Raw genomic sequence first — 57,671 nt, 5'->3', positions numbered from 1 at the left:
GACATATCAAATGCACCATCACCAGCAATATCCCGTTCCCCGTGACCGGTAATAAAGATTAATTCAGGCAAGTTACTGCGACTGACTTTTATAATGGCGTTGCTCAGCGATTGCTCAGATAAATCATATACATGTTGCTGTCCCTGTTGACCTGAAACTACCATTTCAGCCTGCTGCTGAATGTCAAATTCACGAACCCGCTGTGGCTGGCTGACTGGATCAATAAACGATACGGTAAGTTGCTGACTATGCTGTTGATAGCGCTTCAATAAACTTTCAGCTGCTGATTGGTACTGATGTCCAGGACTGATAAATACTTCTATCGTCACCGGAGTTTCAAGCGACTGTAATAAGTCGGTAGTAGCAGAGGAGAGGGTATGTCGCTGGTTAGCTGTCCAGTCTGACTCAAAGCTGTAACGGTTCGAAAGAACAGCTACTGCGATAATCACTACCAGCAATAAAATGTAAAAGATGATCTGTTGCAGGCGATGTTGATATTTAAACTGTTTTGACATCTTCATAAACTCAGCCTCGCTGCATCAAGTCGCCGAATAGTCATCAGAATAAATACCATACAGAACAGGGCAAAAAAGCTCAGATCAACGCTATTAATCTGTCCTGAAAGCATCGGTTGAAAATGTCCTAACAGGGATAACCAGGCCAGCCAGTTTATTTGTCCTGAAACGGCACTGGCTGCAGCAAAATCAATTATCCATAATAAAAACAGTAAACAGAATGTCATCACCGCTGCAATAATCGGTTGAGTGGTGAGTGATGATAGAAATATTCCGGCGGCCAAGAAACTGGCTACCAGCAAAAACAGTCCGAACATGCTGACACCAAACTGGTAAAGATCGATTGCTGATCCGGCAAGCAGTGATAGCGGCATTAAAGCAATCAATACTAATTGCAGCAGAAAAAAACCGAGATATCCGAGGTACTTGCCCAACACAATCTGACTGGCGGAAAGGGGGGCAGAGATCAAAAGAGGCAGACTGTGATTACGATGTTCATCAGCAAAAGCCCGCATGGTGATAAATGGGGCAATCAGTAACAACACCAGAGCCGCATTACTTAATAATGGCGCAATAATCATTTCTGTTACACCGGGAGCACCCGGGATGGCTGAAATCTGGCCCTGAATCTGGGCAAAATACTCAATATGACTGAGAAACATATACGCCAGTAAAAACTGTACCAATGCCAGCATTATCCAGGCAAAAGGAGACAAAAACAGGCGTGAAATTTCAAGTCTTGCCACACACCACATCAGTTTTTAACCTCAGCTAGCGGTGCGTCATCTTTTATCAGATGCATAAAAATATCTTCCAGCGAGTCCTGTTCACGAACCAGTTCCTGCAGCTGCCAGTGTTTAGAGACGGCACTCGCTATCAGATTTTCTGTAGGATCCTGTTCCGGGTGATAAAGGATTCGAAATTGATTTGCTGAAACGGCCTCCACCGTGGAGACATTCATTAGCGTCTGTAGCTCGTTAAGCTCTGGTGGGGCAGCTAAAGTGATCTTCAGGCTGCTGTTGAGTCTTTGCTGATGCAACGCTTTCAGGCTATAGGCAAACATCACCTGGCCTTTACTGATGATCTGCACCCGATCGCAGAGCATTTCCACTTCTGGCAGAATATGCGTCGACAGTATCACGCTGTGTTCATTGGCAAGTTCACGGATGAGTTCGCGGATCTGCCGAATTTGCAGCGGATCCAGACCGGAAGTCGGTTCATCAAAAATGACCACCGCCGGATTGTGCACGATCGCCTGGGCGATGCCGGTGCGTTGTTGGTATCCCTTGGATAATTGACCGATCAAACGCCGCTGAACATCCCCCAGCCCACAACGCTCAATGACCGTCGCAACTGCAGATTTCAGTTGCTTACCCCTGAGCTGATTGAGTCTGGCACAGTGTTGTAAATATTCGTTGACAGTCAGTTCACGATATAAAGGTGGGTTTTCCGGCAGATAGCCCAGTTGGGCTTTGGCCTGCTTAGGTTGCGACAACAAATCAAAACCATTGATATGGATCTCGCCTTTATCCGGTGCCAGATTTCCGCTAAGCATTTTCATCGTGGTGCTTTTTCCCGCACCATTGGGACCGAGAAAACCCAGTATTTCTCCGCGTTTTACCGTGATATCAATATTCTGAACCGCAACATTGGGGCCAAAATAACGCGACAGATTTTGTGCTTCCAGCAATATAGTCATAGCGCACTATAATACGGTTTTGGTCTGAATCGTCCACTCCGTTGCTTCAACATAAATATCGCTTAACGTTTCTAATGAAATTTCCTGAGTATCGATGTTATCCCACTGACCTTGCTCGTAGGCAATAACGATATCCAGCAGCTGGCCCAATGGACCGCCCCGTTGGGTTAATGCCAGTTTTAACTCACCATTCAGCGGCAGCGAGTTCATCAGCTTATCCATTGGAATGCCCATCATCACGTCAATATTGGAAAACATGCCCGTCAGAAAGCCCGTCTGTTCTGAAAAGCCATAATTAGGCGCAAGTCTTTCGCACATTTTGGCGCGAATCAACGCGTTAGTCATCAGTTCTGGTGGAACTGATTCAACGGCATTCAATGCGATTAATGTGGTCCAGGTTCGGATGGCTTTAAGACCAAGAATGATCAAGCCTTGCTGAATGGAATCGACTTTTCTGCGTAAGCCCATCGCGGCAGAATTTAACAGGCGCAGCAGTTTATAACTGAGTCCAACCTCTTGCATGATTAACCGTTCTATCTCTGAAAATTCAACATCCGGATCCTGAAGCCTTTCAATTATCTGGAATAATTTTTGGTGATTTTCCGGAACCGGTTTATCTTCAATAATAGACGGACGGCAGAAGTAATATCCCTGGAACAGTTCAAAACCCAGCTGCATGCACAAGTTGAATTGTTCACGAGTTTCGATTTTTTCGGCTAGCAGACGAACAGAATATCGTTTCAGCTCATTGACGTGTTTGGTCAATTCCTCTGCATCGACATCCAGGATATCGACTTTAATAATTTTGGCCATCTTGACCAGCGGCGCCAGTTTTTCGTTATAGATAAAATCATCCAACGCCAATACATAGCCCTGGTAAACCAGTTTTTTTACAGCGTCCAGTAATGGCTGATCGATTTCAATATCCTCAAGAACTTCGAGAACTATTTTTTCCTGGGTAAACGGAATGGGATCGTCACTAAGTAAAAAACTGCGAGTGAGATTGATGAAACCGATATGTTCACCAATAACACGCTCGATACCAAGTTCCATAAAGGCATGATTGATGACTCGACTGGTCGCCATATCGGCATTTTCAGCAGTGACACCTGAAGCGTTTTCGCCGCCGGCACGAAATAAAAGTTCATAAGCATAAACATTCATATCGCGATCATAAATTGGTTGGCGGCCAATAATTACGCTCGGCGCGGTAGTGCTCATATCGGTTTCCAGAAGATGGAAGGAATAATTCCTGTCTATTTTACCTGATGCAAAAAAAAACCCGCTTAAGAATGCGGGTTTTTTAGGAAGCAGTTAACAATACGGTTACTTGATTTTTGCTTCTTTGTACATAACGTGTTGACGGATAACAGGATCAAACTTTTTGATTTCCATTTTTTCCGGCATAGTACGTTTGTTTTTATCAGTAGTGTAGTAGTGACCTGTACCTGCTGATGAAACTAATTTGATTTTATCGCGCATGTCCTGACTCCTTAGATTTTTTCGCCGCGGCCACGGAGATCGGATAAAACGGTATCAATACCTCTTTTATCAATGATACGCAGACCATGATTGCTGACACGCAATTTTACCCAACGGTTTTCAGACTCAACCCAAAAACGGTGTGAGTGAAGATTAGGTAGGAAACGGCGTTTTGTTTTGTTGTGAGCGTGTGAAACATTGTTTCCGCTCATAGGGCGTTTGCCCGTTACCTGACATACTCTGGACATGTTAATCCTGCTCCTGATGCATTTTTAGTGACTGACGCGTCCTGCCAACGCATCATTCTGAATAAACTAAGCCGGACTTTATACCATATGTGCTATCTGATGTGTAGCAGTTTTGCGCTATAAATTAGCTGAGGCCCATTTTGTCGAGCTGTGCTGAAACGCTCTTTTTATCGAGTACGCCAATTTTGCGCATCACAATTTTGCCTTCGGGCGAAATCAGATAATGCGTTGGTGTCACCCGAACATTATTAAACGCGGTGGAAATTTCGCCATCACTGTCCCAGATAAGCGTGTAGGGAAGACCACGGTCTTCACGCATTGCCTTGATATGTGAGGGTGTGTCGTGAGGCAGTGAAACGCCCAGCATGACCAAGCCTTTTTTTGCATATTCTTCATGCAAAGCAATGAGTTCAGGCAACTCCTGAATGCACGCTGGACAATCAGTCGCCCAGAAAATCATCAATATTGGTTTACCAGCATAGTCGGTGAAATCATGCATCTTCCCATCTACATCCTCAAAAGTAAGTTCGGTGTAGGCCGGCGCAGTAGCATTCTTGTACATAAAGACGACAAACAGTAATGCAAACAGGGCGGCTATAAACAGTGCAAAACGTTTTCCAGACTTCATTTTATCTCTCAGTTTGCTGGGTTAATTGACCCAGAGATTCTGTCAGTTTCAGATTTTCACGATAATCAACCGGGCAATCGATGACCGTAACGGTATTACTATCCAATGCTTCTTTTAAAACGGTTATCAGATCTTCAGTCTTGTTGACTCTGACACCGGTCGCGCCAAATGATTGCGCATATTGTACAAAATCCGGGTTACCGAATTTTACATTACTGGTTCGGCCAAACTGATTTTGCTGTTTCCATTCAATCAGCCCGTAGCTTGCATCGTTCCAAATCAGAATGACAATAGCGATATTCAACCGCATGGCTGTTTCAATTTCCTGAGAATTCATCAGAAAACCAGCGTCACCGGTTACTGCAACGACTTTACGTTCAGGATGCGCCAGTTTGGCTGCAATTGCACCCGGAACCGCTATGCCCATGCTGGCAAAGCCATTGGAAATAATACAGGTGTTCGGGTATTCACAGCGGAACATCCGTGACATCCACATTTTATGAGCACCCACATCACAAATCACAATATCTTCCAGATGCATGGCGGTACGCAGATCCCAGATGATTTTCTGTGGTTTAACCGGGAATTCGGTATCACGACGATGCTGATTCATTTCTGTAATCAGACTGTCGCGTAATGTGCGCATGGCCTTACCTTCATGTGGTGAAGTTAGGGCTGCAATTCGGTTCAGGCTGTGGGTAATATTGCCCACAACTCCCAATACCACACTGTAATATCCATCAACCTCGGCATGAGTGGTATCAATATGAATCAAGGTACGATCGCGTGATGGATGCCAAAGATAAGGATGGTATTCGACCATGTCGTAACCGATGCAAATAATTACGTCAGCATTGGCAAATCCGGTATTAACGTAATCATTGGATTGTAAACCTACACTGCCCAGTGACATTGGATGACCAAACGGAATAACACCTTTGGCCATAAAGGTGTTGGCTACTGGAATTCCCAGCTTTTCAGCAAATTCAGTCAGCGCTTTAGCGGCATTCGCCCGAATGACACCATTGCCCGCCAGAATAATCGGATTTTCTGCATTGGAAATTAATTCTGCTGCTCGTTCAATATATTCAGCAGCGGGTTCAGGTGGCGTGGCGTGTTTGACCCGTAGTGGAGCATCGTCAATTTCCATCTCGGCAATGTTTTCAGGAAACTCAATAAAACAGGCACCGGTTTTCTCTGTCTGCGCCACTTTAAAGGCTTTGCGAACAATTTCCGGAATCACTCCAGGGCTGACAATACGCGTGGAGTATTTGGTGATGGGTAAAAACATTGCTTCCAGATTAAGGACCTGATGCGATTCTTTATGCAAGCGATTGGTCGAAGCCTGACCGGCAATGGCTACCAGGGGCGCATGATCCATATTGGCATCAGCCACACCAGTAATCAGATTGGTTGCCCCTGGACCCAGTGTCGCCATACAGACGCCTGCTCGGCCAGTAAGTCGGCCATACACATCTGCCATAAAGGCTGCGCCCTGTTCATGCCGGGTGGTAATAAACTGAATTGATGAATCGAGCAAAGCGTCCATTACATCCAGATTCTCCTCACCGGGAATACCGAAAACATATTCGACACCTTCATTTTCCAGAGTACGGACAAATAGCTCTGCTGCTTTCATTTTTTCACTCCGCGATGAATGGCTTTAAAAAAAGGGCTTTCGCCCCTAGGGTCTGTTGATCTTTCAGAGCCACCACTGCTGGAGGCTATTTTTTCGTCCTACAAGGCGGAAATGATGCGATGTAGTTATTCTACATAAGTCATTTTCAACACCGTAGGGCGGAAAAATAGTCCCAGCCCTTCGGGTTGTGACTGAAAGATCAACAGACCCTAGGTTTCACTGAAATGCTGTGGGAATTTGTTTATGCCAATCGGTGACCTGTTGGTACTGATGAGCAACATTCAGTAATCGTGCTTCATCGAAATAATTACCAATGATCTGTAAACCAGCAGGTAAGCCATTGGCAAAACCTGCCGGAATCGACATACCGGGCAAACCAGCAAGATTAGTGTTAATGGTATAGATATCCGCTAAATACATGGCCACTGGATCATCGGTTTTATCACCCAGTTTAAAGGCTGTGGTGGGCGCGGTAGGCCCCATAATTACATCAACTTCTTCAAATGCCTGTTGGAAGTCATCGCTGATCAAACGTCGGCATTTCTGAGCTTTAAGATAGTAGGCATCGTAATAACCGGCAGACAGAGCATAGGTCCCAATCATGATGCGACGTTTAACTTCATCACCGAAGCCCTCACCACGTGAACGTTGGTAGAGATCCAGTAAATCTTTTGGATCGTCACAGCGATGACCAAACCGCACGCCGTCCATACGAGACAGATTCGATGAGCATTCTGCTGGTGCAACAACATAGTATGTCGGTATCGCCAGTGAGGTATTGGGCAGGCTGATCTCTTTGACGGTTGCCCCGAGTTTTTCAAATTGCTTAATGGCGGCATCAATTATTTCTGCCACTTCCGGTGCCAGGCCTTCACCAAAGTATTCTTTTGGCAGACCAATGCGCAGACCTTGCAGCGAATCATTCAGGTTTGCGGTGTAATCTGGAACATCACGTTCCACGCTGGTAGAGTCGCGTTCATCAAAACCGGACATCACATTTAATAACAATGCCGCATCTTCGGCATTGGCCGTCATCGGGCCCGCCTGATCCAGGCTGGAGGCAAAAGCAATCATACCGTAACGGGAAACGCGACCATAAGTTGGTTTCAGACCGGTTAAGTTGCATAAAGATGAAGGCTGACGAATTGAACCACCCGTATCTGTACCGGTAGCCGCCGGTGCCAGTCGAGCAGCGATTGCTGCTGCAGATCCACCGGAAGAACCACCCGGAACCCGTTCGGTATCCCAAGGGTTTTTGACCGGACCGTAAAAGCTGGTTTCATTGGATGAACCCATGGCAAATTCGTCCATATTGGTTTTACCCAACATCACCATGCCACTGGCTGCAATTTTTTCCACCACAGTCGCATCATAGGGCGCAACAAATTTATCGAGCATTTTCGATGCACAGCTGGTACGAACGCCCTTGGTGCAGAAAATGTCTTTATGTGCCATTGGAATACCGGTCAGCTTACCGGCAGTCTTATCTGCAAACTGTTTGTCAGCAGCCGCAGCCTGCGCCAGCGCGCTTTCTTCCGTCACACTGATAAAAGCATTCAAATTGACATTATGCGTTTTGATACGGTTCAGAAAGTGTTGAGTAAGTTCCACACTGGTGATGTCACCGTTGTGCAGCAAAGCAGAAAGTTCAGAAAGAGTTTTGTTATGCATGTACTTGCCTGTGTTGGATTTTATTCGATGACCTGTGGAACCAGGTAGACGCCAGCGTCGGTTTTAGGGGCAATAGACTGGAATAATTCACGTTGATCAGTTTCGGATACCACATCCTCACGCAATCTTTGGTGTGCGTCCAGAGGGTGCGCCATGGGACTCACAGCATCGGTATTTACAGCGCTCATCTGTTCGACCAAGTTGAGAATGTTATTCAGATCGCGGGCGTAATCAGGAATGGTGCTTTCATCAATGGCAAGCCGCGCAAGATGCGCGATTTTTTCTACATCGGATTTATCTAAACTCATGAGTCGTCCCGTAAGTTAATTGATTTCACAAAGATGAAGTTTAAATCATTAGTTGCTTGCCCAACAGACCTGAGCATTGCTAAAGTATCCATTTTACCTCTTCCGGATGTGGTTTCTTCAATGTTTGAACGTTTACGTGGGATCTTCTCTAACGATCTGTCTATCGATCTGGGTACAGCCAATACGCTGATTTATGTGCGCGGCCGGGGCATCGTTTTGGATGAACCTTCGGTAGTGGCAATTCGACAGGATAAGGGCCCAGGCGGCCCTCGCTCGATTGCTGCGGTAGGTGCAGAAGCTAAAAGAATGTTAGGGCGAACTCCTGGCAATATCACTGCGATTCGTCCATTGAAAGATGGTGTGATTGCCGATTTCACCGTCACCGAAAAAATGTTGCAGCATTTTATTCGAAAAGTACATGAAGGACGTTTTTTAAAACCAAGCCCGCGCGTTTTGGTTTGTGTACCTTGCGGATCAACGCAAGTTGAACGTCGAGCCATTCGTGAATCTGCTGCCGGTGCTGGTGCTCGAGATGTGTTTCTGATTGAGGAACCGATGGCAGCAGCCATTGGTGCTGGTATGCCAGTAGAAGAAGCCAGCGGTTCGATGGTGTTGGATATTGGTGGTGGTACCACTGAAGTTGCGATTATTTCGCTGAACGGCATTGTTTATTCCGCTTCGGTGCGAATCGGTGGTGATTTGTTTGACGAGGCCATTGTCAATTATGTCCGTCGTAATTACGGCACATTAATTGGTGAAGCGACAGCTGAAAAAATTAAAAAAGAAATCGGTTCAGCCTATCCGGGTAATGAAGTCAGAGAAATGGAAGTTCGTGGACGTAATCTGGCGGAAGGTATTCCGCGCAGTTTTACGTTAAACAGTAACGAAATTCTGGAAGCACTTCAGGATCCATTGGCTGGTATTGTTGCCGCAGTGAAAACAGCACTGGAGCAAACGCCACCTGAACTGGGGGCTGATGTGGCAGAACGAGGCATTGTCCTGACGGGTGGTGGTGCGTTACTAAGAGACCTGGATCGCCTATTAATGGAAGAAACCGGCTTGCCAGCCATCGTCGCAGAAGACCCGCTGACCTGTGTTGCCAGAGGAGGTGGCCGTGCTTTGGAACTTATTGACGAACGCGGGAGCGACGTATTTACGTTTGAATAGTCTTCAGTCACATTGATGTTGGTTTTTGACCTTTACAAATAGCAAGGTTGTTTGTAAAGGTTTTTTCATTTTCGGAACTGAGCCATTAAACCGTTATTTACCCAAACACCTTCGTTAAATACACGCATGCTACTTGCTTTAGTGGCATCACTTCTGTTGTATTTTGTAGATTCTCGACTGGATTATTTCAAACCTGTCAGAGCGACGTTGTCGACGGTTGTTTATCCGATACAAAAAATTGCTTCTATGCCAGAGGATATGGCTAATTGGTTTTCTGATTTTTTTCAGGGGCATCGGCAACTGCGTGAAAAAATTATGAAACTTGAAGCACAAAATCTCACCAATAGTGTCCGTATGCAGAAAATGCAGGCACTGGAAAGTGAAAATATGCGTTTGCGCGAACTGCTTGGTTCGTCATTTCGTCTCCAGGAACGTGTGCAGGTCTCGGAATTACTTAGTGTCGACTTAGATCCTTTTTATCAGCATGTCATCATCGATAAAGGAGAAACCTTTGGTGTTTATGAAGGACAACCTGTCCTTGATTCCCTGGGAGTGATGGGGCAGGTTGCTGAGGTCAGCCAGTTTTCCAGTCGGGTAGTATTGTTGACAGATCCCAGTCATAGCATCCCCGTCCAGATTGTCAGAAATGGTTTACGGGCTGTGGTTACTGGACGTGGTTTGGGTGAAAATTTGCAGATGGAGTTTTTACCACATAATGCTGATGTGCGTGTGGGAGATTTATTGGTAACTTCTGGTCTGGGAGGACGGTTTCCGGTTGGGTATCCTGTAGGAAAGGTAAGTTCAGTAGACTTCCCCCAAGGAAAATCTTTCGCTGAAATTAATGTTACACCAGCTGCCCGTTTATCAACTAGTCGGGAAATTATGTTGGTGTTACCGGGTGAAAAAATTGATTTTGGCATTACTTTCCCTCTGCAGGCTGAAAAGGATGATTTACCTGCAAAAGAAAGTCAGCCGGTTGTCGATGATTTTATGACTCCATCAGAGGGAAATAACTGATGGTGTTGGTAAAATCACAACATACCAGTGTTATTTACATTACCTTATTATTTGCCATATTGTTAACGTTGGTACCATTGCCGGATAGTTTTCGTTATGCACGCCCCGAATGGGTCGCAATGACATTGATTTACTGGGCGATGGCTTTGCCCCAACGGGTAAGTATTGGAATTGCCTGGTTTACCGGGCTGGTAATGGATGTAATAACCGGTGGTTTGTTAGGCGTTCATGCTTTTGCTTATGCATTGGTAATTTATCTGGTGGGCCGTTTACACTTGCAACTTCGTCAATATCCTTTGTGGCAACAGGCTTTTACCATATTGTCACTGATATTCTTGGTGCATTTTATTGTGATGTTAAGCGCACCGGTTAACGTTACCTGGAATCATTGGTTGACCGTCTTGACAAGTACACTCGTCTGGCCTTTTGTGTATGCCGTATTACGGAAACTTCGTCGTAGTTTTCAGGTCAGCTGATTGTGATTGATCCCCGCCACAGGCTTAAAGACCATTTTCGTGAAGGTCGGCTGGTCAGCAACCGGTTGATATTCGCAGGTCTTTTTTCTTTAATTTTGTTCGGCATCATTATTTTTCGACTGGTGATGCTGCAGATAGTTGAATTTGAACATTTTGATTCTCTATCCAACCGTAATCGAGTGGATATTGAACCTCTTCCTCCACAACGCGGACTTATTTACGATCGTAATGGGGTGTTACTGGCCGAAAATATTCCGACCTTTAGTCTCGAGTTAATTCCGGAGAAGGTAGAGAATCTGGATGAAACTATCACCGAATTGTCCGAGCTGCTATCGCTAACTGCTGAAGATATTGAGGCGTTTAATGAGCGTCGTAAACGTCATCGAGCATTCGAAGAGATAGTCGTTCGTAATCAACTGACTCAGAAAGAAGTGGCATTGTTTTCGGTTAATCGTCATCGTTTTCCCGGGGTTGATGTCGTTGGTCGTTTGATTCGACATTATCCACAGGGACCGCTTTTTGCGCATGCAGTAGGGTATGTTGGCCGTATTAATCAGCGGGAAATGCAAGTAATTGATCAGCAAAATTACAAAGGTACATTACAGATAGGTAAAACCGGCGTTGAGAAACAATACGAAGATTTGCTGCATGGCACAGTAGGCTATCGTCAGGTTGAAACCAATGTGCAGGGTCGCACCGTTAGGGAACTGTTCAGTGAACCGGCCTCTGCAGGACAGGATCTGTATTTGCATCTTGATATCAATCTGCAGCAGGCAGCCGCAGAAGCATTAGGTGAATATAATGGTTCCGTCGTCGTACTCGACACAAAAACGGGTGGTGTTTTAGCCTTGATCAGTAAACCTGATTACGATCCAAACTCTTTTGTGACCGGAATCAGTATTAAAGAATATGCAGAATTACGTGATTCCATCGATCAGCCCCTGTTTGATCGTGCTTTACGCGGACATTATCCCCCGGGATCCACGTTCAAACCTTTTGTTGCTCTGGCCGGTCTGGAGTTAAATGTCGTAACTCAACAAAGTCGCACATATTGTCCAGGCTTTTATTCATTACCGGGCAATACTCACCGCTATCGCTGCTGGAAACGAGTTGGACATGGTCATGTTGACCTTAAAAGTGCCATGGCCGAATCCTGTGATGTGTATTTTTATGATTTAGCACATGCGATAGGGATTGATCGGTTGCATGGCTTTCTGGATTTGTTTGGTTTTGGTCATCAGACAGGGGTTGATATTCCAGGTGAGAGCAAAGGCTTGTCACCTTCCAGAGAATGGAAACGCAATCAGCGTAATCAGGCCTGGTATCCCGGTGAAACGCTGATTTCCGGTATTGGTCAGGGATTTAATCAGATGACCCCGATTCAACTGGCGCATGCTACTGCAACCCTTGGAATGATGGGAACGGTTTATACCCCGCAACTGGTTCGTGCTACTAAAGCGGATAATGACGAAGGTATGCAATTGTTGGGTGTGCAGCAAGCTGACAGTTTACCCATACAAAAATCCAGTCACTGGCAATCGGTAATCGAATCAATGGTTGAAGTGGTTCACGGTAAACGCGGCACGGCAAGACATATCGGAACCAATTTACCCTTCCAAATTGCAGGGAAGACTGGCACAGCGCAAGTTTTTGGAATAGCACAGGATGCAAAATATGATGCTGAATTATTGGCCAAAAAATTACATGACCATGCGCTATTTGTGGCTTTTGCCCCGGCAACAGATCCTGAAATTGCTATTGCTGTAGTAGTTGAAAATGGGGGCAGTGGCAGTGCCACCGCCGCCCCGATCGCACGTAAGCTTATCGATGTTTATTTTGGAATTGAGACTGATGAGCCAGCTACAGAATGAGGTAAGACAATCGCCAAGAGCGATGAGTCATCTACTGCAGGACCGACGCAGGGTTCCCAGGCTTCAATGGAACTCTGTGTTGCAGCGTGCGCATCTGGACAGCTTTTTGATACTGGGTATTTTGACGCTATTATTGTTTAGTTTCGTCGTGCTCTACAGCAGTGGTGGCGAGGATACCGGTTTATTACTTCGCCAGGGCGTCCGGATGATAATCGCTCTTACGGTGATGATTATCCTGGCACAAATACATCCTGATAGGCTGAAGGATATTGCTTTCTGGATTTATGCGGTCGGACTGTTAATGCTGGTTGCCGTTTTGTTGTTTGGTACGATAGGAAAAGGCGCTCAGCGCTGGTTAGATTTGGGTTTTTTTCGCTTTCAACCTTCAGAAATTATGAAGTTGGCAGTTCCTTTGGTCATTGCGGTTTATCTGGCAGAGAGGCCTTTACCCCCCAGTTTTACCAGAATGTTTTTTGCACTGGTGATGATTGCTGTTCCAGCCTTGCTAATTGCCAAACAGCCCGATCTGGGAACGGCATTATTAATTGCCAGCTCGGGGTTGATCGTGGTTTTTCTGTCGGGTGTTTCCTGGCGACTGATCATGAGCTTTCTGGCACTGGCTGCTGCGGCTGCGCCAGTATTATGGTATTTCATGCATGATTATCAGCGGCGCCGGGTAATGACCTTGTTTAATCCTGAATCGGATCCACTTGGCGCCGGTTATCATATTATTCAGTCTAAGATCGCGATTGGCTCAGGTGGCTTACATGGTCGTGGCTGGTTGCAGGGGACTCAGTCACATTTAGAATTTTTACCGGAACGCTCCACCGATTTTATTTTTGCCGTGATTGCTGAGGAGTTTGGTCTGATAGGCTTGATTCTATTGATTACAGTTTATCTGTTAATTACTGCGAGAGGCTTGTACATTGCTGCCCAAGCACAAATGAGTTATATGAAATTGTTAGCGGGCAGTATTGCCATTACATTTCTGGTCTATGTATTTGTAAATGTAGGAATGGTTACTGGTCTCTTACCTGTTGTCGGGGTACCGCTGCCACTGATCAGCTATGGAGGCACATCCATGGTGACCTTGCTGGCAGGCTTCGGTATTCTGATGTCGATACACACGCATCGGAGGATGATGTCACCGTGAAAAAGTACATTACCATTATGTTGTCAAGCTTGATAGTGATGCCAGCCTTTGCCAATTCAGAACTACCTGAACTGGATACTTTTATTGATGAAATGGTTACGGAGCATGCGTTTGACAGGGCAGAACTGAAAGCACTGTTTGCTCAGGTTGAAGTCAAAGACAGCATCCTCAAAGCGATTTCGAGGCCGGCTGAGAAAAGTAAACCCTGGTATGAATATCGCGAGATATTTCTCGATCAGGCCCGCATTAATGCGGGTGTAGCTTATTGGAAAAAACATGCCGATACGTTAGAAAGAGCTGAAAAAGAGTTGGGTGTACCTGCTGAAATAATTCTGGCTATTCTTGGCGTAGAAACCCGTTTTGGTGGAAATATGGGGAGCTTCCGAGTAATCGATGCCTTATCAACCCTGGCCTTTCGTTATCCTCCTCGCAGCCCTTTTTTCCGCTCGGAGTTGAAAAACTTTCTGATACTGACTCGTGAAGAAGAGATGTCTCAGTTGGAACCCGTCGGATCTTATGCTGGAGCAATGGGACTGGGACAGTTTATGCCAAGCAGTTTTCGCGAATATGCTGTTGATTTTGACAATGATGGTCACCGTGACATCTGGAATAATCCAACAGATGCTATCGGCAGTATTGCTAATTATCTACGTCGCCACGGCTGGCAGCCAGACCAAAGTATTGTGCATAGGACAGAATATGCAGGTAATGACCTGCCAGAGGATTTGATTGATCGCGGATTGAAGCCTACCGTGACCCGTGAAGAACTAAGGAAATCCGGATTGTCCACTGATCAATTACCGGTAGGTGAAGATGCGATTACCGTTTTCAGCCTGACCCAGCCCGATGGTGAAGAGCTTTGGTTAGGTCGGCAGAATTTTTATGCGATAACCCGTTACAATCACAGCCGTATGTATGCCATGGCTGTTATCCAACTGTCAGAAGCGATTCGTGATGGTTATGAGTCTGTAAAATGAAACGGCGTGTAGTTAAGTATTTGACGTTATCGGTAATGCTGACGGGGCTTTGGTCCTGTGGAACAGTGACTGAACAACAGGATTCTGCACCAAAAGCAAAACCGGATGTTTCGAAAATCCCGGATGCAGTCCCACGTGATGAACCACGAAGTAAATATGGAAATCCCGCTTCGTATGAAGTGTTCGGCAGAAGATATTACACCCTTACCAGTAGTGAAAATTATTTAGAGCGTGGCAAGGCATCCTGGTACGGTACAAAGTTTCATGGCAGACGCACTTCCAGTGGTGAGCCGTACGATATGTATGCGATGACGGCTGCTCATAAAACGTTGCCTTTACCCAGTTATGCTGAAGTCACCAATTTGGAGAATGGACGAAAGGTGGTGGTAAAAATTAATGATCGTGGACCGTTTCATGATGATCGACTGATAGATTTATCCTATAGCGCCGCAACCAAACTGGGAATTATAGATAAAGGCACCGGCCTGGTAGAAGTACGGGCAATCAGCAGCAAAAATGTCGTCGCCTCGACTGCCGCGAAAAACGTCGTAATCGCTGATGTAACACCCAAAGCTGATACTACTGTGCCAGCCCCCACTTCAACAATTGGGAAAGTCGCACTGTTTCTGCAAATAGGCGCATTCAGCACATTAAGCAGGGCAGAACAGATAAAGCAACAAGTTCAACAACAGATTCAAGAGCGGGTTCATATTTCATCTGTTGAACGTGCTCAAACTCCCTTATACCGGGTTCGGATTGGCCCACTTGAAAGTGTTGAGTATGGCGATAGAATCGCTAATCAACTAATGGGATTAGGTTTTTCTGATACCCGACTTATCAAGGAATAACTGTTTTTTATTGAGAGTAACTAAATGATTAAAATTTTCAAAATGAGCCTGGCAGGGTTATTGTTCAGTGTCGCCACTATCAGTTCAGCGGGAATGATCACGCCGAATCCCACAGCACCTTCAATTGCGGGGACTGCACATATTTTGCAGGATTACGATAGCGGGCATATTTTAATGTCCGAAAATGCCGACGAGCGATTGCCACCGGCCAGTATTACCAAGTTAATGACTTCTTATGTTGTTTCGCAGGAAATCCATGATGGCAATATTAAACTTGATGATGAAGTCTTAATCAGTGAAAAAGCCTGGCGTATGATTGGTTCACGCAGTTTTATCGAGGTGAACACCAAGGTGACCGTGGAAGCCCTGTTGCGTGGCATGATCGTGCAATCTGGTAATGATGCTGCTGTAGCGCTGGCTGAACATGTGGCTGGTAGCGAAGAAGTGTTTGCCCAGATGATGAATCAATATGCTCAGAAATTGGGAATGGTCAACACCAATTACCAGAATGCTACAGGTTTGCCTGGACCAGAGCATTACACCACGGCACATGATATTGCGATCCTTTCAGCAGCTTTAATCCGAGATTTTCCGGAACATTACAAATGGTATGCCGAAAAGGAATATACCTACAACGATATCACTCAGCATAATCGTAATAAATTGCTATGGCGTGATAATACGGTTGATGGATTGAAAACAGGTCACACCGAAGAGGCAGGATACTGCTTATCTGCTTCGGCCAAACGTGATGGTATGCGCTTGATTGCAGTAGTTTTAGGCACAGCAAGTGAAAATGCACGAGCCCAGGAAATCCAGAAAATGTTTAATTTTGGTTTCCGTTTCTTTGAAACGCATCAGCTTTACGCGGCAGATGAGGCGATTACCCAAACCAAAGTCTGGAAGGGGCAAACTGATCAGCTGAACCTGGGCCTGGCGCAGCCATTGTCTATTACGGTTCCTCGTGGGCGTTATAAAGACTTGCAGGCATCCACTAATATCCAACAGCCTGTTGTCGCTCCAGTTGCCAAAGGCACTGAGCTGGGAGAGGTGGAAATCCGCTTGGGCGATGAAGTGGTTGCCACTCGTATGCTGGTTGCTGTGGATGAGGTTGAAAAAGGCAGCTGGTGGAGACGAATCCTCGACAGTTTGTTAATGATTATCTGGGGTTAATGTTTCGTGGCAATAGTTTATCTTAACGGCGAATTTATCCCAGCTGACAAAGCTAAGGTGTCTGTGTATGACCGCGGATATTTATTAGGTGATGGCGTTTATGAAGTGATTCCGGTTTATGCCGGAAACGCTTTTTTACTCGATAGGCATTTACAGCGATTGCAGAACAGTCTGGATGGTGTACGGATCGAAAACCCGTTCTCAGATGCGCAATGGACCGACATTATTAATGACTTGATTGCTCGGAATAATGCGGGTGATCAATCATTGTATTTGCAGGTCACCCGGGGGGTCGCACCAAGAGACCATATCTTCCCGATTGGTGTGGCACCCAGTGTGTTTATGATGAGTAATCCGCTGCATCCGGTTGCCGAGAGCTGGAAAACGGATGGTATCAAAGCCATTACCACAGCCGATATTCGCTGGATGCGTTGCGATATTAAAGCTACTACCTTACTGGCGAACAGCCTGATGAAGCAGCTGGCACAGGATGCTGGTGCACAGGAAGCGTTATTGCTTCGCGACAATTACCTGACCGAAGGCTCAGCCAGTAATGCATATGTGGTCATTGACGGCGTCATTTTTACTGCGCCAAAAGATGAAAAAGTACTGCCTGGCATTACCCGGGATTTGATTATCGAGTTGGCAGCACAAAACGATATGCCGTTACATGAAAGAGCCGTCAGTGAGTCAGCGATGCGAAACGCAAATGAAATCTGGATCAGCAGTTCAACCAAAGAAGTGGTTCCCGTTACCTTGTTGGATGGTGAAATCGTCGGTACCGGTAAGCCCGGACAAGTATGGCAACAAATGAACGTCTTGTTTCAGCGCTATAAACAAGAGGTAAGCTGATGAGTGAATCTAACGGAGAAGAAACGTTACTGGAATTTCCCTGTGAATATCCGGTAAAGGCAATGGGAGAAACCCACCCGCAGTTGGATAATATTGTGGTGGAAATCATCCGCAAACATGCTGGTGCTATCTCTGAGGGAGCCGTTACCAGTAAACAGAGTTCGGGGGGAAAATATACTTCCATCACTGTGGTCATTGAGGCGACCAGTAAAAAACAACTGGACGCCATCTATCAGGAACTCAGCGGTCATCAAGCCGTTAAATACGTGCTCTGATGAAGATACAGGATCTCGGCCTGCGGGATTATCAACCCACATTAGTCGCCATGCAGCAGTTCACGCTGCAACGTGATAATCACACCGAAGATGAACTGTGGTTATTAGAACATTATCCTGTTTACACTCAAGGGCTTAATGGTCAGGACAGTCATCTGCTGAGACAAAATACAATTCCGATGGTACGAACGGATCGTGGGGGGCAAATAACCTACCATGGTCCGGGACAGTTAATTGTTTATCCATTGATTGATTTACGTCGTCACGGTATGGGGGTACGCAATATGATCAGTTGTCTGGAAAACACTGTTATTACCATGCTGGCCGAACACAATATTGATGCCTATGCCCGTAAAGATGCACCCGGAGTGTACTGTGGCGAAGCGAAAATTGCTTCACTGGGATTACGGGTCAAACGCGGCGCCTGTTATCATGGTCTGAGTTTGAATATCGATATGGACTTGCAGCCTTTTGCCGATATCAACCCCTGCGGGTATGCCGGAATGCGAATGACCGATATGAAAACCCTGGGAGTAAACAAAGATATGGCCTCAGTAAAACAACAATTTGTGTCTGTTTTTATCTCACAGATGCAACAAGGTAGCTAAACATGAATGAAACGGTTGACCCGGTAAAACGTGATGTAAAAGCACTGAAAGGTGCATCAAAAGTCGCGCGTATTCCTATAAAAATCATGCCCAGTGAGCCTAAACGCAAACCAGAATGGATCCGTGCCAAAGCACAGGGTACACCTGAAGTGCAGCGTATAAAACAAATGCTTAGGGATCATGATTTGCACACCGTGTGTGAAGAAGCTTCCTGCCCTAATCTGGGGGAATGTTTTGCCCATGGTACGGCGACATTTCTGATCATGGGCAATATCTGTACAAGACGTTGCCCTTTCTGTGATGTGGCCCATGGTCGGCCTGATGCGCTGGATGAAAATGAACCGAATCATCTGGCAAAAACCATTGCCGCCATGCAGCTCAAACATGTGGTAGTGACTTCGGTAGATCGTGATGATTTACGTGATGGTGGCGCAGCGCATTTCAGTCGCTGCATCAGTGAAATCCGTCAGCAATCTCCGCAAACCCATATTGAAGTGCTGGTGCCTGATTTTCGCGGTCGTATGGATGTGGCATTAGAAATACTGGCGGATAATCCACCGGATATTTTTAATCACAATCTGGAGAGTATCCCTAGACTTTATAAAGCCGTTCGTCCTGGCTCGGATTATCAATGGTCATTGGAGCTGATTCAGCGCTTTCAGCAAATGCATCCTGAAGTGCCCACTAAATCGGGCCTGATGTTGGGACTTGGGGAAACGATTGATGAGGTTAAACAAGTGATGCAGGATTTACGCGATCATGGTTGTCGTATGCTGACGCTGGGCCAGTATCTGCAACCTAGCAGGCATCATCTGGCTGTTGAGCGTTTTGTCACTCCTGCCGAATTCGACGAGCTGGCAGTAGCAGGTAAGGAAATGGGCTTTGAACACGTTGCCAGCGGACCAATGGTGCGATCCTCTTATCATGCGGATCTGCAGGCTCAGGGTGAAAAAGTCTCCTGAGTCATTAAAATAACAGCTGAGAGCTCTGATATGACTATCAAGCGTCGACAAGTGTTAAAAAATGCAGCCTATCTATCAGCTATGGCAGCTATGCCATTGGGTTTATCTACGGCCTGTTATCGCCGTCAGAAGCAAAGAGTCGTCGTTGTTGGCGGCGGATTTGCCGGTGCTACTACAGCACGTTACCTTGCCATGTGGGCCCCCAATCTTGATATCACGTTGATAGAAAAAAACCGTCAATTTATCTCCTGCCCGCAAAGTAACCTGATCCTCAGTGGTAATCGCAGTCTGCAACAATTGACGCATGACTATGATCATTTGCAGGCTGACAGATCAATCCGTTTTATTCATTCAGAAGTCACAGCAGTCGATGTAGATAAACGAAAAGTTTGGCTAGCGGATGATAGCCGGCTGAATTATGACCGGTTGATTATTTCTCCCGGTGTTGAGTTTATTTACGATCAGTTACCCATTCTGGCAACGGTTAAGGCTCAGCAGCACGTTCCTCATGCCTGGAAGGCTGGTCCTCAAACCGTATTGCTTGGCAATCAATTAAAGTCCATGCGCCAAGGTGGTGTCGTCATAATGACGGTACCTGCAGCGCCATTTCGCTGTCCTCCCGGCCCTTATGAGCGTGCCTGTCAGATCGCTTTATATCTGAAACAGCATAATCCCAGCGGTAAATTGCTGATATTGGATGCCAACCCGGATATCGTCTCTAAAAAAGCCTTATTTACCGAAGCGTGGCAACAGCAGTATGGTGGGTTGATTGAGTATCAGCCAATGAACCCGCTTGAGTCGGTCAATGTGGCCAATCTTGTGGTTGAAAGCTTTTTTGACCGTTATCAGGCAGATGTATTAAACGTCATCCCACCACAGAAAGCTGGTGCGGTGGCTGCAATGGCTGGCGTGATTAATGTTGATACTCGCTGGTGTGATGTAGATTTTCTGACCTATGAGTCGACAGCAGTTGAACGAGTGCATGTGGTAGGTGATGCGGTGGCGGCCAAACTACCAAAATCTGCACATATAGCTAACCAGCAGGCTAAAGTGTGTGCTGCTGCAGTGATTGCTTTGTTGCGTGATGAATTGCCTGAGCAACAACCTGTCTTCAGTAATACCTGTTACAGTTTTGTCGATGGACAGCAAGCAGGGCATGTTGCCGCAGTTTATCGATATGATAAAAACAGTCAGGATATGGTTCCTCATCCCAGCGGCGGGGTTTCTGATACGGCCAGTGAACAAGAAGGTCGTTATGCTCAGGGATGGGCCGAAAACATCTGGGCGGATACGTTAGGCTGAACTTCATCTGTTCATGCAGATTTGAGACAGGGTTTCGGTCTTTCCCCATTGCAGTATAATGGCCCGCAATTTCAATAACTCCACCAGCTGGATTTAAACACGAGGTAGTAGATGAGCGATTTTTTACCCGGCCTGGAAGGTGTGCCTGCCACGAAGTCAGCTATTTCATTTATTGATGGCGAAAAAGGCATCCTTAGTTACCGTGGTTATCCACTGGAAACATTGGCGACCAACAGTACTTTTGAAGAAACCACGCTATTGCTACTGGATGGCGAATTACCCACTAAAGCAGCTTTAAATCGCTTTTCCAAACAGCTGCGCAGCAGTTATCGCATTAAATATCATATCCGCGAAATGATGCGTCATTTCCCGCATACCGGTCATCCGATGGATATGTTGCAAACAGCGGTTTGCAGTTTGGGCATGTTCTATCCGGGCACAGAATGTCTGACCGATGCCGAAAGTTGTGAAGATATTGATTATGTTCGCAATATGACGGTGAATATTATTGCCCAGATGGCACCTCTGGTTGCCATGTGGGAGCACATGCGACAGGGCTATGATCCGATCAATCCACGCGATGATTTATCCGTTGCGGAAAACCTGCTGTATATGTTTACCGGTAAAGAACCGGATAGCCTGATGGCGCGTATTATGGATGTCTGTCTGATTTTGCATGCCGAGCATACCTTGAATGCCTCAACGTTTGCAGCCTTGGTTGCCGGTTCAACTTTAGCATCGCCTTACAGTGTTATTTCGGCCGCGATTGGAACACTGTCAGGTCCATTACATGGTGGAGCCAACCAGCGTGTGGTGGGAATGCTGCAGGAGATTGGTTCACCAGAAAATGTAGAAGCCTGGGTCGATAAAAAACTGGCTAATAAAGAAGTTATCTGGGGTATGGGGCATCGCGAGTATAAGGTCAAAGATCCACGAGCCACTATCCTGCATAAGCTGGTGACCAAGTTAGTGGAAGAACGTGGAGGATCTCTGGATCAGATGTTTGCTACCGCGATGAAACTTGAAGAGATCTGTGCTGATCGTCTGGGGCATAAAGGTGTCTATCCGAATGTGGATTTCTATTCCGGCATTCTGTATTCAGAAATGGGTATTCCGGAAGATCAATTCACCGCATTGTTTGCGGTTGCTCGTTCAGCCGGTTGGCTTGCACATTGGCGTGAACAGATTTCCAATAACCGTATTTATCGGCCGACACAGATTTATGTGGGTCATGAACAACGTGAATATATTCCGATGTCTGAACGGAAAAAAACGTCTAAGCAATAATGGTTTTACTGGCTTCACCTTGTTGCTCGCGCACCAGGCGCGGCACAAGGTAACCAGGTAACTCACGGCGCATGGCCGCAATGAGCTCTATTCCTTGCTGTTCAGCCACATTAAAATGACTCGCGCCTTGTACTTTATCGAGTAAATGCAGGTAATAAGGCACTACCTGAACCTCGCTTAATCTCTCGCTAAGCGCGACTAAACTGTCCGCATCATCATTGACTCCGCGTAACAACACAGCCTGGTTCAATAACTCAGATCCAGCATTACGTAACTTCAATAGTGCCTCAGCAGTTTCAGCATCAATTTCATTGGCATGATTGGCATGGATGACCATCACTACCCGTAAGGAAGAGCTGCTGATCCAATTCAATAAGCTTTTGCTAACCCGTTTTGGCAGCACTAATGGCAGCCGTGTATGAATTCGCAGACGTTTGATATGTGGGATTTTCTGCAGGTCTTCCACCATGGCCGCCAATTTTGTATCGGTTAACGCCAGTGGATCACCGCCACTGAATATCACTTCACGAATACTGTTATCACAATGCAATACAGCAATCGATTGTTGCCACTGACTGGCTAATGGATTGCTCTCGCTATAAGGAAAATGCCGACGAAAACAGTAACGGCAATGAATTGCACAAGCACCGGTTGTCAGTAATAACGCCCGGCCCTGGTATTTATGCAAAATGCCGGGTGAGCTGATCGCCAGATGATCGCCCACCGGATCTGCTGAAAAACCTTCGACCTTAATCTTTTCATCAATTAGCGGGAAAACCTGACGTAAAAGTGGATCGCTGGCATCGCCATAATGCATTTTATTAATGTAACTTTGCGTCACCCGCAGTGGGAAGTTTTTTAAGCTCTCTGCATCAATCGCTTGCAATCGATCTTCCAGCCCCAGCATTTGCAGCAATATTGCTGGGTTTTTAATGGCATGACTTAATTCATCCTGCCAATCAGCAAAGATTACGTCAGCTTGCGATTGCGGTATCATAGTGGGCTTTGATTTTGTGAACAGGCGACGATCGTCCCCCAAAAGAGGTAAGCATGGCAAGTTATAGTACAAATGAGTTTAAAGCCGGACTGAAATTCATGATGGATGGCGATCCTTGCAGCATCATCGAAAATGAATTTGTGAAACCCGGTAAAGGTCAGGCATTTAACCGCGTTAAATTCCGTAACCTGAAAACCGGACGCGTTAACGAACGTACTTTCAAAACGAACGAATCGGTTGAAAGTGCCGATGTTGTCGAAATCGATCTGGAATTTTCCTACAGCGACGGTGAATTCTGGCACTTTATGGACCCCAGTAGTTTCGAACAATATGCCGCCGATGCCAATGCGATTGCTGACAGTAAAGACTGGCTGAAAGAACAATATGTTTATACAGTCACGCTATGGAATGGCACACCACTGCTTGTGACACCGCCTAATTTCGTTAATCTGGCAGTGGTTGAAACTGATCCGGGTGTGCGTGGTGATACTTCAGGTGGCGGTGGTAAACCGGCAACGTTAGAAACTGGCGCAGTAGTGCGAGTCCCGTTATTTATCGAAATCGGTGAAGTGTTAAGGGTGGATACTCGTTCAGCATCTTACGTCGAACGTGCTAAAAAAGATTAAAATCATTATCAGTTTTTGTGTTTTTAGTGGTGCATGTAGCAAGCTTACATACCTTAACCCTAAGTCTGAATAATGCTTCAAAATGAGCAATTACAGAACATATTAAAACGGCGGGCAAAGCTTCTGGCAAATGTCCGCCGTTTTTTTTCAGTTCGCAATGTATTGGAAGTGAATACGCCCATTTTGTCTTCAGCGGCACCTACTGCGCTTTATCTTGACAGTTTTTCCACCCGGTTTGAGGCTGGTAGCGACTCCAAAGATCTGTATCTGCATACTTCACCTGAATTTGCCATGAAACGCTTGCTGGCGGCTGGCAGCGGCGCGATTTATCAAATTGCCACGGTGTTTCGCAATGGTGAGTTGGGTCGCCAGCATGCGCCCGAATTTTCCATGCTGGAGTGGTATCGACCAGGGTTTTCACTGACAGAGCTAATGACAGAAGTCGATGCTTTGATACAACAGGTTATCGGCTTACCTTCAGCAGTTATTTTTCCTTATCGTGATTTATTCGCTAAATATCTGCAGCTGGATATTTATCAAACGGATGACGTTTTGCTGAAGCAAATTGCTTTAGATCGCATTGCCGGGCTTACTGCTGATTGGCAAACTGATCGGGATGGCTGGCTGGAAATGCTGATGAGCGAAGTAATTGAACCACAGCTTAAAGCGCTGGAAATGCCGGTGATGGTTACAGAGTTTCCGGCTTCTCAGGCGCAGTTGGCGAAAATTGAAATGAATACTGAAGGGCATCCGGTCGCCAATCGTTTTGAGTTATATGCCGGTGGAATGGAGCTGGCCAATGGCTATGATGAATTATGTGATGCCACCGAATTACGTCAACGTTTTGAGCAGGATAATCAACTGCGTCTGCAACAAGGCAAACCCCAAATGCCGATAGATGAAAATCTGCTGACCGCGATGCAATCTGGTTTACCTCAATGCAGTGGCGTGGCATTGGGGTTAGATCGTTTAATGATGTTGCACCTCGGTGAAAAAAATATTAATCAGGTGCAAAGCATAGCTTTTATTGAGAGCTGATTTATTCCATAAAACCGGGTAACCACAGAGTGATGCCCGGAACAGCGATTATTAGCCCGAGGACCAGTAACTGAATCATTACAAACGGACGAATTCCACGGTAAATATCCATCAATTTCAAGGTGGACGGTGCACTGGCTTTCAGATAAAACAGTGAAAAACCAAACGGTGGTGTTAGAAACGACGTTTGCAGGTTGATCGCAATCAGCAGGGCAAACCATAATGGATCAATATCCAAATGGATGGCAACCGGAGCAATGATCGGCACCACAATAAAGCAGATCTCAATAAAATCCAGAAAAAAGCCCAGTATAAATATCAACAGCATACTGAAAATGAGAAATGTCCATTTACCCCCGGGTAGACCTGAAAAGATTTCCAGAATCAGCTCATCACCGCCCATACCAACAAATACCAGACCAAATGCCGTGGCACCGATAAAGATCAAAAACACCATGCTGGTCAGTTGTGCTGTTTTTTGCATCGCATCACGTAAATTAGGCAACGTCAAACGATGATGCAGAGCAGCCAGAATCAATGAGCCAAGTGCACCTACGGCAGCGGATTCGGTAGGAGAGGCGATTCCATAAAAGATGGAACCCAATACCGCAATAATAAGGAATAAGGGAGGAAGCAGACTTTTTAAAACACTAATCCAGAGAGCGGCCAGTTCTGAGTTATCTTCACGTACCGTTGGTGCTAGATGTGGATGACGCCAGGCTACATAAGCTATATAAAGGATATAAGCCCCGATCAACATTATGCCAGGAACGACAGCACCGATAAATAATTCACCTACTGGTACACCGATTACATCACCCAGCAGAATCAGAATGATACTGGGCGGAATGATTTGTCCTAGCGTGCCAGAAGCGGCAATCGTGCCGCTGGCTAAAGAGGGGGCATAACCTCGTTTCAGCATCGAAGGCAAAGCAATCACAGTCATGGTCACTACCGATGCCCCGACAACCCCAGTGGTCGCCGCTAATAGGGCTCCTACTATGACAACAGATATTGCAAGACCACCGCGAATCCGACCAAATACCCGTCCCATGGTATCGAGCAGTTCTTCGGCAATACCGGACTTTTCCAATACAACTCCCATAAACACAAACAGTGGCACAGCCAACAAGGTGAAGTTGGTCATGACGCCCCAGATACGGAATGGCAACAGCTGGAAGAAATCAAAACCCAGATAGATACTGCCGAATAACAGTGAAATGGCTCCAAGTACAAAAGCGACCGGATAACCGGTCAGCAATAACAGGATCAACAAGGCAAACATCAGTAAAGCAATATATTCCATTATTTTTGCTCCTGATGACTGCGAATAGTGCGGATATTACGGATTAACTCAGCCAGCCCCTGAAGCATTAACAATAGAAAACCAAATAACATCGCTGCCTTGAGAATAAATCGGTATGGCAGCCCCCCCGGATCGGGTGAACCTTCCTGATAAAGATATGAATTGTAAGCAAAAGGCCAGCTACTGATCAGTATCAGCAGACAAAATGGAATAAGAAACAAGACTATGCCGAGGGCATCTATCCAGGCGCGATGTTTATCATTCAGCCGGTTACTGCGATACAGAATGTCCACCCGCACATGCGCATCATGTTTCAGGGTATAGCCACTGCTGAGCAGGAATATCAACGCAAAAAGATGCCATTCCAGTTCCTGTAACCCCACAGAGCCATGTTGAAACAGATATCGCATCATCACGTCATAACAGGTTAATAATACCAGCAGTAATACCAGCCAGCTGCTGAGTTTGCCAGTGTATTCGGTGAAGTGGTTTATCGATGTTTCCAACGAGGCAAAGAATCGGTCCATGGTGTTCGGTCATCAACATAAATAAACGTCGAAGTTTCCCACAAACCAGCGGATTGCTCCAGCAATTCGCTCGTTAATGAAATTTAAGGCTCCACTATCCGCAACGAGTGGCGGAAGTGTTACAGTGATATTTACTGAGTAATAATGAGGGGGATATGACATGGATAATACAGGTCTTAAAGACAGTGGTGAAAAAGCTCAATTGGTACGCTTGCTGTATATGTTGCTTTATGGCTTTGTTTTGTATCTGACAATGTCAGTGTTAGCGATCGTGGTCATTGTGCAATTTGTCTTTGCTTTATTCAGCGGCAGTTCCAATGAATCGATTCGAGGTTTTTCGAAAGATCTTGCCCGCTTTATACAACAAATTGTTTTATTTCTGACCTACAACGATGAGAGAAAACCTTTTCCGTTTACCCCTTTATATGATGAGGTAGAAGTCGAAGCGGTGTATGATAATGACGATTATATTGCTGATTATGAAGACATTACTGATAGTGATGATCCGGCTGCACCCAAAAAATAACCTGATGGAATACTGACTTTTTATGCTCACTGTAATTTCTCCGGCCAAAACGCTCGATTTTGATACGCCTGCGTCTACCGATAAACACACCGAACCGCGTTTTCTGGATCAATCACTACAATTGATTGAACAATTGAAAAAGCTGTCTTCCCAGGAAATTGCCAGTCTGATGAAAATCAGCGACAAACTTGCTGGCTTGAATATGGCACGGTTTCAGCAATGGCAAATGCCGTTTACTGACGAAAATGCCAAGCAGGCGATTCTGGCGTTTAAAGGGGATGTTTATACCGGTCTTCAAGCCGAGACTTTGGATGAAAAAGACCTGGATTTTGCGCAGCAGCATCTACGCATTCTTTCCGGTTTATATGGAGTATTGAGACCGTTAGATTTGATGCAACCCTATCGGCTGGAAATGGGAACACCCTTTCAGAATGATGCTGGCAGAGACCTTTACCATTTCTGGGGCGATCAATTACGAAAATCATTGGAGGCTGAACCGGCATTAAAAGATGGTGTGTTGGTTAATTTGGCATCCAATGAATACTTTAAAGCTGTCGATGCCAAAAAGCTTAAAGCAACCATCATTACGCCGATTTTTAAAGACTGGAAAAACGGTCAGTACAAAATGATCAGTTTTTATGCCAAAAAGGCACGCGGACTGATGAGTCGTTATATTATCGATCAGCAAATTAACTCACCGGAAAAACTCAAGCAATTTGACTCGGATGGTTATCGATATAGTGAAGAGATGAGTCAGAAAAATGATTGGGTATTTATCCGGGATCCCAATTAATTAAAGTGGATTAAGGCCGGTAATGAAACCATGGAAGGTGACTAAAACCATAATTTTAAAGTTAGTACCGATAGGTCTTTTGGCCAGTCAATCGTTAGCGTTTGCAGGTGTCAGTCTGACTTCCGAAGAGCAGACATACCTATCACAAAAAAAAGTGATAAATATGTGTGTTGACCCGGATTGGCTACCTTATGAAGGTATTGATGAGCGCGGTGAATTCACTGGCATTATGTCAGATTTTTATGCGTTATGGTCTGCCAAAAGCAATATGTCTATCCAGCTGATTAATACCAGTAGCTGGGAACAATCCTTGCAATTTTTACAGGATGGCAAATGCGATATTCTTGCCAGTGCTCAGGATGTTCCCAGCCGTCGTGAATGGCTGAATGTCAGCAAACCGTTTATTTTTTATCCATTGGCCGTTGCCACCCAACCCGATCATCAGTTTGTGGTGAAGTTCGAACAAATTCAACATCGTGACTTTGTGATGGTCGAGGGCTATGCAGGTGTGGAGTTGCTGCGTAATCGTTATCCTGATATCACTATCACCACGGTAGATACCCCAAGAGAAGGTCTGAAAATGGTCGAATCTGGGAAAGCCTATGGCTATATTGATACGGTGCCAACGATAAATTATCAGATGCTACGCTGGGGGATTTCGCACCTGAAGATCAGCAATGTGCTGGATCTGCAATATGCAATGTCAGTGGGGGTGAGCACCAGAGAACCGCAGTTGCTCGAAATTTTCAACAAAGCTATAGCGGATACCACCAAAGTCGAACGCCAGCGAGTGTTAAATAACTGGTTATCTATCGAGTATCCGCAGCAATCAAATACTATAATTTTCTGGCAACTTTTGGTTGGTGTATTGCTGCTATTGACGGTAGTGATTTATCGCTATCGGCAAGTGCACCATCAGAATCAAAACCTACAAAATTTGAATAACCAGTTAGAGCGGATCTCACGCCATGATCACCTGACCGGATTGGCTAACCGTTATGCACTTCATGAGCGTTTCAATATAGAAATTGAAGCTTCAGCTCAGTCAAAGCAAGGTTTTTCAATCATTATGTTAGATGTGGATTATTTTAAAAAGATAAATGACCAGTATGGGCATGATATAGGGGATGAGATCATCAAAGAGTTTGCCCGGCTGTTGAGATCCATGGTTCGTGAAAATGATCTGGTCGGTCGATGGGGTGGGGAGGAGTTTCTGATTCTGTGTTCTCAAACCACCCGAAATGGGGCATTCCAATTAGCCGAACAGGTACGCCAGCAGGTACAGAACTACACTTTTGCAATAGCTCAGCAAATAACTGCCAGTTTTGGAATAAGTGAATATAGGCACGGTGAAACTATTGGTGATACGATTAAACGCGCTGATGATGCCCTGTATCTTGCTAAGAATAAAGGCCGAAATCTGATTGTAATGGCGGGTCCTGATTAAGATGAATTCACAACAAAATAACCCATTAACACCGGGAAGATATTTTTTTGCCTTGTCTCCCGACACCAGTTCACGGATGCAGATTCAACATATCATGAAACGCCTGCCAGATGATTCCGCCCTAAAATTACAAACTACTGCTAACTTACATCAAACACTATTATTTCTTGGTCAATTGGAACAACAACAAATTAATGCGCTGTTAAAACAGACAGAATCAATACATTTTCCGGCAATCAATATGCAGTTTGATCACCTTTCTTATTGGGAAGAACCAAAGATCTTTTGTCTGACCAGTCGTGATCCAGACACGGAGTTGTATAACCTGGTGAGTCAATTGGAGTACATCGCCAGTGAGGCAGGTATTAACGTTGAAGTAAAACCATATCGTCCTCATATTACGCTGGCGCGGAAAGCCAGCGTTCCTCTAGATGTACCTATTGCCCCAGTGTGTTTTAAAGCCGAACAGCTGGTGCTGATGAAATCAGTTTCAACTGAACATGGAGCGCAATACCAACCCATGATGCAGTGGCCTGTCATGGCAGTTTAATGGGTTATATTTGCTCAATGAGAACACGATAATCTGGTATAAATAGTGTTCTTACTCGATGGCTATTCCCATAATGAGTTCAAAAGCAATATTAGCCAATTTATTCAGGTTTTTGGTTGTCCTAGCAGCCATAGTAACCAGCGGCAAATTGTGGGCTGAGCAAATTGTTTTACGGGTAGGTGTTTATGAAAATCCGCCCAAACTGGTTATGGCGCAATCAGGCCAGGTCAGTGGCATTATGGGCGATCTTCTAAACGTTATCGCTGCCAAGGAAAACTGGCAGTTGATTGCTATACCCTGTCATTGGGATGACTGTCTGGAGCAGCTTGCCAGAGGAGAAATAGATTTGTTACCGGATGTGGCTGTGACCGCAGAGCGAAGTGAGCTTTATGACTTTCATACCACGGCAGCATTACTCAGCTGGTCGCAGATCTACGTTACCCGTGAGCATAATTTAAGCAGTTTACTGGAGCTTGATGGAAAACGTCTGGCGTTGCTTAAGGGGTCTATTCAACATGATTACCTCAAGCAGTTAGCTGAAAATTTTAATATTGATGTGACATTTGTATTGGTGGATACGCAACAAGCAGCATTTGCTGCGCTTTCGGATGGCAATGCTGATGCTGTTACGGCGAATAACTTTATCGGTGAGCTGAAAGCTGTTGAACTGAATTTAAAACCTACACCATTGATGTTTCAACCGAGTCGATTATTTTATGCAGTTCCCAAGAATAAGCATGATGAAGTGTTACAGGCCATTGAGAACTATTTAAAATTATGGCAGGCGGATGTCAGTTCTCCGTATTTCACAGTTTTGGAGCAATGGAATAGTGCTTCAGAAAAAATGAAGATTCCAAAAGAAATCAGATGGTTACTTATTTCTTTGGTTGTTGGCATTGTTCTCGCAATATTGTTTTTACTGTTAATGCGTCGTCGTGTAAAGGAAAAAAACAGTTCTCTGCGCCAGACCCAGCAAAACCTTAATGTGATACTGGATAGTGTGGATGCCCTTGTTTATATCAAGGATTTGCAATTACGCTATCAATATGCCAATAAAAAAGTCTGCAACCTGATCAATTTGGAGCAGAAGCAAATAATCGGTCAAACCGATGCAGTGTTATTCGATGCTGAAACCTGTAAAAAACTACGTGAAAACGATCTGCAGGTACTTGAAAAAGGTCAACGTATTGTTGAAGAAGAAATCAATACGGTACTTGGTTCGGACAATTCCCAAACATTTTTATCGGTCAAGCTTCCATTACGGCAGGAAGATGGCAGTATTTACGCTTTATGTGGTATCTCAACAGATATTACCGATTATCTGTTAATCCAGAAACAACTTCGCAAATTGGCGTTATATGATGCATTGACGGGCCTGGCGAACAGACGCTTGTTAATGGAATTCCTGGAGGATTCACTGGTAGAAGGTCGGCAGACGCAAACAGAAGGTGCCTTAGTGATTGTCGATCTGGACGCTTTCAAAACGCTGAACGATACCTTAGGACATCATGCCGGAGATTTATTATTGCAAGAGGTTTCCAAACGACTTCAATCCAGCTTATTACCAGATGACTTGGCAGCCCGATTGGGATCCGATGAATTTGTTATTGTGAAACCTAATATGGGGACAAACAGAGCCGAGGCAGAAAGGCTTGTGCAACAATATGCTGAAGCGATCATACAAGATTTTGCCTTGCCATTTGTGCTGGATCACACGCAGTACATTGCTTCAGCCAGTGTTGGTATAGCTTTGTTTTCTGACGCAGATGGTGATGTTGAACGTTTATTACAGGATGCGGATATGGCGTTGTATCGAGCCAAAGCGTCAGGACGAAACAGTCTGCGATTTTTTGACCCGGTAATGCAGCTAGAAATAAATCGACGCAGCCAATTAGAACGTAAATTAAGAGACGCTATATCCCTGCATCAACTCGAATTGTATGTACAGCCTCAGATCAGTAGTGACCACCAATATGTGGGCATGGAAGCTTTGCTACGCTGGCATGATCCGGTTGAAGGTTTTATCTCGCCCGCCGATTTTATCCCAGTAGCGGAAGCAAGTGGTCTAATCATTCCGCTGGGGGATTGGGTATTGAGAAAAGCCTGCCAGATTTTGGCGGAATGGTCCAAGGTTTCAGGGATGGAAAACCTGACATTATCGGTCAATATCAGCCCCCGGCAGTTCCGACATTTGCAGTTTATTGACTATATTGACAGTTGCCTGAAAGAGTTAGAGGTCAATCCAAATCATTTGGAGCTTGAAATCACCGAGAGCCTGTTGATTGAGGATATTGACCAGACTATCGAGCGGATGAACGCTTTGCGTCAACGTGGTTTGCGCTTTTCCCTGGATGATTTTGGTACCGGTTACGCTTCATTGAGTTATTTAAAATTACTGCCGTTAAACAAACTAAAAATCGACCAGTCATTTGTCCGTGATGTATTGATTGATGTGAACGATGAGGCAATTGTCAGCACGATTATTGCTTTGGGACAGAGTCTGGATTTAGCGGTGATTGCTGAAGGTGTTGAAACCCACGAACAGGCGGCCTTATTGGAAAATTTTGGTTGTCATGTATACCAGGGCTATTACTTTGGCAAGCCCGCTCCGGTAGCAGAATGGCAGAAAATTATTTCCGAAATCCGTGCGGTACATAAATAAAATTCACTCACCAGCGTGCGCGACTGAGTGCTAAAAGCCGTTCAATATCCGTGCTCTGTTGAAAAAAGTGTATGGGTATTTCGACGATTTAAGTGTCAGAAAGGCTATAAATCCATACAATATACGGTGCTTAAATCCTCACTTCCATACATTTGCTTTTTTTGTATGTAATTCGGTTTGTTTTTGTTGGTAAAAATGCCTAGGGTCTGTCGTCTCTATATTTGCAGGATTTCAATGATGCGTTTGTGGAAAGCCCGAATTGAAGCGGATGCCAAATCCAAATATCTTGGCATCGTTGAAGCGCTGGAAGCGGATATCTATTCCGGTTATGTCAAAGCGGGTGATCGGCTACCATCGCAACGTGCTATTGCTGGCTCCTTAAAGGTGGATTTGACCACAGTTACCCGTGCTTTCAATGAAGCCCGTCGACGTGGATTAATTGATGCGACAACCGGACGTGGCAGTTATGTACGACAGCATGTGGAAAACAAGCTTATTTCACACACATCCGGCTCACGTCCATTATTGGATCTCAGCATGAATAACCCTCCCCAGCCGGAATCTGCCGACTTACAGCATCACATTCCACGCAGTATTGCTCAGCTTATTTCTGGAGCTGATCGTATATTGCAGTTGCATTATCAGGATAGCGCGGGTAATCCGCATGATCGGAGTGCTGCATCTGGCTGGCTGAAACAAACCATAGAAAATGTCACGGCAGAACGTACGTTGATTACGAGCGGGGCACAATCAGCTTTATATGCAATTTTACATTGTATGGCTCAGCCGGGCGATAACATTGCCTGCGGTGAATTTGTTTATCCCGGTTTGAAATCGGCTGCTGAACAACTTGGATTGATATTACAACCGTTAGCCATGGATGAAGAGGGTGTTATTCCTTTTTCATTTGAACAGGCTTGTCGGGAACAGACAATCAAAGCCATTTATCTGGTGCCAACAATGGATAATCCGACAACGGCCACCATGTCATTAGTGCGTCGTCAGCAAATAGTTGAGATGGCCAATGAATATGACATTATCATTATTGAAGATGACCCTTATTCTCCACTGCAGACCCAGACCAGTAAAGCCATAGTCGATTTAGCGGCCGATCGTACCTGGTATATACGGACGCTTTCCAAATGTATAACGCCTGCTTTGCGATTAGCCTATGTGATTGCTCCCAGCAATTCACAAGCACTCGGCCTTGCCAATGTGTTACGGGCCATTAGTGTAATGGCTTCACCGTTAATGGCTGCGCTTGTTTCACACTGGATTTATGATGGACATATTAATCGGTTTGCTGAAGCTATCCGTGAGGAAAACCGTCTGCGACAGCAGATAGCCAGTCAGTTTTTAGCCGGGATGAATTTCTTCCGACATCCGGAAGGCCACCATATCTGGCTGCAGCTCCCTAGTTGTTGGCAGGCGAATGCCTTTGCTGAACAAGCTACGGTGTTGGGTGTCTCAGTGGTGGCATGTAACAATTTTGGGTTCAGTAGCCATCAGCGACAAGCGGTGAGGTTGTCGTTGGGATTATCTCCGGATCATGCGACTTTGTCACAGGCATTGAGTATATTACGTGGATTATTAGTTCAACCCGCGACGACATCACATCACATCATTTGACCCCAGAGGTGAAATAATCATGACTGAACAACCTATTCACTTTATGGAAAAAAATGGTGATATTTATGAGGAAATGGCTGATTGGGATGTGAATGCCGGTGGCGAGAAAATTGTTGCCAAACGCATGTCAGGCCGTTTTCGTAATCTTAAATGGTTTGGTATGTCGATTTGGCTATTTTACTTCATAGTGCCATACATTCGTTGGAAGGATAAACAAGCCGTATTACTGGATATTCCTAATCGTCAGTTTCATTTTTTTGAGTTGACGATTTTCCCACAGGATATCTGGATGCTTTCACTGACCTTGCTGTTTTTTGCCATTCTGCTGGCAGCGGTTACCAGTATTGCCGGTCGGGTTTTTTGTGGTTATTTTTGTTTTCAGACGGTATGGACGGATATCTATACCTGGATTGAAGGCAAGTTTGAAGGTGATACTCCCCAAAAACAATTGCGTTTCAAACAAGCACCTTGGTCGATCAGGAAACTTCTGAAAAAAATCAGTAAACACACTTTATGGCTGGCTATTGCCTTGTTAACCGGGCTGACATTTTCAGCCTGGTTCACAGATGCGTTTGAATTATGGCGAGATGTGTTGAGTTTACAGGCACATCTTGCAGTATGGATTGTGATGGCAATCTTTACCACTTTCACTTATGTCTTTGCCGGTTTTATGCGTGAACAGGTCTGTTTCTGGTTGTGTCCCTATGCCCGCTTACAGGGGGTTATGTATGATCAGAATACGATTTTGCCCGCCTATGATGCCGAGCGGGGCGAGCCACGTGGCAAACTTAAAAAAGGTGAGACCGATCCGAGTAAGGGCAGCTGCATAGATTGCAAACTTTGTGTCAATGTCTGCCCGACCGGGATTGATATTCGTAAAGGTCAGCAGGAAGGTTGTATTACCTGTGGCATGTGCATTGATGCCTGCGATTCAGTGATGGATAAAATCAATGAACCCCGTGGTTTGATTCGTTATGCTTCCTATGCCGAGCTGCAAGGTCACAGTAAACCGCAACCCCTGTACAAGCGTCCACGGGTGATTATTTACAGCTTGATCCTGCTGGCGTCATTGGCTGGTATTGCCTATGGCTTTTTATCACTATCTGCCACGGATTTCAGTGTCAGACCAGATCGTCAGCCACTGTTTGTGCAACTTAGCGATGGTTCGATCCAGAATCGATATACACTGAAATTGCTCAACAAACAGAACGTACCGATTGAGGTTCAATATCAGATTGAAGGTATGGCGGGTGCGAGCCTGCACGGATTGCATGACACCTATAGGATTGAACCAGCCAAAGTGCATACGGTGACCGCCCTGGTTCGGGTAACAGAGTCCGAGCTGCAAAGCGGTATCAGTCCTTTGACATTTAATGTCAAAGTGGTCGAAGGTGCGCAATCCGACATTTCCTATCAAACGATTTTTACCGCACCCAAAGAGAAGGAGAGATAAGCCGTTTAATCTTTTTGTTTGATAAATAGTTCGTAGAGATCGGCGCGGCGATCTTTCAGATTGGTCACTGCCCCTTCATTACGAACCAGTTTAAGTTTGTCCAGATCCAGATCGGAAAACATGATCATCTCACTGTTAGGCGTGGTTTCGGCCATGATGGCATCGTGAGGGAAGGCAAAATCAGAAGGCGAAAATACCGAGGATTGGGCATACTGCACATCCAGGTTTTCCACTTTTGGTAAGTTGCCAACACTTCCAGTGATAGCAACATAACATTCATTTTCAATTGCTCTGGCTCTGGCACAATGACGTACTCGTAGGTAGCTGTTTTTGGTATCAGTCCAGAACGGCACAAAAATAATATCCACTTCCTGCTCGGCAGCAATTCGGCCCAGTTCGGGAAATTCTATGTCATAACAAATCATGATAGCGATCCGGCCGGCATCGGTTTCAAACACCTGAAATTTATTGCCACCTTCAATCACCCAGTCACGACGTTCATGTGGGGTGATATGAATTTTACGCTGTTCTTCCACCCGACCGTCACGGTGACAAAGATAAGACACATTGTAAACCCGATCATTTTCCAATAATGGCATGGAGCCGGTAATAATATTGATGTTGTAGCTGACCGCCATTTCCGACATTTCATCACGGAACTGTTCGGTAAAGCTGGCCAAATAGCGTATTGCCCGGGTCTGATCCATCTGATCAGTCAGCCCCATCAATGGCGCATTGAAAAACTCCGGAAACAGGGCGAAGTCACTTTTATAATCCGATAACGCATCAACAAAGTATTCAACCTGTTTAAGCACTTCCTCAACTGAATGAAACTCCCGCATCTGCCATTGCACTGCCCCCAGACGAACCTGAGTTTTTTTAACATCCAACAATGAGGTTGGTGGAGTATAAAGAATATTGTTCCAGTCCAGTAATGTGGCATGGCCTAATGATTTTTCATCTTCCGGAAGATATTTGTGCATTAATCGCATCACCTGAAAGTCATTGGATAACTGGAAGGTCAGGATGGGATCGTAAATCTCTTTGCGCGAAACCTGTTCGATGTACTCGGCAGGTGAAAGCTTGTCAGCAAATTTGTGATAATTCGGGATTCGTCCACCGGCCAGAATAGCGCGTAGATTCATTGAACGGCATAATTCCTTACGCGCTTCGTATAAACGTCGTCCCAAGCGGTAGCCCCGATATTCTGGATGGATAAATACATCCAGTCCATACAATGAATCACCTTTCGGGTTATGCCAGATTTTGTCGTTTTTCAGGATTAAATCATCATAGGTATGCGGATTGCTGAACCGCTCATAACTGACCATGACAGTTAGCGCTACCGCAATCAGTTCACCTGAATCTTCAATGCAAATCTGTCCATCCTGAAACTGAGTAATCAATCCTTCAATTGTGGGTTGGGGCCAGGCGCCGCCAATATCGTCATATACCGTGTCCATCAGATTTTTGAGCTGATCGTAATCTTCCAGTGTCAGATTACGTAAATTCAGATGCAGCTCTTCGTGGGCCATAAATGCTCCGTGTTTCAATTGAGTTCAACGATGAAATAACGCATTGAGTCTAGCAGATGAAGGCTTATATGATCAGAGGTCGAGTCTTTATTTTCACATTATTCAGGCTCACGTCATTTTCGACACAAGTTGTACTGTTGCGGTTTAATAAGGAAACGTTTAGCGATGGATCAATTCATTATTTTTGCCGTTCGGGCTGCAACATCAGCTTGTAAAAGGGCATACTCAACCCAATTATCTGACAGAAGACATTCAAAAAACTAATGGAACAGGAAAGTTAAATGGCTCAGCAAATTGTGCAATTGCAACTCAGCGGCATGCGGTGTGCTGCCTGTGCGAACACCATTGAAAAAGCGCTGAAAAAAATGTCTTCGGTGAAATCGGCGCAGGTGAATTATGCCAATGAAAAGGCCACGATTCGTGGCGAACAGCTTGAAGCAGATGTTTTGATAAACGCCATTGAACAAGCCGGCTATCAGGCGCAATTAATTGATATTGAGCATCGGGAGGATAATCGACAGGATTTACAGAAAATCCAGTTATATAAATTTATTGCCGCAGCAATTTTATCTCTGCCGTTGCTTTACAGCATGATCGGTCATTTTAGCTGGACCCGTGATCTGCCTATTCCGGCAGTTTTAATGAATGCCTGGGTGCAAATGGCTTTAGCGACTCCAGTACAGTTTATTATCGGCTGGCAGTTTTATCGTGGTAGTTATTACGCTTTAAAAAATCTGAGTGCCAATATGGATGTGTTGGTGGCGCTGGGCACATCAGCTGCCTATTTTTACAGTGTCTGGCTTACCTTCAAATTTGGTGCAATGGCAGCGCATGATGGTCTGTATTTTGAAACCAGTGCGGTACTGATTACCCTGATCTTGCTGGGGAAATGGTTTGAAGCAAGAGCCAAAGGCCATACTTCAGAGGCCATTCGCAAACTATTAAAACTGCAACCTCAACAGGCATTACGCGAATCAGCAGATGGTCAGACCCAATTGGTTTCGGTAAAAGAGTTACAGCAGGGCGATATCGTGCAGATTAAACCCGGTCAACAGATCCCGGTTGATGGCGTGATAGTCGAAGGTCAATCGGCTGTAGATGAATCCATGTTGACCGGTGAAAGCATGCCGGTGGAAAAAAGCGTCAATGACAAAGTGGTTGGTGCCACCTTTAATAAAAATGGTTTTTTACGGGTTCGTGCTACCCATCTGGGTGAAGACGCTGCCCTGGCCCGGATTGTCCGGGTGGTTGAACAGGCACAGGGCTCCAAAGCCCCCATTCAGCGTCTGGCTGATAAGGTATCGGGTGTATTTGTCCCGGTGGTTGTGGTGATAGCCCTGATTACTTTTTTGCTCTGGTGGTTATGGTTTACCCCTGGTGATATTGGCAGAGCTTTGGAAACCATGGTGGCTGTGCTGGTTATCGCCTGTCCTTGCGCTCTGGGACTGGCTACACCAACCTCGATTATGGCTGGGTCAGGGCGGGCGGCTGAGGCTGGCATTTTATTCAAGCAGGCCGATACGCTGGAATTAACTCAATCATTGACGGCAATTGTGTTTGATAAAACAGGTACGTTGACCCAGGGCAAACCAGCATTAACCGATTTTTTGCTAGCAGAAGATTATGAAAAATCGGTTATCGCTGGCATCGTCATCGCCATTGAAAGCAAATCAGAACATCCACTGGCACAGGCTATTGTTGATGGATTAAAAGCCCAAAATACCCAGAATGTGCTGGTTGAGAATTTTACTGCTCTTAGTGGTTATGGGGTGATGGGTAATGCTGAGGTGTACGGCAAAACCTCCCAAATCCGTTTGGGAACCAAAAAACTGATGCAGGATCACGATATGGATATGGGGGATTGGCAAACTCAGCAGCAGCAACTGGAAAAACAGGGAAAAACCGCCATGTTGATTGCAGTAGATCAGCGGGTAATTGGCTTGCTGGCGGTGGCTGATACGATTCGGGATACCGCCAAACCAGCGATTAGCGCTTTAAAAAAACGCGGCTTGCAGGTCATTATGTTGACCGGAGATAATCAGCTTACAGCGGATGCCATTGCGCTTGAGCTGGGTATTGATAAGGTAATTGCCGAAGTTTTGCCGGAACACAAAGCCGATAAAATCCGTGAATTACGTCAGCAGGGGCAGGTCGTGGCAATGGTGGGGGATGGTATTAATGATGCCCCGGCACTGGCTGAAGCAGATGTTGGTATTGCAATGGGAAGTGGTACCGATGTGGCGATTGAAACAGCGGATATCGCGTTGATGCGGACCGATTTAAACGCTGTGGATGCGGCAATTCAGTTAAGTCATCTGACCGTGCGAAACATTCGTCAGAATCTGTTCTGGGCATTTGGCTACAATTCTTTGGGCATTCCAATTGCAGCAGCAGGCTTGTTGGCTCCCTGGGTGGCTGGCGCAGCTATGGCGTTTAGTTCACTTTCTGTTGTGTTAAATGCGTTAAGACTGCAGCGGGTAAAAACACACTCTAGTTCATAACACACTGCCAGTGTTAAGAATATTTCTTGTCTACGGTTGATGATTGCGATAAAGCCATACATCATTGATTCAGTATTCAACACTTATATCACATTATCCTGATTTTTGAGTTTAGATCCCGCTGTAGCTGATGTAATATCGTTGTAATGAATAATTCCCACATTGCCTACAACAAAGGTCGGACCAATGGCGGCAGAAGAACTAGAAAGTAAACTTGAGCAATGGAAGTATAAGTATCTTGAGCTGCTTGCCCGCGACGAGAAACAAACACTTTACACACAACTTCTGGAACGTAGTCTTGGACGACTTGCTTTGGTCGCAGAAGGCATTGATTCGGCCTTGGATAAACAATTACATTCACTTCGACAGGAATTACGCAGCCAAAAAGACGTTGAGCGAATCAGTGATATTCTGGAAAAAATCCAGCGATGCATTAGCAAGATGGATGAAAGCCCCCAGAGTTCAGAAGCGTCCGAACTATTACGGCATCTGCTGTTATCGTTAACCATTCCAACAGAGTCAAAGCCTGGGGTTGATAATCTGCTGATCCAGCTGAAAGACGCTACTAACCAACAAACACGTCAATTGTTACCAGATTTTGTGTCTTTACTGGAAACGATTAACAGCAATGCACCTGCTTTACCGGACCCCGAAAAAGCACGTTCAGGGCTGTTGCAGAAAATTGGGTTTAAAAAACGTAATATTGAAATAACTCAGTTGCTATGCAGCATGATTGATAATCTGCAGCTTCCGGAGATCTTCAACGAACAACTTCGCGAGATCCATGCGCAATTGCAGTCCCAGCCTGATAAAAAGAACTTACCGCAAATTATTGATGCGCTGACCGCTCTGATTAACTCACTTGGAGCCCAGGCTCAGCTTCAACAGCTTGAATATCGAGCTTTTCTTGCTACGTTAAGTGAACGCATTAATGAGCTTGATGATCTGTTACGAGTGACTGTTAAGGATGAAGAAGAAGCCTTTAATAAACGGCAAAAAATTGGTGAAAAGGTGGATGCGGGACTGGATGATATCTACAAACAAATTGATGTTGCCAGTGAACCACGTGAATTAAAATTGATTATTCGTGAACGTTTGACGGCATTGAGTGGTGCGGTAGAAGAATACCGAAATGCTGATCAGAGCCGTTATTATCAATCACAATTAGAAATCAAAAAACTGACAGATCGGTTACAGGAACTGGAATCTGAAACCAAATCTTTGCAGGACGGTATTCGTAAAGCCCATGAAATGGTACGTAAGGATACATTGACCGGAATCGGTAATCGCCAGGCACTGATGGATGCGTTGGAAACAGAATATATTCGCTGGCAGCGTTACAAGCACCCGTTAAGCCTGGTGGTCTGGGACATTGATAGCTTCAAACAGATAAATGACAACCTTGGTCATCTTGCTGGCGATAAGATATTAATCCGTATTGCCGAGATTTTATCGACTTCTACCCGTGAAATTGATTTTGTTGCCCGCTTTGGTGGTGAAGAATTTGTCGGAATATTTCCGGCCACTGCGCTAGCTGAAACCATGGTGCTGGCCAATAAAATCCGCGAAGAAATCAGCAATACACGTTTTCTATATGATGGTAAGCCTGTGCCGATTACCGTTTCTGCCGGGGTAGCCACTTTTCATCTGGGTGATAATACCGAAAAAGTATTTAAACGTGCTGATGAAGCGATGTTTAAAGCCAAAAAGCAGGGCCGTAATGTCTGTGTTGTTGAAGAGATATAAGCTGTTATTGCCTGATTCGATTTCCACTGAAGCGTCAAAGCAGACGGGAGTGGTGATGAGAATCCTTGGATTGTTTTTATTGTGTGTTCCAGCTACAGCAATGGCTGCAGTAGACTGCCCAGATGCCAACACAACCTATGAGATAGGTGTGTGCATGGCTGAGCAATTAGAGCAGCAAGAGGTTGAAATGCAGCATTATCTTGCCGAAGCCATAGCGCGTTATGCCGATGATAAAATGATTGTGGAATCGATTGAAAAGGCCCAGCAAAGCTGGCTCAGCTATCGACAGGAACAATGCGGTTCCATCTATACTATCTGGCGGGATGGGACGATCCGTAGCATCATGGGCTTGAGTTGTTCTCTTCGTATGGCAAAATTGCGCACGCATCAGATATGGCACAGTTATCTTACCTATATGGACAACAGTCCATCATTTTTGCCTGAGCCCGAGATAGAGTGAATAACGGATTCTGGATGAGTCTCCATGAACAACAGTATTCAGGAAAAAATTCATCTGGAACATGAAGCAGCTAAATTGTTTATGCGGTTGTACGAAAAACAATTTGGTGTACCGATGCGACATATCTGGCATAATTTGCCGCGCAAACCGGATGTTTCCTGTTATCTCAATGGCACGCAGCTCGATTTGGAGATTGCGCATATCTACGGTAGTGAACCAGAGGCAAAGTTAATCCTTGGAAGAGCTGCAGATGAAAAAATTATGGCTGATTTACATCAACTATCAGAGTTACCCATCAACAATCGTTTAATTGCCTCACTGAATGCTGTTCTTGCTACTAAATCGCAGAAAAAATACCACAGCCAGCGGGTATGGTTGGTTTTGCGTAATATGAATTCATTATGGCAACAAAAGAATTTTGAGAAACATCGCCATCAGATAGTGTTACCGGAAAAACATTTTTTCGAACAGATCTGGTTAATTGGTGATGCCAGAGGTGTTATACGTTTATTTCCATATGAATAGCGGAAGAGGCTACTCGTTTTCTGCAGGTATTAACGTCACCTGACGTCGCATTTTGGGGACCATTTGAACTTGCCAATGCTGAATGGCCCAATCCCATAACGTATCAAGTGGCACATTGGCTAACTCTGCTGGCGGTTGCATCCCCAGAAAACTCAACACACGACATAACACAGCTCCGCTGTCTCTATGTTTTACCGGTTGTGCCCGGGTTTGCTTACTGAGTTTTTCACCATGAAGATTGGTGGCCACTGGTATATGGGCATATTCCGGGGAGTTCACCGCAAGTTGCTGTTGCAGAAAAATTTGTCTCGGTGTTGAATCGAGTAAATCTGCACCACGAACAATATGGGTGACACCCTGCAGCGCATCATCAGCCACCACCGCCAGTTGATAGGCAAATAAACCATCAGCTCGTTTCAAGACAAAGTCACCGACTTGTCGACCCAGAATTTGAGAGTGTTTGCCTTGAACCCGATCTTCAAAATTAATGCTTTCATTATTTACTAGTAAGCGCCAGGAACGTGGCTGCTTCCCCTCTGTCAAACCATCACGACAAAACCCAGGATAAACGGGGCCATCAATTCCCATTTGGGCAGCGGAGTTGATTTCTTTACGGCTGCAACCGCAGGGATAGGCCAATTGTTGTGAAGTTAATTGTTCAAGTGCCTGACGATAGATATCATCACGCTGGCTTTGATAAATTATTTCGGCATCCCATTGAAAACCAAAGCTTACAAGAGTATCAATAATATCTTGGGCAGCACCTGCTACCTCACGGAGTTTATCAAGGTCTTCCATTCGCACCAGCCATCTACCATTATGGGCCCGTGCATCAAGATAACTGGCGGTTGCAGCGACCAAAGAGCCAAAATGTAGTGGACCCGTGGGCGAGGGTGCAAAGCGTCCAATATAGTGCGGAGATATTAGGGCTTGTTGATCTTTCATATCCACCACTGCTGGCGGCTATTTTTTCGTCCTATAAGACGGAAATGATGCGATGTAGTTGTTCTACATAAGTCATTTCCAACGCCGTAGGGCGGAAAAATAGCCCCAGCCCTTCGGGTTGTGACTGAAAAAGCGCCACTCTGCGTTGTTCGTCGCTTATTTAGCATAACTAAAAGGCGCTCCTCGTGCCTTGATTGACGTTTTTTCAGCTCACAACAGAGGCGGAGATGAAAGATCAACAAGCCCTAAGTCTGAATTCATGTTTAGTTGAGATAATCCACCACGTAGAGTGTAATTAGTATCTGTTGATCTTTCATAGCCCGAATTTATGACTGAAGATTATCTTTTTGTATACGGTACCTTACGTAATAACACTGAACGCCATGATTTGTTGCAACGCTTCTGTGATTATATCGATACCGGAATGTTACAGGCTGTGATGTATCAAATTTCTTATTATCCAGGAGTGATATTGACAGATGATCCACAACAGCAGGTTGTCGGGGAGGTGTACCGTACCCACAATCCCCAATTACTGTTTGCCGAGCTTGATGATTATGAAGAATGTTCTTCAAGTTTTGCAGAGCCTCACGAATATGTGCGGCAGCAGCAACTGATTTGCTTGAGTAATGGAAATAAGCTGTCAGCTTGGGTTTATCTTTATAATCAACCGATATCGGGTAAGAAACTTATCACCTCCGGCGACTTTCTCAACCCATAAATAACTGACCATCAAAAAAACTATTTATTTCCATAAATTATTTTAGTGATCATATCAGCACTTAAAGTGCTTGAAAAAAAGAGGTTTTATGTTTCGATCAAATGCTTTTCGTCAGCAAGCTCAAAACTGGCAACAACAATTCCGACAAGTTCAGTCTGCCGGTTTTTTGCAACGTATTTTCGCCTGGATATTACTGGGGCTGGTGATGATGCTCAGCCTGGCGCTGTTGGTGGTGGTAGTTTTACTAAGCTGGATCCTGATTCCTTTGATGTTGTACCGAGCCCAAAAACAAATGCGTAAAGCTCAGCAAGCAGACAACCAGCATCAGCAGTTTTCGCAACGATCTTCTCGACAATCTCGTCATGAGACTCATATCATTGAGGGTGAAATTATCAGCCGCAAAGAGGATTGATTTGCCTGATTAATCACTGGATGATATTAATCGAACAAGGAGGCTATGAAAGATTAACAGTCCCTAGTCATCACCCGACTTTGTCAATAACGATATGAACATAACAACAGATCAAAAACGACGAAAGTTCATTAGAACTCCCGTCGTCGTTTAAACGTATCTTTTTAAGTTTAAGGCGTAATATTCAGATTGCCGCCAAAGATACCTACCAAACCGATAATAATCAGATAAATTGCCACGATATAGTTCAGTAATCTTGGTACAACCAGGATCAGAATACCGGCTATCAAAGAAATCAGTGGAGTCAGTGCAATAGTCATCTTTTTCCCTCGCTGTTGTGATTAATTTTATTATTGTGCTCAAAAAGTATATCTGAAGAATTAAGCACAAATGATAATACAGAATTAGCCTTGTTCTTTAATCAGAATATTTTCCATTAGCTCTGGTTCATCAACCATTTCCTCTGGCATAGCGGAGGAATGGTGATTGATGATTAACCATTCACCATCATTCTGACGTTCATACACAAAGCTGTAACGTGCCTGAACTTCCTGTTCCTGCCCATCTTTTGTCACATTGAATGTATAGATTCCGGCATCTATTGCAATATTACCGTTAATGGTAATGTTGCTTTCATCAATTCGTCCATTGGGCTGCAGGGCGAGAAAATATCCAAAATAGTCGCGTATGCCTTCATGGTCAGTACGAACCTGGTTGGAAACTGTCGGTAACAAAACCGCATCATTTGCATAATGTGCAGCTACCGCGGTTGCATCGCCAGTTTGCAAAGCATTATTCCAACGGTCAAACAAGTATTCGATTTCTGCTTCAGTTGCCTGAATGTCTTTTACTTCAGGCTCTGGTGCACAGGCCATCAGCATTAAGCCCAATGCTAGAGTAAAGGTCAGTTTGTGGTGTGGTTTAGATAAAAAAATACTTTTTGTCATAATGATCCTCCTTTGAAAAGCACGTATTATTTACAACAGCATGAGGTGAAATAATAGGCATTCACTATCGAAGATACTCCAAAATGTCATTTAATGTTCTGAGCTTTTATTTCAGCAAATAATTCTATGGATTAACCCTTGCTTAATCTAATAAAGAATCATGCAAAATTTAGATAGAACGGGGTGAAAAATATTGGTTTTCAGTAAATTATAAGGGCTCATGATGCAGGCACATTATTTTCAGCAAGTACCGTTTGAAGGTTTAGGCAGTATTGAAGCTTGGTTTCATAATCATGGCTATCAAATCAATGCTACCCGGTTTTATCAACAAGCTAATTTGCCAGATATTAATGATGTGGATTTTCTGGTGGTCATGGGCGGGCCAATGAGCGTGAATGATGAAGCTCAGTATCCTTGGTTAGCAGCAGAAAAGCAGTTTATTCGGCAATTTATAGAGACCGGTAAACCTGTTCTGGGAATTTGTCTCGGTGCACAATTGATCGCCAGCGCGATGGGCGCCAAAGTCTATCCCAATAATGAAAAAGAAATCGGCTGGTGGCCTATTCAGGCGGTGGCAAACAATAATGCAGCTGCTTTCACTTTTCCAGAAATGTCCACGGTGTTTCACTGGCACGGCGAAACCTTTGATTTACCGGAGAATAGCCTGCGACTGGCAAAAAGTTTTGGCTGTGATAATCAGGCATTTCAATTGGGACAATCAGTCATTGGTTTGCAATTTCATTTAGAAACCACCGAAGCCTCTGCACAGGCCATTATTGAAAACTGTGCCGATGAATTGGTGCCGGCACCTTATGTGCAAGCAGAGAATGAAATATTGTCTGCCGATCTGCAAAAATATCAAAACATCCATCAGCTAATGAATTCAGTATTGGATTACCTTGATAATGCACAGCAACGATAGTAGTGACTTATGGATATGACACATCATCAACTCGAACGTTATCTGCATAAACACATTCCTTTGTCGGCGGCCATGCAGGTAAGTGTGCAGAACATGACTACAAAATCATTAACCCTGCAGGCACCGCTGGCCCCCAATATTAACCATCAGGAAACGGTATTTGGTGGCAGTGCATCAACATTGGCAATTCTGTCAGCCTGGTCGTTATTACATACCCGTTTGGCGGGGGAGGGGATTGCTTCCCGGCTGGTGATTCAGCGAAATGAGATAGCCTACCTCAAACCTATGACCGGAGACTTTACTGCTACGGCGGCGCTAGCGGATGAAAATGATTGGGCAAGGTTCCTTAAAATGTTACGACGTAAAGGAAAAGCCCGTATTCGCGTGGCAGCAGTTTTGTATTCCGGTCAACTGCTGGCAGGTAAGTTTTCAGGGGAATATGTGGCGCTATACGACGAGCAGTAAATTATTCAATTGGAGTTGGATCAGATTGGAGTTATTGATTTACGCTCGCCACGATCAACCCAATCACCAACAGCACTATTATCCCGCTGAGAATTTTTGTTTTTTTACCAGGCGTTTTTCTGAGTTTAATCGTCGAAGTATGAGTTTGTGTTTTTACTGCTCCTCCACGGCTAATATTGATGGCTCTGGTTTTACCATCGGCTGTGGTTTCAATGTCAAAATCAAGCACTTCACCAACTTTGGGACGAGGACTGCTGGAGGGAAAGGCTGAAATATGAACAAATACTTGCTGTTGATTATGCTCACAAAGGATGAATCCAAAACCTCTGTCATCTTTCCATTTGATTAACTTTCCATGCATTTTCATTCAATCTTAATCAAAATTATAACTTGTCAACATAACAAAGCCAGACGCTTTAAGGAAGTTTAATAACGTTCGCCAGCAGAGTTTTATTGATTGCTGACAAGCGTATTCATCGTTAATGCAGGTTAGAACCATCGAGTTTGCCGTTGCCTGGAACAACGATGCCTTGCAGACTGGAAGTTGTTTGGCTGTCTTCTTGCTGCACCACGCTAAATGAACCATCGGTTTTCAAAACCACGGCTTTAATTTGTTCGAATGTTTGTCTACCCGCGGAGCGTAAAGCTGAATGAATTTCATCTTCAGTGACTCGTGCACGTTTCAACGCCGACGGTAACAGTTTTCCCTCATAGACCAGCAATGCAGGTTCACCGGTGACAATTTTTCGTACCCAGGGCATTCTGACACTATCTTTCATCTCCGCCTCTGTTGTGAGCTGAAAAAAGTGTCAATCAAGGCACGAGGAGCGCCTTTTAGTTATTCTAAATAAGCAACGAGCAACGCAGAGTGGCGCTTTTTCAGTCACAACCCGCAGGGCTGGGGCTATTTTTCCGCCCTACGGCGCTGGAAATGACTTATGTAGAACAACTACATCGCATCCATTTCCGCCTTGTAGGACGAAAAAATAGCCGCCAGCAGTGGTGGATATGAAAGATAAACAAGCCCTAGACCAGGTCACCAGATATTGCATGCCGATCAGCAAAGCAAAAGCCAGGGCCCCCTCTGCCAATGCTACATCTCGATTAAGTAAAATAGTCGCCAGCGTAGAACCCAAAGCAACAGTCACAACCATATCAAACGCATTCATTTTGGATAAGATTCGCCTGCCTGAAATCCGCAATAACATTACCAGACTGACGTATGCCAGCACCCCGATAATCAAAGTGCGAAACAAGGTTTCCAATTATCAAAAAATATCTGGCTCATTTGTTTCTCCTGCTTATCCAACTCGCCAAACGTTTTCAATTGAAAGGTTAAATCAGGCCGATCTTCTGTCAATTATGCTTGATTTAATACTGTGAGCTAACGATGGACATGGGCTAATGCTCTTTACGGCATTCATGACTGCTGTTTAACAGGCAATTTTCAGCTTCCATCACTGACTCGATTTGAATGGTGGAATGTACGATCCCAAAATGATCATGCAAATGGTTTTGCAACTGATAGAGTAAGACAGTATTCAGATCGGACTCATCAACGACCAGATGAACGGTCAACGCTGTTTCATTGGTGCTCAAAGGCCAGACATGCAGGTCATGAAAGTGTCTAACCTGTTCTAAGCTTAACAAATAATGCTGGATCTTTTTAATATCGATATTGGCCGGTACGGCATCCATCGCATAATTGAGAGATTCATTTAATAATCGCCAGGTTCCTACCAGAATAACAGCAACAATAAGCAGGCTGACCACAGGATCAATCCATAACCAACCCTTGAACAAAATAAACAGCCCAGCAACGACGACACCTAGTGAGACAGCTGCATCGGCAGCCATATGCAGGAAAGCCCCGCGAATATTCAAATCCTGTTTTTGCCCTTTAAAAAACAATAGTGCCGTGATGGTATTAATGACCACACCAATGCTGGCCACGATAATGACCGTCATACCCTCAACCGGCTGGGGATTCAGCATCCTGTTGATAGATTCCCAGGCGATACCACCAAGGGCAATCAATAACATGACAGAACTGATCAACGCCGCCATTACGGTCGCTTTGCGAAATCCATAAGTGCGTTTTTCTGTAGCAGCCTTTTTCGCCAGAATACTGGCTCCCCAGGCCAGTAACAGACTGACAACATCACTCAGGTTATGCCCTGCATCTGCCAGCAAAGCCATCGAACCTGACAGAATGCCGTAACTTGCCTCAATAATGACAAATATAATATTCAGGCTGATGCCAATGGCAAATGCTCGATTGTAATTAGTGGCTCCATGATGATGGGGGTGACTATGTGCCATCAATTGTCCTGATAATGAGAAAAAGTATGTGTGCGTCGTTTCTGAATAATAAATGACAACCGGTGTGTCTTGATGCTGTGTTGGAAATAGTGACGGTATCTGGTAGTGAGCAAGCAGATTAACCAATCAGACTGTGATAAAGCGGAATGCCAACAAGCACATTAAATGGAAAGGTCAGCCCTAAAGCCGCCAGCATGGCCAAACCAATATCGGCTTGTGGAATAGCCGAGCGAACGGCGACCGGAGCAGCAATATAAGATGCACTGGCGGTTAAGCTTGCCAGAATCAAGACAGAACCATCTGGCAATCCAAGCAATTTACCGACAAACAACCCAGCCAACGCTAATATACTGGGTGCAACAATAGCAAATATTACGACAGGAATTTTATCGCGTGATAATTTACTCAGTGCTTCAGCGGCGACCAGACCCATTTCCAAGAGAAACAATGCGAGCACACCCATAAATGCTCCGGTGTACAAATCGGTTACCCCAGCTCCTTGTCTTGGGCCATACATCCAGCCAATCAACACCCCACCAACCAGTAATATAACGCCTCGGTTGGTTAATGCTTCATGCAGGATACTCAACATGCCTCCAGATGCGGCTTGTTTTACCCCACTGAAATGCCGGTAAAGCATTAAGCCGATAACAATGGCAGGTAATTCCAATAGCACCAGATAAAGCGTTACCTGTCCACCGATAACCAATTGGTGGGTTTCAGCATAAGCGAGTGCCACAGCAAATGTACCAGCACTAACCGAGCCGTAATGTGCAGCAAAGCTGGCACTATCAGCCAGGTTTAATCGAACAATTTTTAACAGTAATGGGAATAAAATAAGCGGGATTAAAAAGCCCAAAAAAGCGACAGATAGAAGCTCTGGCAACAGGTTCCAGCCCATATTGCCATGTAATGCCATGCCTCCTTTGAGGCCGATAGTCAGCATTAATAACAGACTCAAAACATCGTATGCCGCTTTGGGAATCGCCAGATCAGATTTCACCAGGCCTCCGACCAAGCCAAGCAGGAAAAACATAACAACGATATCAGGCACGGGCACTCCTTGATGTTATACAACAAATAAGAAACGGCATTGTAACGATATTACTGGATTTAGCCGAGCACTTGTTTGCGGCAACGGCAATCATGAGAGTCTGATTTAAAAATCAAACCCTGCGATTAAGGGGGCATGATCCGACAGCATTTTCCATGAAGAATGCGGAGGACATTCACAAAATGTAGGTTCGAGGCCACGATAATAAATGCGATCCATCTTAAGAATCGGCATCCAAGATGGCCAGGTTCTGGCATGTCTTTTATGCAGCGTTCGAAAAGCTTCTTTCAATTCTAATCGTTGGGTGAAATGTTTTTCAGCCTGACCATTCCAATCATTAAAATCACCAGCAACAACCAGCGGGGCATCATGTGGAACGTGTTCATCAATTCGTTCACACAGAGTTTGTAGCTGGCGTTTACGTTCGGTTCCTGTTAGACCCAGATGCAGGCAGACAATATGTAATTCTTGTTGGGTATCGGGAAAATGAATAACACCATGCAACAAACTACGGCTGGCCCAGGAGTAGGGGGAAACATTGATGTTTTCCCAGCTTTGCAACGCATATTTGCTGAGAATGGCATTACCATGATGGCCAACGCTATAAACGGCGTTTTTGGCATAAGCAAAATGTGGCCATATATCTTCGGCAATAAAATCACAATGAGGGCAGTCAGGCCAATGCTGATGCTTTTGTTGATGGCCTGAGTGCTCTCCCTGAATTTCCTGTAATAGCATAATATCAGCATCCGCTTCACGCAGCGCTTCCCGTATTTCATGCAGAATGAACTGGCGATTGCCGGTATTAAAGCCCTTATGCAGGTTGTACGTCAGGATTCTAAGTGATTGTTTGGTCATTCCATCTCTGAAAATAGCTTAAAACAATACAGTAACATCTCTTATGGGTAGAAAATATGACCTATATTTACGCCTGTAAATCATAGCCCAAAAAAATGCCGCTTCAACTAAAACTGATGCTATATAACGGGGCGTGCGTAAAAACGTTCTCTGAATCAAGGTTGTACCTCGGAAAGATCTTCCAAATCTTTTTTGCAGCCTCACTGCAGCATATTTCGATCACCCCTCTGATATTGAGTTCTCCAAAAATATGACTGGCCAGAATAGTCCATACGGACAGTAACTATAGTTCGATAGGAGGGTGCTCCAAAATGTATATAAAAAGTAAACTAAACAAACTTTGTACAACCTGAATACGTTATTAATGGAAAAGATCAATTGAAAAGCCGGAATGAGCATAAACCATTAATACCCTCTATATTTCGTCAAGCTTTGCAGTATCGAATGGGTTTTGCCAAGTGGTTATGGTTATATAGCTGTATCGTAATTATTTTAATCACTGCAATTTCAATTATTTCATGGAACGGACTAAGCAGCCTTTATAACAGTATTTATGATCAGTCTGATATACAAAATAATAAAGCCATAAAAATCACAAAAATATCCCAGTTATTAAATGAAAACTACAGTTTGGCGATATCATTAAACCAGCCTAGTCAACAGCGAGTTCTTCCTTATGACTTGGTGGAAAATAAGAATATAATAAGTAAAATAAAAAGAAATATAAATGAGATCACAAGAAGTACTGAAAGCCTATTAAAAATAAGCCAAAATGAAGTTGAAATAAATCTTATAAATGAATTTCAAAAACGTCGAAAGGAATGGCTTAAAATATTACTATTAAGCCAGCGACAAGATAAAGCACATATCACAGATAATGAGTTTGGCATACTTCAGGATAATATTAGAAAAAATGCAACAGCAACAGTAGAATCACTGTATAGAATACGTGAACTTAATGACAATAAAGCTGCAGAATTATTGTTACAAGTTGATAAGAATTATAAAAATACGTTAATAACGCTATCAACTGCTATCTTGATATGTATTATCGCAGCAAGTTTATTTTCGATCAGCACTATTAACTATATAAGAACAGTTGTCAAAAGAGTGATCAGGTTTGCTGAAACTATGAGCTATGGCGACTGGAGCAACCCCATAAACAACATTAATGAACCGGGTGAAATAGGAATATTATTAACACACTTAGAGCAGATGAGGGGGCGTTTACATAGCTTATTTACACAGAATAAGCAGGTCGAAAATAAAGCTACAAAACTCTTACTGGCTGTCAATCAAAGTAATAGTACTGTTTTGATGACAGACCTCAGCACAAAAATTATTTATGTTAACGAAGCATTCACTCAGACAACAGGTTATAAAGCGGAAGAAGTTATCGGAAGGACGCCGAAGATTTTACAGTCAAACAAAACCCCTGAAGAAGTGTATAAAGATTTATGGAAAAACCTGCGCCAAGGCATTACCTGGACAGGCGAGCTTATTAACCGATGCAAAGACGGAACTCTAATTACTGAGGTCGTCAAGATATCTCCGATAAAAAATATATCAGGAGAAACTGAAGGTTACATGGCAGTAAAAGATAATATCACTGAACTTAAAAAGGCCCACCAACATATAGAGAAAATGGCATATAGTGATGCTTTGACAGATCTTCCAAACCGACACAGGTTTATCAGAGAATTAAAAACATTGCTAAACAAGGGCAATAATTCTTTTAGTATTTTATTTATTGATCTTAATAACTTCAAACAGATTAATGATAGTAAAGGCCATAATGTTGGCGATAGCATATTAAAAACCATCAGCCAAAGATTAAGTGATTGCTGTAAAAATCAGTTTTTATTGGCCCGTGTCGGTGGTGATGAATTTGTAATTATCAGTCTTTTTATTGAAGAGTTTATGATAAAAAGACTTGTAAATAATCTACATCGCACATTATCAATGCCAATATATATTGATGACTATCAATATATATTGGGTGCTTCAATAGGCATATCAAACTTCCCTGAACATGGAAAAACTTCTCAGGATATTCTGCGTAGGGCAGATATTGCAATGTACCAATCTAAAATAAAAAATCTTCCCTACTGCATTTACAATAAAGAGATGGAATCACAGATTCAGAGAGAGCTGTTGATACTGCAACGATTTGAGCTGGCACTATCTACTTCTGAAGGGCTTAACATACACCTTCAACCACAGTTTTCACTTAAAGATAAAGCACTTATTGGTGCCGAAGTATTGCTTAGATGGCATGACAATATATTAGGAAATGTTTCTCCAGGAGAGTTTATCAAGATTGCTGAAAATTCAGGTTTAATCTTTAAACTTGATAAATGGGTTATAGAGCACACTCTTGACTATCTAAGTGAATGTAGAAGTGTTGCAATATTTAGCGGCAGAATTGCTATAAATATTTCTTCACAAACGCTGGAAAACCCCATATTTTCAAGCTGGATGAAAAACAGGATTAAAAACACTAAGGTTGATTCAAAATATATTGAACTGGAAATAACTGAAACTGGCCTTATGAATGATCCTGACAAGGCCTTGCAGAATATTATTAAATTAAAATCATTTGGTATTTCTGTATCGATTGATGATTTTGGAACAGGCTATTCATCACTTGCCTATTTAAGAAGATTCAATGCAGATAAACTAAAAATTGATAAAAGCTTTATTGATCACATTCATACATCTAAAACTGACCAATCTATCGTTTTGGCCACAATCGATCTCGCACATAGTCTTGGCATGAAAGCACTGGCTGAAGGAATAGAAAATGAAGATCAGGAGCAGATACTGGTGGAACTCGGCTGTGACTTTGCACAAGGGTATTATTACGCCAAACCAATGCCAAAAAAAGAGTTTACTGACCATTATTTAATAAACAACGAAATTATACATACTCAATAATAAAGGATCTTATCATGCGTTTCGCTGTTTCACTTATGAGTAAATTGTCCTATCCAAAAAAGATGGCAGTTATCGCAGCAATTTTTTTATTCCCGCTGACCATTACATTTGTTAGTTTGGTAAACAGTCTTAACTCAGGTATTAACGCGAGCATACTAGAACAAAGAGGATTAAAGTACATAGATACCGTTCGGCCATTATATCAAAAACTGGCTCAACATCGTGGGCTTATAAATACCTATCATAGCGGTCAAATTAATTTAGAATCCGACATCATCAATTTACGAGAACAAATATCAGCTCAAATTAATACTATTGAAAAAAATAACAGTGAATTGGGCACTGAGCTGAACATTAATACACTTTGGAGTGAAATTAAAAACAATTGGACACAAATAGAATCAAATTCTTTTAGTTCACCAGCAGGAAATATATTTCAAGAACACACTCTTCTTATTGCAAAAATAAATAATCTATTCGAGCTTGTCAGTGAACATTCTGGACTGGTTCTCGATCCAGAGCTTGATTCTTCTTTTATTATCGAGGCATTGGTTTATCGGCTTCCTAAAGTAACGGAAAATTTAGGGCAGATGCGCGGTTTAGCCTCTGGTCTCGCTTCTAAGCGACAGATTAGCCAAGATGAAAAAACACAGTTAATTACTTTTTTTAGCAATATTCTAAGTGATTCTGAATCAGCTGATAAGGCTCTTAATCGTGCATCATATGAAAAACCAGAACTTGAATCTGTTTTGGACACTTTTCTTGAAAATAGAATCGCAGCTTTCAATAATTTTATTAATATAATCAATGAAGAATTTTTGAGTAATGACTTTCTTACTGTCAACTCCAAAGAAGTCTTCGAGTCCGGTACGCAAGCCATTGCAGCCAATTATAAGTTATATGATGCTCTGGTCCCTGTTCTCGATACACTTTTACAGGAGCGTATCGATCGCCTGAAATCGGAACGCACAATGCTCATTCTTATCATTATCGCGGCATTATCCATTTCAATTTACCTGTTTATCGGCTTTTATCGCTCGACCATTGAGGTCATTCAAAACTTGGTTCTGGCTACTGATCAGATTGCAAATGGTGATCTGACTATTGAAGTCCAATCAAGCACACAGGATGAATCTCGCCAAATCGTTGATGCCCTTAATAAAATGACCAAACACTTGAATGGCATGGTCAATCAGTTACGTAATAACGCCTCATTATTAGCTACTGCTTCTGAAGAATTATCGTCAACTACCAGTCAAGCTAAAACAAATTCACTTGAACAACAAAACCAATCAGAGCAAATCGCCACGGCGATGACCGAAATGTCAAGTACGGTCAAGGAAATCGCAAAAAATGCCGAGATGCTGGCAGCCGAGGTTAAGAACGCTACAAATGACGGCCTTTCCAGCCAGAAAGTTATTGATGACTCCATTCGTTCGATTAATAAACTTGCTGATGGCGTCGGTAATGCTGTCATTGCGATGCAGGAACTGACACAAAGTAGTCAAGAAATCGGTTCAGTATTGACTGTTATAAAAGGTGTGGCCGAACAGACTAACCTGTTGGCATTAAATGCTGCTATCGAAGCCGCTCGAGCGGGTGAGCATGGGCGTGGCTTTGCTGTTGTTGCTGACGAAGTCCGCGTATTAGCTACACGCACTCAGGACTCTGCCAAACAAATTGAAGCCATGATAGAAAACCTGCAACAACACACAAAACAAGCAGCTGATGTTATGTTAATTGAAAAAGATAATGCACAGTATGTTTCCCAGTGTACCGAATCTGCCACCCAGTCCATGCACAATATCGTTGAATCCATGACCCAGATTTCTGATATGAGTACCCATGTTGCCAGTGCCGCAGAGGAGCAAGGGTTGGTATCTGAAGAAATCAATCGAAATGTTACCTATGTGCATGATTTATCATCCGAAAATCTTATGGGGGCAGAACAGATCGCTCTCGCCACTAATGAGCTGGCAAAACTGGCATCGGAAATGGAAAATATTGTTCAACGTTTCAAAGTCTGATTATGACCAACTGCAAAGAGCTGTCGGAACTCAACTCTTAGACCACATCAAATAAACAATTTTGCTCTGAATAATAGACCATGTGGATAAAACGCAAATCAAGGGAGAAACCACATCTGATAAGCTGTGTCCTTCTCGAGTTTTTAGCCCCTAGATCTGTTGATCTTTCATCTCCAGCAGTTTTATAAACAGGCCTCTGACAAGAGCTACAGCGTTGGTTTATGCATGCTCTCCACCCTTTTCATCATAGATTAATTTTAGTCATTTGATTTGGGTAGCCATCATGGGGCCGCAATAGGCAGATAGAATCTTAAAAAGTTGAACTTTACTAAATCTAAATAACTGATTTATCAAATTTTAAAGCTTTTTCAGAAAAGCACTCTTGATATCTGAGACGACCAACCCCATTTGTGAGCTATCGTTAAAACAGCCAGATGGAGGCAACAAAGTAATGGGCGTTGAAGCACATAAGGAAACAATGGGTTTCCAGACAGAAGTTAAACAACTTCTCAACCTGATGATTAACTCACTTTACAGCAACAAAGAGATCTTTCTGCGTGAGCTGATTTCCAATGCGGCCGATGCTGCTGACAAGTTGCGTTTTGAAGCGCTATCTGATGATGCATTATACGAAGAAGATGGTGATCTGAATATTCGTGTCGATTTTGATAAAGAAGCTCGTACCATCACCATCACTGATAACGGTATTGGTATGACCCGTGAGGAAGTCATCAATAATATCGGCACCATTGCTCGTAGTGGTACCAAAGCATTTTTTGGTCAGTTAACCGGTGATCAGGCTAAAGACTCACAACTGATCGGCCAGTTTGGTGTGGGGTTCTACTCTGCATTTATCGTGGCGGATAAAGTCACCCTGAAAACTCGCCGTGCTGGTACCACTAAAGAACACGGTGTGTTGTGGGAATCGGCTGGTGAAGGTGAGTTCAATATTGAAACCATCGAAAAAGCCACCCGCGGTACCGAAGTCATCCTGCATTTACGTGAGGATGAAGATGAGTTTCTCAATGGCTGGCGTCTGCGTAATGTGATCCGTAAATATTCTGATCACATCAATCTGCCTATCATCATGCAAAAAGAGCCAGTGCCAGACGAAGAAGGCAACATCGATGAAAGCATCATCGAAGATGAAACCGTCAATAAAGCCACAGCCTTATGGACGTTATCCAAAAACGATATCACTGATGAGCAATACAAAGAGTTCTACAAGCAAATTGCTCACGACTTTCAGGACCCATTGAGCTGGAGCCATAACAAAGTCGAAGGCAACACCGAATACACCTCACTGCTGTATATCCCATCCAAAGCACCGTTTGATCTGTGGGATCGTGATCGCATGCACGGCATCAAGTTGTATGTGAAACGCGTGTTTATCATGGAAGACAGCGAACAACTGATGCCTCGTTATCTGCGCTTTATCCGTGGTGTGATTGATACCAACGATCTGCCATTGAATGTGTCGCGTGAAATCCTGCAAAGCAGCAAAGTCATTGATACCATCCGTGCTGCTTCAGTGAAGAAAATTCTCTCTGAACTGAACAAAATGGCCAATAACGAACCTGAA

Annotated in this window: 57 protein-coding genes (2 of these 57 cut by a window edge); 34 read left to right on the top strand and 23 right to left on the bottom strand. The window is 44.2% G+C overall.

Going from position 1 to position 57,671, the window contains the following annotated elements; all coding sequences use genetic code 11:
- The 10 genes from Q7A_RS12565 to gatC all read right to left on the bottom strand — a co-directional run.
- Positions 1 to 521: the 5' end (the start) of a GldG family protein gene (locus Q7A_RS12565; RefSeq protein ID WP_041354693.1), read on the bottom strand. 847 nt of this gene lie to the left of the window's left edge; only the first 521 of its 1,368 coding nucleotides appear in the window; it begins with the start codon at positions 519 to 521; its stop codon lies beyond the left edge, outside the window.
- Complete coding sequence (locus Q7A_RS12560; protein ID WP_014707988.1) at positions 518 to 1,270, bottom strand: ABC transporter permease; 753 nt, start codon at positions 1,268 to 1,270, stop codon at positions 518 to 520. Before Q7A_RS12560 ends, Q7A_RS12565 begins: the two co-directional genes overlap by 4 nt.
- Positions 1,270 to 2,214 (bottom strand): ABC transporter ATP-binding protein, encoded by a 945-nt coding sequence (locus Q7A_RS12555; protein WP_014707987.1) that lies wholly within the window; start codon positions 2,212 to 2,214, stop codon positions 1,270 to 1,272. Before Q7A_RS12555 ends, Q7A_RS12560 begins: the two co-directional genes overlap by 1 nt.
- 6 nt (positions 2,215 to 2,220) lie before the next feature.
- Complete coding sequence (locus tag Q7A_RS12550; RefSeq protein ID WP_014707986.1) at positions 2,221 to 3,435, bottom strand: EAL and HDOD domain-containing protein; 1,215 nt, start codon at positions 3,433 to 3,435, stop codon at positions 2,221 to 2,223.
- Positions 3,436 to 3,540: 105 nt separating this feature from the next.
- The gene (gene rpmG / locus Q7A_RS12545; protein ID WP_014707985.1) at positions 3,541 to 3,696 is read right to left on the bottom strand and encodes a 50S ribosomal protein L33; all 156 of its coding nucleotides are present in this window, start codon (positions 3,694 to 3,696) and stop codon (positions 3,541 to 3,543) included.
- 11 nt (positions 3,697 to 3,707) lie between these two features.
- Positions 3,708 to 3,944 carry a 50S ribosomal protein L28 gene (gene rpmB / locus Q7A_RS12540; RefSeq protein ID WP_014707984.1) on the bottom strand — a complete coding sequence of 79 codons (237 nt, stop codon included), beginning with the start codon at positions 3,942 to 3,944 and terminating at the stop codon, positions 3,708 to 3,710.
- Positions 3,945 to 4,068: 124 nt separating this feature from the next.
- Complete coding sequence (locus tag Q7A_RS12535) at positions 4,069 to 4,572, bottom strand: peroxiredoxin family protein (protein ID WP_014707983.1); 504 nt, start codon at positions 4,570 to 4,572, stop codon at positions 4,069 to 4,071.
- A gap of 1 nt (position 4,573) precedes the next feature.
- Entirely contained in the window at positions 4,574 to 6,211 is a 1,638-nt protein-coding gene (locus Q7A_RS12530) for an acetolactate synthase large subunit (RefSeq protein ID WP_014707982.1), read from the bottom strand.
- Between the two features lie 216 nt (positions 6,212 to 6,427).
- Positions 6,428 to 7,882, bottom strand: a complete 1,455-nt coding sequence (gene gatA / locus Q7A_RS12525; RefSeq protein ID WP_014707981.1) for an Asp-tRNA(Asn)/Glu-tRNA(Gln) amidotransferase subunit GatA — start codon at positions 7,880 to 7,882, stop codon at positions 6,428 to 6,430.
- A gap of 20 nt (positions 7,883 to 7,902) precedes the next feature.
- Positions 7,903 to 8,190 (bottom strand): Asp-tRNA(Asn)/Glu-tRNA(Gln) amidotransferase subunit GatC, encoded by a 288-nt coding sequence (gatC, locus tag Q7A_RS12520; RefSeq protein ID WP_014707980.1) that lies wholly within the window; start codon positions 8,188 to 8,190, stop codon positions 7,903 to 7,905.
- Between the two features lie 120 nt (positions 8,191 to 8,310).
- Here gatC and Q7A_RS12515 point away from each other — a divergent pair, with 120 nt between their 5' ends.
- The 14 genes from Q7A_RS12515 to Q7A_RS12450 all read left to right on the top strand — a co-directional run bounded on the left by Q7A_RS12515 (position 8,311) and on the right by Q7A_RS12450 (position 22,158).
- A complete protein-coding gene (locus Q7A_RS12515; protein ID WP_041354692.1) occupies positions 8,311 to 9,357 on the top strand; it encodes a rod shape-determining protein in 1,047 nt (348 codons plus the stop codon).
- 84 nt (positions 9,358 to 9,441) lie between these two features.
- Positions 9,442 to 10,374, top strand: coding sequence for a rod shape-determining protein MreC (gene mreC, locus Q7A_RS12510; protein WP_269147709.1), 933 nt, complete (start codon positions 9,442 to 9,444; stop codon positions 10,372 to 10,374).
- On the top strand, positions 10,374 to 10,850 hold the full coding sequence (mreD, locus tag Q7A_RS12505) for a rod shape-determining protein MreD (protein ID WP_014707977.1): 477 nt from the start codon (positions 10,374 to 10,376) through the stop codon (positions 10,848 to 10,850). Before mreC ends, mreD begins: the two co-directional genes overlap by 1 nt.
- Positions 10,851 to 10,852: 2 nt before the next feature.
- Complete coding sequence (mrdA, locus tag Q7A_RS12500) at positions 10,853 to 12,721, top strand: penicillin-binding protein 2 (protein ID WP_014707976.1); 1,869 nt, start codon at positions 10,853 to 10,855, stop codon at positions 12,719 to 12,721.
- A gap of 22 nt (positions 12,722 to 12,743) precedes the next feature.
- Positions 12,744 to 13,874: a rod shape-determining protein RodA gene (gene rodA, locus Q7A_RS12495; RefSeq protein WP_041354690.1), complete on the top strand. Its 1,131-nt coding sequence runs from the start codon at positions 12,744 to 12,746 to the stop codon at positions 13,872 to 13,874.
- A complete protein-coding gene (gene mltB, locus Q7A_RS12490) occupies positions 13,871 to 14,851 on the top strand; it encodes a lytic murein transglycosylase B (RefSeq protein WP_014707974.1) in 981 nt (326 codons plus the stop codon). Before rodA ends, mltB begins: the two co-directional genes overlap by 4 nt.
- On the top strand, positions 14,848 to 15,699 hold the full coding sequence (locus tag Q7A_RS12485) for a septal ring lytic transglycosylase RlpA family protein (RefSeq protein ID WP_014707973.1): 852 nt from the start codon (positions 14,848 to 14,850) through the stop codon (positions 15,697 to 15,699). Before mltB ends, Q7A_RS12485 begins: the two co-directional genes overlap by 4 nt.
- A gap of 24 nt (positions 15,700 to 15,723) precedes the next feature.
- Positions 15,724 to 16,872 carry a D-alanyl-D-alanine carboxypeptidase family protein gene (locus Q7A_RS12480; protein WP_014707972.1) on the top strand — a complete coding sequence of 383 codons (1,149 nt, stop codon included), beginning with the start codon at positions 15,724 to 15,726 and terminating at the stop codon, positions 16,870 to 16,872.
- Between the two features lie 6 nt (positions 16,873 to 16,878).
- A complete protein-coding gene (dat, locus tag Q7A_RS12475; protein WP_014707971.1) occupies positions 16,879 to 17,724 on the top strand; it encodes a D-amino-acid transaminase in 846 nt (281 codons plus the stop codon).
- Complete coding sequence (locus Q7A_RS12470) at positions 17,724 to 17,999, top strand: HP0495 family protein (protein ID WP_014707970.1); 276 nt, start codon at positions 17,724 to 17,726, stop codon at positions 17,997 to 17,999. Before dat ends, Q7A_RS12470 begins: the two co-directional genes overlap by 1 nt.
- Positions 17,999 to 18,607, top strand: a complete 609-nt coding sequence (gene lipB, locus Q7A_RS12465; RefSeq protein ID WP_014707969.1) for a lipoyl(octanoyl) transferase LipB — start codon at positions 17,999 to 18,001, stop codon at positions 18,605 to 18,607. The genes Q7A_RS12470 and lipB overlap by 1 nt, the downstream gene beginning before the upstream one ends.
- Before the next feature lie 2 nt (positions 18,608 to 18,609).
- Positions 18,610 to 19,569 carry a lipoyl synthase gene (lipA, locus tag Q7A_RS12460; RefSeq protein ID WP_014707968.1) on the top strand — a complete coding sequence of 320 codons (960 nt, stop codon included), beginning with the start codon at positions 18,610 to 18,612 and terminating at the stop codon, positions 19,567 to 19,569.
- A 30-nt stretch (positions 19,570 to 19,599) separates the two neighbouring features.
- A complete protein-coding gene (locus Q7A_RS12455; RefSeq protein ID WP_014707967.1) occupies positions 19,600 to 20,871 on the top strand; it encodes an NAD(P)/FAD-dependent oxidoreductase in 1,272 nt (423 codons plus the stop codon).
- Positions 20,872 to 20,982: 111 nt separating this feature from the next.
- Positions 20,983 to 22,158: a citrate synthase gene (locus Q7A_RS12450; RefSeq protein WP_014707966.1), complete on the top strand. Its 1,176-nt coding sequence runs from the start codon at positions 20,983 to 20,985 to the stop codon at positions 22,156 to 22,158.
- Here the strand turns inward: Q7A_RS12450 and epmB are convergent.
- Positions 22,148 to 23,155: an EF-P beta-lysylation protein EpmB gene (epmB, locus tag Q7A_RS12445; RefSeq protein ID WP_014707965.1), complete on the bottom strand. Its 1,008-nt coding sequence runs from the start codon at positions 23,153 to 23,155 to the stop codon at positions 22,148 to 22,150. The two genes, Q7A_RS12450 and epmB, sit on opposite strands and share 11 nt — an antisense overlap.
- A 53-nt stretch (positions 23,156 to 23,208) precedes the next feature.
- Between epmB and efp the strand changes: the two genes are divergently transcribed.
- Positions 23,209 to 23,781 (top strand): elongation factor P, encoded by a 573-nt coding sequence (efp, locus tag Q7A_RS12440; RefSeq protein ID WP_041354687.1) that lies wholly within the window; start codon positions 23,209 to 23,211, stop codon positions 23,779 to 23,781.
- 72 nt (positions 23,782 to 23,853) lie between these two features.
- Positions 23,854 to 24,819 carry an EF-P lysine aminoacylase EpmA gene (gene epmA, locus Q7A_RS12435; RefSeq protein ID WP_014707963.1) on the top strand — a complete coding sequence of 322 codons (966 nt, stop codon included), beginning with the start codon at positions 23,854 to 23,856 and terminating at the stop codon, positions 24,817 to 24,819.
- 1 nt (position 24,820) lies between these two features.
- On the opposite strand, the gene Q7A_RS12430 is transcribed toward epmA, so the two are convergent.
- Positions 24,821 to 26,125, bottom strand: a complete 1,305-nt coding sequence (locus tag Q7A_RS12430; protein ID WP_014707962.1) for a TRAP transporter large permease — start codon at positions 26,123 to 26,125, stop codon at positions 24,821 to 24,823.
- Positions 26,125 to 26,652: a TRAP transporter small permease subunit gene (locus Q7A_RS12425; protein ID WP_014707961.1), complete on the bottom strand. Its 528-nt coding sequence runs from the start codon at positions 26,650 to 26,652 to the stop codon at positions 26,125 to 26,127. The genes Q7A_RS12430 and Q7A_RS12425 overlap by 1 nt, the downstream gene beginning before the upstream one ends.
- Before the next feature lie 160 nt (positions 26,653 to 26,812).
- On the opposite strand from Q7A_RS12425, the gene Q7A_RS12420 reads away from it, so the two are divergent.
- The 7 genes from Q7A_RS12420 (at position 26,813) to ccoG (ending at position 35,712) form a co-directional block, all read left to right on the top strand.
- Entirely contained in the window at positions 26,813 to 27,178 is a 366-nt protein-coding gene (locus Q7A_RS12420; RefSeq protein ID WP_014707960.1) for a DUF4389 domain-containing protein, read from the top strand.
- 22 nt (positions 27,179 to 27,200) lie between these two features.
- Positions 27,201 to 27,971: a peroxide stress protein YaaA gene (gene yaaA / locus Q7A_RS12415; RefSeq protein ID WP_014707959.1), complete on the top strand. Its 771-nt coding sequence runs from the start codon at positions 27,201 to 27,203 to the stop codon at positions 27,969 to 27,971.
- Between the two features lie 37 nt (positions 27,972 to 28,008).
- Entirely contained in the window at positions 28,009 to 29,418 is a 1,410-nt protein-coding gene (locus Q7A_RS12410) for a diguanylate cyclase (RefSeq protein ID WP_238595915.1), read from the top strand.
- 1 nt (position 29,419) lies between these two features.
- Positions 29,420 to 29,968: an RNA 2',3'-cyclic phosphodiesterase gene (gene thpR / locus Q7A_RS12405; RefSeq protein ID WP_014707957.1), complete on the top strand. Its 549-nt coding sequence runs from the start codon at positions 29,420 to 29,422 to the stop codon at positions 29,966 to 29,968.
- Between the two features lie 73 nt (positions 29,969 to 30,041).
- Complete coding sequence (locus tag Q7A_RS12400) at positions 30,042 to 32,630, top strand: EAL domain-containing protein (RefSeq protein ID WP_014707956.1); 2,589 nt, start codon at positions 30,042 to 30,044, stop codon at positions 32,628 to 32,630.
- A 234-nt stretch (positions 32,631 to 32,864) separates the two neighbouring features.
- Positions 32,865 to 34,259: an aminotransferase-like domain-containing protein gene (locus Q7A_RS12395; RefSeq protein WP_238595914.1), complete on the top strand. Its 1,395-nt coding sequence runs from the start codon at positions 32,865 to 32,867 to the stop codon at positions 34,257 to 34,259.
- Positions 34,260 to 34,278: 19 nt separating this feature from the next.
- Positions 34,279 to 35,712 (top strand): cytochrome c oxidase accessory protein CcoG, encoded by a 1,434-nt coding sequence (gene ccoG / locus Q7A_RS12390; protein ID WP_014707954.1) that lies wholly within the window; start codon positions 34,279 to 34,281, stop codon positions 35,710 to 35,712.
- Positions 35,713 to 35,717: 5 nt separating this feature from the next.
- Here the strand turns inward: ccoG and Q7A_RS12385 are convergent, their stop codons facing one another.
- Entirely contained in the window at positions 35,718 to 37,247 is a 1,530-nt protein-coding gene (locus tag Q7A_RS12385) for a bifunctional GNAT family N-acetyltransferase/carbon-nitrogen hydrolase family protein (RefSeq protein WP_014707953.1), read from the bottom strand.
- Positions 37,248 to 37,528: 281 nt separating this feature from the next.
- Between Q7A_RS12385 and Q7A_RS12380 the strand changes: the two genes are divergently transcribed.
- From Q7A_RS12380 to Q7A_RS12365, 4 genes are all read left to right on the top strand, one after another.
- Positions 37,529 to 39,748, top strand: a complete 2,220-nt coding sequence (locus tag Q7A_RS12380) for a heavy metal translocating P-type ATPase (protein ID WP_014707952.1) — start codon at positions 37,529 to 37,531, stop codon at positions 39,746 to 39,748.
- A gap of 186 nt (positions 39,749 to 39,934) precedes the next feature.
- Positions 39,935 to 41,494: a GGDEF domain-containing protein gene (locus tag Q7A_RS12375; RefSeq protein WP_014707951.1), complete on the top strand. Its 1,560-nt coding sequence runs from the start codon at positions 39,935 to 39,937 to the stop codon at positions 41,492 to 41,494.
- Positions 41,495 to 41,549: 55 nt separating this feature from the next.
- On the top strand, positions 41,550 to 41,954 hold the full coding sequence (locus Q7A_RS12370) for a lysozyme inhibitor LprI family protein (RefSeq protein WP_169697800.1): 405 nt from the start codon (positions 41,550 to 41,552) through the stop codon (positions 41,952 to 41,954).
- A 24-nt stretch (positions 41,955 to 41,978) separates the two neighbouring features.
- Positions 41,979 to 42,479, top strand: coding sequence for a hypothetical protein (locus Q7A_RS12365; protein WP_014707949.1), 501 nt, complete (start codon positions 41,979 to 41,981; stop codon positions 42,477 to 42,479).
- Between the two features lie 9 nt (positions 42,480 to 42,488).
- Here the strand turns inward: Q7A_RS12365 and gluQRS are convergent, their stop codons facing one another.
- A complete protein-coding gene (gene gluQRS, locus Q7A_RS12360; RefSeq protein ID WP_014707948.1) occupies positions 42,489 to 43,424 on the bottom strand; it encodes a tRNA glutamyl-Q(34) synthetase GluQRS in 936 nt (311 codons plus the stop codon).
- A 328-nt stretch (positions 43,425 to 43,752) separates the two neighbouring features.
- Here gluQRS and Q7A_RS12355 point away from each other — a divergent pair, with 328 nt between their 5' ends.
- Both Q7A_RS12355 and Q7A_RS12350 read left to right on the top strand, forming a co-directional pair.
- The gene (locus Q7A_RS12355) at positions 43,753 to 44,145 is read left to right on the top strand and encodes a gamma-glutamylcyclotransferase family protein (RefSeq protein ID WP_014707947.1); all 393 of its coding nucleotides are present in this window, start codon (positions 43,753 to 43,755) and stop codon (positions 44,143 to 44,145) included.
- A gap of 88 nt (positions 44,146 to 44,233) precedes the next feature.
- A complete protein-coding gene (locus tag Q7A_RS12350; RefSeq protein ID WP_014707946.1) occupies positions 44,234 to 44,557 on the top strand; it encodes a hypothetical protein in 324 nt (107 codons plus the stop codon).
- Between the two features lie 170 nt (positions 44,558 to 44,727).
- Here Q7A_RS12350 and Q7A_RS12345 read toward each other — a convergent pair whose 3' ends face one another.
- Entirely contained in the window at positions 44,728 to 44,877 is a 150-nt protein-coding gene (locus tag Q7A_RS12345; RefSeq protein WP_014707945.1) for a DUF3096 domain-containing protein, read from the bottom strand.
- Positions 44,878 to 44,961: 84 nt separating this feature from the next.
- On the bottom strand, positions 44,962 to 45,504 hold the full coding sequence (locus Q7A_RS12340) for an SgcJ/EcaC family oxidoreductase (RefSeq protein WP_014707944.1): 543 nt from the start codon (positions 45,502 to 45,504) through the stop codon (positions 44,962 to 44,964).
- 220 nt (positions 45,505 to 45,724) lie between these two features.
- Here Q7A_RS12340 and Q7A_RS12335 point away from each other — a divergent pair, with 220 nt between their 5' ends.
- Together Q7A_RS12335 and Q7A_RS12330 are read left to right on the top strand one after the other, a co-directional pair.
- Positions 45,725 to 46,426, top strand: coding sequence for a type 1 glutamine amidotransferase (locus Q7A_RS12335; RefSeq protein ID WP_238595913.1), 702 nt, complete (start codon positions 45,725 to 45,727; stop codon positions 46,424 to 46,426).
- 9 nt (positions 46,427 to 46,435) lie between these two features.
- On the top strand, positions 46,436 to 46,891 hold the full coding sequence (locus Q7A_RS12330; protein ID WP_014707942.1) for a thioesterase domain-containing protein: 456 nt from the start codon (positions 46,436 to 46,438) through the stop codon (positions 46,889 to 46,891).
- A 31-nt stretch (positions 46,892 to 46,922) separates the two neighbouring features.
- Here Q7A_RS12330 and Q7A_RS12325 read toward each other — a convergent pair whose 3' ends face one another.
- The 6 genes from Q7A_RS12325 to Q7A_RS12300 form a co-directional block, all read right to left on the bottom strand.
- The gene (locus Q7A_RS12325; RefSeq protein ID WP_014707941.1) at positions 46,923 to 47,258 is read right to left on the bottom strand and encodes a cold shock domain-containing protein; all 336 of its coding nucleotides are present in this window, start codon (positions 47,256 to 47,258) and stop codon (positions 46,923 to 46,925) included.
- 112 nt (positions 47,259 to 47,370) lie between these two features.
- Positions 47,371 to 47,670, bottom strand: a complete 300-nt coding sequence (locus tag Q7A_RS12320) for a YetF domain-containing protein (protein WP_014707940.1) — start codon at positions 47,668 to 47,670, stop codon at positions 47,371 to 47,373.
- 138 nt (positions 47,671 to 47,808) lie between these two features.
- Positions 47,809 to 48,099, bottom strand: a complete 291-nt coding sequence (locus Q7A_RS15715) for a DUF421 domain-containing protein (RefSeq protein WP_407939580.1) — start codon at positions 48,097 to 48,099, stop codon at positions 47,809 to 47,811.
- 193 nt (positions 48,100 to 48,292) lie between these two features.
- Entirely contained in the window at positions 48,293 to 49,213 is a 921-nt protein-coding gene (locus Q7A_RS12310) for a cation diffusion facilitator family transporter (RefSeq protein ID WP_014707938.1), read from the bottom strand.
- A 118-nt stretch (positions 49,214 to 49,331) separates the two neighbouring features.
- On the bottom strand, positions 49,332 to 50,267 hold the full coding sequence (locus tag Q7A_RS12305) for a sodium-dependent bicarbonate transport family permease (RefSeq protein WP_014707937.1): 936 nt from the start codon (positions 50,265 to 50,267) through the stop codon (positions 49,332 to 49,334).
- Positions 50,268 to 50,372: 105 nt separating this feature from the next.
- Positions 50,373 to 51,125 (bottom strand): endonuclease/exonuclease/phosphatase family protein, encoded by a 753-nt coding sequence (locus Q7A_RS12300; RefSeq protein ID WP_014707936.1) that lies wholly within the window; start codon positions 51,123 to 51,125, stop codon positions 50,373 to 50,375.
- Between the two features lie 378 nt (positions 51,126 to 51,503).
- Here Q7A_RS12300 and Q7A_RS12295 point away from each other — a divergent pair, with 378 nt between their 5' ends.
- The 3 genes from Q7A_RS12295 to htpG all read left to right on the top strand — a co-directional run.
- Positions 51,504 to 54,062 (top strand): bifunctional diguanylate cyclase/phosphodiesterase, encoded by a 2,559-nt coding sequence (locus tag Q7A_RS12295; protein WP_151903929.1) that lies wholly within the window; start codon positions 51,504 to 51,506, stop codon positions 54,060 to 54,062.
- 14 nt (positions 54,063 to 54,076) lie between these two features.
- A complete protein-coding gene (locus tag Q7A_RS12290; RefSeq protein ID WP_014707934.1) occupies positions 54,077 to 56,089 on the top strand; it encodes a methyl-accepting chemotaxis protein in 2,013 nt (670 codons plus the stop codon).
- A 451-nt stretch (positions 56,090 to 56,540) separates the two neighbouring features.
- A protein-coding gene (gene htpG / locus Q7A_RS12285; protein WP_014707933.1) for a molecular chaperone HtpG crosses the window boundary here: on the top strand, positions 56,541 to 57,671 show its 5' portion. It continues 777 nt past the right edge of the window; the window shows 1,131 of its 1,908 coding nt (coding positions 1-1,131); its start codon is at positions 56,541 to 56,543; the stop codon falls past the right edge of the window.

The sequence above is a fragment of the Methylophaga nitratireducenticrescens genome (assembly GCF_000260985.4).
In the GTDB taxonomy this organism is placed as follows: Bacteria; Pseudomonadota; Gammaproteobacteria; order Nitrosococcales; family Methylophagaceae; genus Methylophaga; species Methylophaga nitratireducenticrescens.
The sequence above is the reverse complement of the archived record's forward strand: the minus strand, read 5'-3'. Positions and strand labels throughout refer to the sequence as shown.

What these genes read in the sequence shown, in the direction of transcription:
- Q7A_RS12560 (WP_014707988.1), bottom strand. Translation starts at nt 1,270, where the DNA reads ATGTGGTGTGTGGCAAGACTTGAAATTTCACGCCTGTTTTTGTCTCCT.
- Q7A_RS12555 (WP_014707987.1), bottom strand. Translation starts at nt 2,214, where the DNA reads ATGACTATATTGCTGGAAGCACAAAATCTGTCGCGTTATTTTGGCCCC.
- Q7A_RS12550 (WP_014707986.1), bottom strand. Translation starts at nt 3,435, where the DNA reads ATGAGCACTACCGCGCCGAGCGTAATTATTGGCCGCCAACCAATTTAT.
- rpmG (WP_014707985.1), bottom strand. Translation starts at nt 3,696, where the DNA reads ATGCGCGATAAAATCAAATTAGTTTCATCAGCAGGTACAGGTCACTAC.
- rpmB (WP_014707984.1), bottom strand. Translation starts at nt 3,944, where the DNA reads ATGTCCAGAGTATGTCAGGTAACGGGCAAACGCCCTATGAGCGGAAAC.
- Q7A_RS12535 (WP_014707983.1), bottom strand. Translation starts at nt 4,572, where the DNA reads ATGAAGTCTGGAAAACGTTTTGCACTGTTTATAGCCGCCCTGTTTGCA.
- Q7A_RS12530 (WP_014707982.1), bottom strand. Translation starts at nt 6,211, where the DNA reads ATGAAAGCAGCAGAGCTATTTGTCCGTACTCTGGAAAATGAAGGTGTC.
- gatA (WP_014707981.1), bottom strand. Translation starts at nt 7,882, where the DNA reads ATGCATAACAAAACTCTTTCTGAACTTTCTGCTTTGCTGCACAACGGT.
- gatC (WP_014707980.1), bottom strand. Translation starts at nt 8,190, where the DNA reads ATGAGTTTAGATAAATCCGATGTAGAAAAAATCGCGCATCTTGCGCGG.
- Q7A_RS12515 (WP_041354692.1), top strand. Translation starts at nt 8,311, where the DNA reads ATGTTTGAACGTTTACGTGGGATCTTCTCTAACGATCTGTCTATCGAT.
- mreD (WP_014707977.1), top strand. Translation starts at nt 10,374, where the DNA reads ATGGTGTTGGTAAAATCACAACATACCAGTGTTATTTACATTACCTTA.
- rodA (WP_041354690.1), top strand. Translation starts at nt 12,744, where the DNA reads ATGAGTCATCTACTGCAGGACCGACGCAGGGTTCCCAGGCTTCAATGG.
- Q7A_RS12485 (WP_014707973.1), top strand. Translation starts at nt 14,848, where the DNA reads ATGAAACGGCGTGTAGTTAAGTATTTGACGTTATCGGTAATGCTGACG.
- Q7A_RS12480 (WP_014707972.1), top strand. Translation starts at nt 15,724, where the DNA reads ATGATTAAAATTTTCAAAATGAGCCTGGCAGGGTTATTGTTCAGTGTC.
- Q7A_RS12470 (WP_014707970.1), top strand. Translation starts at nt 17,724, where the DNA reads ATGAGTGAATCTAACGGAGAAGAAACGTTACTGGAATTTCCCTGTGAA.
- lipB (WP_014707969.1), top strand. Translation starts at nt 17,999, where the DNA reads ATGAAGATACAGGATCTCGGCCTGCGGGATTATCAACCCACATTAGTC.
- lipA (WP_014707968.1), top strand. Translation starts at nt 18,610, where the DNA reads ATGAATGAAACGGTTGACCCGGTAAAACGTGATGTAAAAGCACTGAAA.
- Q7A_RS12455 (WP_014707967.1), top strand. Translation starts at nt 19,600, where the DNA reads ATGACTATCAAGCGTCGACAAGTGTTAAAAAATGCAGCCTATCTATCA.
- Q7A_RS12450 (WP_014707966.1), top strand. Translation starts at nt 20,983, where the DNA reads ATGAGCGATTTTTTACCCGGCCTGGAAGGTGTGCCTGCCACGAAGTCA.
- epmB (WP_014707965.1), bottom strand. Translation starts at nt 23,155, where the DNA reads ATGATACCGCAATCGCAAGCTGACGTAATCTTTGCTGATTGGCAGGAT.
- efp (WP_041354687.1), top strand. Translation starts at nt 23,209, where the DNA reads ATGGCAAGTTATAGTACAAATGAGTTTAAAGCCGGACTGAAATTCATG.
- epmA (WP_014707963.1), top strand. Translation starts at nt 23,854, where the DNA reads ATGCTTCAAAATGAGCAATTACAGAACATATTAAAACGGCGGGCAAAG.
- Q7A_RS12430 (WP_014707962.1), bottom strand. Translation starts at nt 26,125, where the DNA reads ATGGAATATATTGCTTTACTGATGTTTGCCTTGTTGATCCTGTTATTG.
- Q7A_RS12425 (WP_014707961.1), bottom strand. Translation starts at nt 26,652, where the DNA reads ATGGACCGATTCTTTGCCTCGTTGGAAACATCGATAAACCACTTCACC.
- Q7A_RS12420 (WP_014707960.1), top strand. Translation starts at nt 26,813, where the DNA reads ATGGATAATACAGGTCTTAAAGACAGTGGTGAAAAAGCTCAATTGGTA.
- yaaA (WP_014707959.1), top strand. Translation starts at nt 27,201, where the DNA reads ATGCTCACTGTAATTTCTCCGGCCAAAACGCTCGATTTTGATACGCCT.
- thpR (WP_014707957.1), top strand. Translation starts at nt 29,420, where the DNA reads ATGAATTCACAACAAAATAACCCATTAACACCGGGAAGATATTTTTTT.
- Q7A_RS12400 (WP_014707956.1), top strand. Translation starts at nt 30,042, where the DNA reads ATGAGTTCAAAAGCAATATTAGCCAATTTATTCAGGTTTTTGGTTGTC.
- Q7A_RS12395 (WP_238595914.1), top strand. Translation starts at nt 32,865, where the DNA reads ATGATGCGTTTGTGGAAAGCCCGAATTGAAGCGGATGCCAAATCCAAA.
- ccoG (WP_014707954.1), top strand. Translation starts at nt 34,279, where the DNA reads ATGACTGAACAACCTATTCACTTTATGGAAAAAAATGGTGATATTTAT.
- Q7A_RS12385 (WP_014707953.1), bottom strand. Translation starts at nt 37,247, where the DNA reads ATGGCCCACGAAGAGCTGCATCTGAATTTACGTAATCTGACACTGGAA.
- Q7A_RS12380 (WP_014707952.1), top strand. Translation starts at nt 37,529, where the DNA reads ATGGCTCAGCAAATTGTGCAATTGCAACTCAGCGGCATGCGGTGTGCT.
- Q7A_RS12375 (WP_014707951.1), top strand. Translation starts at nt 39,935, where the DNA reads ATGGCGGCAGAAGAACTAGAAAGTAAACTTGAGCAATGGAAGTATAAG.
- Q7A_RS12370 (WP_169697800.1), top strand. Translation starts at nt 41,550, where the DNA reads ATGAGAATCCTTGGATTGTTTTTATTGTGTGTTCCAGCTACAGCAATG.
- Q7A_RS12365 (WP_014707949.1), top strand. Translation starts at nt 41,979, where the DNA reads ATGAACAACAGTATTCAGGAAAAAATTCATCTGGAACATGAAGCAGCT.
- gluQRS (WP_014707948.1), bottom strand. Translation starts at nt 43,424, where the DNA reads ATGAAAGATCAACAAGCCCTAATATCTCCGCACTATATTGGACGCTTT.
- Q7A_RS12355 (WP_014707947.1), top strand. Translation starts at nt 43,753, where the DNA reads ATGACTGAAGATTATCTTTTTGTATACGGTACCTTACGTAATAACACT.
- Q7A_RS12350 (WP_014707946.1), top strand. Translation starts at nt 44,234, where the DNA reads ATGTTTCGATCAAATGCTTTTCGTCAGCAAGCTCAAAACTGGCAACAA.
- Q7A_RS12345 (WP_014707945.1), bottom strand. Translation starts at nt 44,877, where the DNA reads ATGACTATTGCACTGACTCCACTGATTTCTTTGATAGCCGGTATTCTG.
- Q7A_RS12340 (WP_014707944.1), bottom strand. Translation starts at nt 45,504, where the DNA reads ATGACAAAAAGTATTTTTTTATCTAAACCACACCACAAACTGACCTTT.
- Q7A_RS12335 (WP_238595913.1), top strand. Translation starts at nt 45,725, where the DNA reads ATGATGCAGGCACATTATTTTCAGCAAGTACCGTTTGAAGGTTTAGGC.
- Q7A_RS12330 (WP_014707942.1), top strand. Translation starts at nt 46,436, where the DNA reads ATGGATATGACACATCATCAACTCGAACGTTATCTGCATAAACACATT.
- Q7A_RS12325 (WP_014707941.1), bottom strand. Translation starts at nt 47,258, where the DNA reads ATGAAAATGCATGGAAAGTTAATCAAATGGAAAGATGACAGAGGTTTT.
- Q7A_RS12320 (WP_014707940.1), bottom strand. Translation starts at nt 47,670, where the DNA reads ATGAAAGATAGTGTCAGAATGCCCTGGGTACGAAAAATTGTCACCGGT.
- Q7A_RS15715 (WP_407939580.1), bottom strand. Translation starts at nt 48,099, where the DNA reads ATGTTATTGCGGATTTCAGGCAGGCGAATCTTATCCAAAATGAATGCG.
- Q7A_RS12310 (WP_014707938.1), bottom strand. Translation starts at nt 49,213, where the DNA reads ATGGCACATAGTCACCCCCATCATCATGGAGCCACTAATTACAATCGA.
- Q7A_RS12300 (WP_014707936.1), bottom strand. Translation starts at nt 51,125, where the DNA reads ATGACCAAACAATCACTTAGAATCCTGACGTACAACCTGCATAAGGGC.
- Q7A_RS12290 (WP_014707934.1), top strand. Translation starts at nt 54,077, where the DNA reads ATGCGTTTCGCTGTTTCACTTATGAGTAAATTGTCCTATCCAAAAAAG.